This is a genomic window from Bradyrhizobium sp. CCBAU 11386, assembly GCF_028128955.1.
Lineage (GTDB): Bacteria > Pseudomonadota > Alphaproteobacteria > Rhizobiales > Xanthobacteraceae > Bradyrhizobium.
In genome coordinates, this window is record NZ_LBKA01000239.1 from 1 (window position 1) to 56,280 (window position 56,280).

Consider the following 56,280-nt stretch of genomic DNA (forward strand, 5'->3'; position numbering starts at 1 on the left):
CGGAGCCGCCGGCTGCCTCCCGCCGGCCGCCGCCGCGCTCGCCCTCGACCTTTGTCGAGGCGGCCCCGCCGCCGCCTGCACCCGAGCCGGAGCCGGCGCCGGCGGTCGAGCAGGCCCCCGTGACCGTGCTCAAATCCGGCATCGTCGACGGCATGGCCTATTCGCTCTATTCCGACGGCTCGATCGAAGCGCAGATGCCGGAAGGCATGATGCGCTTTGCCTCGATCGACGAGTTGCGCGCGCATCTCGACCAGCGCTCCTGAGGACTGCCGTGGCCAAGTAAAGCGCCAATGTTCTTGTCACTTTGTCAGTCGTCGCATTTTGGCCGAACGTATTGTTGACACGGAATACTTCGGCGTCGTCAATCCCGTGAGACGCAAGGTGGAGAAAGGTCGGGCCCATGTCGGATGCCGGGGCTAAGAATTTCATTGAGCTGACGGCCAGCATCGTCTCGGCCTATCTCGGCAACAATCCGACGCCGGCCGCCGAGATCCCGAACCTGATCAGCCAGGTGCACGGCGCGCTGGTGCGGGTCTCGTCAGGCCGCGTCGAGACGGCGCCGCTCGAGCCGGCAAGGCCTGCGGTGTCGCTGAAGAAGTCGATCGCGCCGGACTATCTGGTCTGTCTGGAAGACGGCAAGCGCTTCAAGTCGCTGAAGCGCCATCTGCGCACCCAGTACAACATGACGCCGGAGCAATATCGCGAGAAATGGGGCCTGCCGGCCGACTATCCCATGGTCGCGCCGAACTACGCGGTGGCGCGCTCGCAATTGGCAAAGCAGATGGGTTTGGGACAGCAGCAGCGGAAGCGCAAATAGCCGCTTCAGGTGGCTTCCGCCAGCGCCTCTTTTGCGTCGGTCTTGATGCGTTCGACCATCGAGCGCAGGCCGTTGGAGCGCTGCGGCGTCAGATGATCGCGAAAGCCGAACTCGTCGAACACCGCGATCGCGTCGGTCGCGAGGATCTCCTGCGGCGTGCGGCCCGAATAGAGCGCGAGCACGATCGCGACCAGGCCGCGTACGATATGAGCGTCGCTGTCGCCGCGATATCTGAGGATCGGCGCGCCGCCATCGCGCTCGACCAGCTTCTGGAGCCAGACCTGGCTGACGCAGCCATTCACCTTGTTGGTGGCGGAATGCTCGGCCTCGGGCATCGGTTCCAGGGTGCGGCCAAGCTCGATGACGTACCGGTAGCGGTCGTCCCACTCGTCCAGAATCTCGAAATTGTCCCTGATTTCGTCGATCGTCGTCATGCTGGCCTATCGTTCCCGTTCAGGCCAATATAGGGACGCGAAGCCGTGAAATCGATAGGGTTTGGGGGCTAATTCGCCAGCCCCGGTCCGCGCCATTCCAGCGCGAGGTCGTCCTGGGTCAGGGTGTCGCGCGGCGCCTCGCTCGCAGCAGTGTCGCCTTCGCCGGCCAGTGCGATCGAGCCGGTGTGGTCGGGCGCCTTCTTGTCGCTCTTCTCGTTCTTCTCGTTCTTCTCGTTGGTGATGTGCTCTTTCTTGTCGTTGATGATCTGATAGATCTTCTTCGCACCGTCCTGCGCGCGCTGGCCGATGATGGTCGCGGCCTGTCCGCCGACCTCGCAGGCTGCGGGCTGGCGCTTGCAGAACTGGGTCATGTCGGAGACGGCCGCGGTCGCAGCCTGCACCGCGTCGGCGGCGCCGATCTGCGGCAGCTTCTCCGATTCGGGCGTCTTGTCCCGCGGCAGGAGCACCAGCACCAGCCCGAGCCAGAATGTGATGCGGAGCAGAAAGCGCATCTTGCGACCTGTATGTTAGATCCCGCCGCGGCGATTTCCGCGAGGCGTCGGACCTAGCAACTCTCGATAAATCGCAAGTGATTGCCTTGAGCTTAATTCGCGGAAATTTTACGCAAAAAACTTCGAAAATGGCGGCCTCGTAAATTTTCCATTGATGCCGAGCCCCCGTGATGTTGCGGTGTTCCGTATCCACCAATTCGAAACCATGCGGGCCGGGGTGAAACCCTGTGTTCACCATCCTCAATGAAGACGTCGTCAAATCGTCTAAAAAGCTCCGCGATGACACGGTGTCCGGCGCCGGGCCGCGCCGCCTTAGCACTCGTTTAAGGTCGCTCTGACACGGTGGCTCAACGACAAGGAGGCGTTCCGGCGCGTCTCTCCGACGAATGAGCCGAAGCGCGAGACCCGTGACAGTTTTGAGTATCATCCGCGATTGTCTCGATGCGCTGCTGCATCCCTCCGCGCGTTACGACGCGCTGACGCGAGCGCGCCATCGTGCCTTCATGGCGCCGCGTCTGCTCGGCAGCCTGGCAGCATTTGCCGCATTCCCTGTTTATCTCGCCATGCGCGGCGCGCCGAGCGCGGTCGAGGTCGCGGCCTTTGCCTGGCTGATCGCGCCGATCATGTTGTCCTGGTTCCTGTCGCGCACCGGCCGCTACGAAGGCGCGCATGTGCTGTCCTCGCTCGCGCTCGCCGGCCTGATCATGGCGGTCGCCATCACGACCGGCGGCATCGGATCATTCGCAGCCGTGTGGCTGATCGTCGTTCCCCTCGAGGCCGCACTGTCGGCCTCGCGCCGCGTCGCGGCCTTCGCCTCGCTGCTCGCGCTCTCCTGCGCGGGGATACTGATCCTCGTCAGCCAGCTCGGCTGGCTGCCGCTGGACGAGCCGAGTGCCGCGCAGCGTAGCCTGCTGATGGCGTTCGGCGTCGCCTCGGCCACTCTCTATGCTGCGGCCCTTGCCTTCGGCGCGGAGTCGCTGGCGCGCACCAGCGTTGCGCTGCTGTCGCGCGAGGAGGAGCGTTATCGCCTGCTTGCGCGCAACATGAGCGACGTCATCTCGCGGCATCGGCGCAACGGCGCGGTGCAGTTCATCTCGCCGGCCGCCGAGGCCATGCTCGGCATGCCCGTTGCGCAGCTGCACGGCCACGGCCTGTTCGATCGCGTCCATGTCGCCGATCGCCCGGCCTATCTCACGGCGCTCTCCGATGCCGCGCGCGGCGAGGTGCGCAGCGTCGAGTTCCGGCTGCGGCGGGAGCCGACCGGCTCGGAGCGCGGCCAAGCCAATTTTCACGTCGACTTCATCTGGGTCGAGATGCGCTGCCGGCCGCTCGACCAGGATCTCGGCCGCCAGCATCTTGACCGCGATGCCGCACGCGAGACGGAAGTCGTCGCCGTGATGCGCGACGTCACCGATCGCAAGCTCTCCGAGCAGGCGCTCGATCAGGCCCGCAGCGCTGCGGAGGCGGCCGACGCCGCCAAGACGCGCTTCCTCGCCACCATGAGCCACGAGCTGCGCACGCCGCTCAACGCCATCATCGGCTTCTCCGACATGATCGCGCAGGAGCAGACCCTGATGCTGGGGGCGGCCCAGCGCAGGGAATATGCCCAGCTGATCAACGATTCCGGCCAGCATCTGCTGTCGGTCGTCAACGGCATCCTCGACATGTCCAAGATGGAATCGGGCAATTTCGAGATTGCGTCGGAGCCGTTCGCGCCGCGCGCCTCGCTCATGCATTGCTGCAATCTGCTCGCGCTGAAGGCGCGGGAGAACGGCATCGACCTCGTCACCGACGCGCCGCAGGACCTGCCTGTCGTGACCGGCGATCCGCGCGCCTTCAAGCAGATCGTGCTCAACCTCGTCGCCAACGCCATCAAGTTCACCGAGCGCGGCGGCCAGGTCTCCGTTTCCGCCGCGGTGTCGGGCTCGCAGCTGACGCTGCGTATCAGCGATACCGGCGTCGGCATCGCGCCCGACGACCTCAAGCGTCTCGGCGCGCCGTTCTTCCAGGCCGGCAAGACCTATCAGCGCCGTCACGAAGGCACCGGGCTCGGACTTTCGATCGTGAAGAGTCTTGTGGCGTTGCATCTCGGCGATTTGACGGTACAAAGCAGGTTAGGCGAGGGCACCGCCGTCACCGTCAAGCTGCCGCTGGTCTACACGCCGCCGCAAGCCAAAGCGGCCGAGAGCAAGATCGCGACCTTGACGCCGGTGCCGCGCCAGGAACTTCACGACCAACATCACGACCAACTTCAGGACCAACCTGCTCCGGTGAAGAAAAGTGCCTAAGAAGTCTGCAAAGGGCGAAGCTGCTCCGCGCCGCCGTGGCGCCAAGGCTGCGGCTGTCGACATCGAGACCGAGCGCAACCTCGTGATGCGCGTGCTGCTGCACAGTCCGAAGGACACGCTGGCCGGCCTCGTCGCCGTTGCCGCCATCAGCGCGATCGTTGCCAATGCGCTGTTTCTCCAGACCGGCCGGCATCCGGCGCCGATGTTCGGCACCGTGATCAATCTTCCCGCGCCGTCGTCGGTGCCGCTGTCGAACCCCTTGCCGCGTCCGCGCCCCGTCGGCGCCGATACCTCGCCGCTCGAGCCGAGAGCGACGGAGTTTCGCGTCGAGCCCAAACCTGTCGAGAGAGCCGCCGAGAAGGCGCCGGAGAAGCCCGTCGAGGCGACCGCATCGACGCCGCGCTCGGCCGATCCCCTGACCAACCTGGTCAAGCAAACGACGTCGACGCCGCCGTCCGTTGCCGTCGCGCGTCCGCCGGCGCCGATCCCGGCGCAGCAGAGCCCGGCGGTGCGGCGTATCGCCGGCGTGCAGCGCGCGCTGTCCGAATACGGCTACGGCAATTTGAAGGTCACGGGCGCGATGAGCGGCGAGACCCAGTCCGCGATCCAGAAATTCGAGCGCGAGCACAAGATGCAGGTCACTGGCCAGGTGTCCGATCGCCTGCTGCGCGAGCTCGCGACCGCGATCGGCCATCCCGTCGAATAGCGGCATTCGTCGTCGTCATTGACGCGGATCAATTGGCCGCGCGTGATCCGCAAGGGGATGCCAGCCCTGCGCCGGCGCGATTTGTCCGGGATCAATGACTGCCGGCGGTGTCAGGGAAGATGATCGCTCATCCTCATCAAGGAAGAGAGGTCATCATGTTCAAGGTCTCGATTCTCGTCTGGATCATGCTGGGTACCGTGCTGGCGGGTGTCAGCCTGATCGTGGTGCTGATGGTGCCGAGCCTTGCCGCGGAGGCGATCAAGAACATCCCCTATGCCGCGGCCGTGGGGTTTGCGCTTGCGATGCCGCTGTCATATCTCGTCGCGCGCCAGATCGGCGGCGGACAGGGTGCAGGCAAGGCGTAGCGAGCGCGCGCCGAGACTGGCGGGACGCTTCGTACTGGCCTATCGTCCGACTCATGCGTTTGAAATCCAACATATGGGTCGCGGCCTATTTGCGCCGGTGCCAGACCGAGGGCGTGTTCGGCGCGGTGCGTCGTCGCGGGGCCGAGGAGGCGGGCGCGGTGTTCGTGAAGGTGTCGCTGCTCGACGGCAATGCGATGCTCTACGTGCCGGCGCCGCAAACCGTCTATGACGATGGCCGTCCGGTCGACCGCTTCTTCGTGCCGGTTGCGCCGCAGCCGCTGCCGGAGCCCGCCGTCGAGGAGCGGCTGACCAAGGAGATCCGCTTCGATTCGGATGCCTGGATCGTCGAGACCGAAGACCGCGCGGGGCGGCACTTTCTGGAATTGGCTAAGACCTGACTAGTGATCCGACGATCCGCCGGTGCCGGTCCGCACCGTCGGGCTGGAGCCGGGCTGCACGCCGGGCCGCGTCTGGCTTGCGCCCGCACGCGCGCGCTGGCGTTCGCCATCGTGCAGGGCCGACTGGTACTTTGCGCGGGTGACGGCGAGCGTGGAGCCGCGCCAGGCCGCCAGCATCACCAGCGCAGAGCGCTCGCCGAGGCGATCGTAGAGCCGCGACAGCCGGTACACGTTGCTCACGGACGTGCCGATCTCCGGCTTGAAGAACAGCAGGATGCGCTGGAAGTTGGGGCTCGGCATGTCGAGCGCGCGCGCGGCGACCGCGAGCGCTTCGCCGCCGGGATCGTCGACGATCTGGGCCGCGACGCGCGAGGGCAGGATCAGGCTGTCGCCGAGCTCGTAGGTGAAATTTTCGACGTCGCCCGCGATCGCCGCCATCTCCAGGATCTGGATCGCGCGCTTGGCGCGCACGGTCGGAATCCGCGGCGCGGCCTTCAGCGGCGTCTGCTCCAGATTGTGCAGGATCAGCGCGCGCTCGGATGCGCCGGCGCGGAAGAACATGTCGTGGATTTCGGCGGCGTCCGTCGGCTGCATCGCCATGCTCGAGGCCATGCGCTGCTCGGCCTCGGTCGGCGTGCGAACCGGGGAGGGCGCCGGCGGGGCAGCCGGGATTTCGCGCGCGAGCGGAACCCTGCGGCCTTCCTGGGCGGCGACCAGCCCGAGCTTCTGCAGGATCGGGACGGGCGTCTGCGGATAGACCGCAAGCCGCGCCTTGACGGCCGCGCGCGTCGCATCGTCGACCTGGTCGATCAATCGCGTGGCGAGTTCGACGAATTGCCGCTGTTCGTCCTCGCTGTGGACGCGCGTCTGGACATAGAGGTCGGTCAGCACGCGCAGCAGCGTCGGGCGAACATCGACGCCTTCGCGACGGGAGAGGGTCATCAGCCCGTCGAATCCGGGAAACAGCGACTTGGTCATGGAGGCGTACGCAACTCGGAAAAGAGACTTGCGGGCGAGCCTAGCGCGGGTTCTTTTAAAGCCCCGTTAAGGAAAACGAGGCGTGAAGCCGACCCTGTAATTCAAGGCATTGTCGTGCCGCAACGGGACGGCGCGGCCGGTTCCGTGCGGTTACGGTCCAAAGGCCATGTTTACACCCCGTTAACCATGAGCTGATCTTAATGATCCGCATGTTGCAGGGGCGCGTTTGATCGCGCGGCAATTGAAGAGAGCTGACATGGGGACCATCATCGAATTTCCGGCCGGTCGCCGGGTAGGCTCGTCGGGGGACGTCACGCCGCGCGCGGACATGGGGACGATTCTGATCCTTCCCGTGATCCGCATCGAGCGCGAGGCGGACGAAACCAGCGGCGATCGTGGGCCGGAAGCGGGCACAGCGCCAGGGCGCCGTCGTCGTCGCCGCTAGATCCGGCTCTTGCAATGCCGGACACCATCCGCCAGATCCGGCCCTTCGTATCGGCCGTCCTGCTCGCGCTGCTCAGTGCGGCGCTCGGCGCCTGTAGTGGCGGCGATTTCGGCCGCACCCGCGAGAGCATGCGCAGCGACGACATGCATCGCTGGCTCGGCACCGAGGCCACCGCGAGCGTCGGGTTGAGGCCGTCGCAATTCCAGCTCACCGACGAGGAGCGCCAGCTGCGCGACCTCGCTTATCCCCTGATCGAGCCGCCGCTGTCGCGCCCCGCATGGAAGAGCGTGTTCGGCGACTACAAGGCCTTGCCGTCACCGTGGCGGCAGAAGGTGGTGTTCGACCGCACCATGTACGGGCGCACGCTGATCGACGAGCCGCATCGTTCGCATTCCTCGCGCTATGCGCAGCTGATCGAGGACGTGCGCAACGACACCACCCGTTTCGAGCCGTTCTTCGCCTCCGCGATCCGCGTCATCGATCTCGACAAGAAGCGCAATGCCAGCATGGCGCGCGTCTCCGCCCTCTCGCCGAAGGAGAGGGAGGATGCGGTCGAGCGCATGCAGGAGAACTCGCTGATCATCCAGTGGGTGCAGCAGTGCCTCGAGCAGCGCGTCTCCTCCTATCGCTGGGCGCTGGAGCGCCTGGTGATCCAGGCGCCCGACGGCATGGCCGCCGACGCCGACCGCCTGATCGGCGAGCTCGCAGCCCAGACTGCCAACCCGCCGGTCGCGGCGCAGCCGGTTTACGGGCGTTCGGTCAGCGTGCGGGGCTGACTGCGCACGAGGCGCCTTAGCCCGCTACCGATCCTGCGGTCCGCGCCTGCGCGCCCGGCCGGCGGCGGGCGCCGGGAACTCGGGCTTGCCGCCGCTGACCCGGTTGAGGATGTCCCCGGACCGCCCCTGATTGGCGCTTGTTCTCCCAAGCCGGACGGGTAGGATTATTTGGTTACACCAAGTCATTTTACGCCAAAGGCCTTTCATCATGAGCGTAGACTCTGGGAGACCGTTTGAAAGCCGTCTGAATCTCACCCCGCCCCAAACGATCCGGAAGGTGCTGGCCCTCGCCATGTTGCTCGGATCGACCGGCTCGGCCGCCGCGCTGACCAAGGAGGCGGCGATCGAGAACTGCCGGATGACCGTCGGCAAGCCGATCGTGCACGCGTGCATGCAGGCCCAGGGAGGTCGCAAGGCCGGTGCCGACATAGAGGGGTGCCGCGCCAAGGCGTCCCCCCAGGTCAAGGCCTGCGTGATGGCAGCTCTCAACGCCGCCAACGGCCGCGCCAATGTCGCCGTCGAGCTTCCGAAGGAAGCTGCGCCCAAATTGGAGCCCGGCACGACGCTGCCGAAGGACTTCATCGCGCCGCCCCGCACCATCGCCGACATCACCGCGATCCTCGATAGTGAGAAGCCGGATGCAAAGCTCATCGCGGAGCTGAAATCGGATGCGGATTCGACGCCGACGGGGAAGGAATCACGCGAGGATCTCGCGCAGTTCTATTTCGACCGCGCCAACGCGCGTGCGCAGCTCGGTCGGCTCCCCGAATCCATCGCCGATGCCAGCAAGGCCGTCGAGATCGGCCGCGGCGCGGTCGAACCCAGGATGATGGGCCGGCTGATGCAGCTCCTGTCGTTGCAATATGCCGCGGCCGGCGATCCAAAACGCGGGCTCGACGTCATCCAGCGGCTGCTGCGTGAGACGGCCACACAGCCGGGCGCCAAGGGATTTCAGTTGAGCGCCAACCGGGCTGTCGTCGGCTTCTTCATCCAGATGGGTGACGTCAGCCAGGCAGAAGCCTATTTGCGCCGAAACATGACCGCCATCCAGGAGGCACGCACCAGCGGTCATCCGGCTTGGCGCGCCAGCTATGCGCGCTTGGGACAGAACTGGGAATCGGAGCTCGAAAACAGCCGGGCGATGATCTTCGAAGCGCGCGGACAGTTCGCGGAAGCCGAGGCCGCCTATCGTGTGTCGGAGCAGCGCAAGCGGGCGGGCATGAAGGGGGTGCTGGACTCCGAGAACCCTCCGGCGGAAACCATCCTGCTGCAGGCGATCGACAATAGCGTGCTCAGTCAGGCGCGCATGAAGGCACGGCAGGGCCGGCTTGCGGAAGCGGAGGTCGATGCCCGCCGCGCTTTGCTGTCGCGATTGAAAGATACCGGCAAATACAATCCCGTGACGCCGCGCTACGTCATGGGTCTCGCCGGCATTCTGGTCGAAGAGGGCCGCTACGAGGAAGCCGAGCAGCTGGGCCGCGTGGCCCTGGAGATCAACAAGACCGTCGGAGTGCCCGACGATTCTCAATCCACCGTGCAGTTGCTCTCGCAACTGGCCGGCATCCTGACGCTGCAGCGTAAGACGCCGGAAGCCAACGGGATCTACGCGACGATCGACAAGGCGATCGCCAATTGGGAGCCGCAGCGCCGCCAGGTGTTCGAGCTCAATCCGTCACGGATCCTCTCGCTGTATGCGTCCGGCCAGCTCGACGCCGGCATAGCTGCGGCCGAGCAACTGGTGAAGAAGCAGGTCGGCCGCGTCGGCGAAAATCATTTCGATGCCGCCTCCGCGCGCGGGACGCTAGCGATCGGCCTGATGCGCGCGCGGCGCGACGCGGAGGCGATCCGCGAGTTCAAGGCCGCCATCCCGATCATGATGGCGAGTGCGCGGGAAAACGCCGACGACGAGAACACGACCGTGGTCGCCGCGCGCAGCCAGCGCCTGCAGAGCATCGTGGAAAACTATTTCCTGCTGCTTGCGCGCGCCGAAGCTGCAAGTGGCGGGGTCGGCGAGGAGACGTTCAGTCTCGCCGATGCCATCCGTGGTCACTCGGTTCAGCAGGCTCTGGCGGCATCGAGCGCCCGCGCGGCTGCCAAGGATCCGGCGCTGGCCGATCTCGTTCGCAAGGAGCAGGATCTCACCAAGCAGGTCAACGCTCAGCTCGGCACGCTCAACAACGTGCTGGCGCTTCCCTCCGCGGAGCGCGATGAGAAGGGCGTTCAGCAGATCCAGGCGTCGATCGCCACCTTGCGCGGCGAGCGCGACAAGGCGCGCCAGCAGATTAAGCAGAAGTTTCCTGCTTACGCCGACCTCGTGTCGCCCAAGCCGCCCAGCGTTGCTGAAATCCGCGCCACGCTCGCCGACAACGAGGCGATGTTGTCGTTCTATTTCGGCCAGAACGGCAGTTTCGTCTGGGCCGTGCCGAAGTCGGGCCCGGTGGCGTTTGCCGCCGTCAACGCCAAGATCGGCGATATCGAGACCAAGATTCGCAAGCTGCGCGAGGCGCTGGAGCCGCAGGCGGCGATGATCTCGGACATTCCGCCGTTCGATCTGAAGCTCGGCTACGAGCTCTACGAGCTGTTGCTGAAGCCGGTCGAGAGCGGATGGAAGCCGGCCAAGAACCTGATCGTGGTCACCAACGGCGCGCTGGGCCTGTTGCCGCTGTCCTTGCTGCCGACCGCACCGGCGGAGGTGGCCGCGGATGAGGATCCGTTGTTCGTCGGCTATCGCAACGTGCCATGGCTGGCCCGAACCCATGCCGTGTCGACGGTGCCATCCGCGGCCGCGTTGCGCACGCTGCGGCAGTTGCCGCCGGGCAAGCCCGGCCGTGGCGACCTCGTGGCGTTCGGCGACCCCTATTTCAACAAGGACCAGCAAGCCGAGGCCGAGTCGAATGACGGCAATGTGCAGGTGGCCGACGCCGGCGGCAACGTCACCCGCGGAATGCCGCTGAAGCGCCGCAACAGCCCGAAGCTCGAAGGCGTCGACAGCGCCGAACTCGGCCTGCTGCCGCGGCTTCCCGACACGGCCGATGAGCTCAAATCGATCGCGCTTGCCTTGCAGGCGGATCCTTCAAAAGTGTTGTTCCTCGGCAAGAGTGCGACCGAGAACGCCGTCAAGACGATGAATCTCTCCGGCTTCAGAATCCTGGCTTTCGCCACCCACGGTCTGGTCCCGGGCGAGCTCAATGGATTGACGCAGCCGGCGCTCGCTCTGTCGTCCCCGACCGTGACGGGCGAGGGCGGCGACGGCCTCCTGACCATGGAGGAGATTCTCGGCCTCAAGCTCGATGCCGACTGGGTCATCCTGTCGGCCTGTAATACCGGCGCCGGTGCCGGTGCAGGGGCCGAAGCGGCATCGGGGCTGGGCCGGGCGTTTTTCTATGCCGGAACGCGGGCATTGCTGGTGACGAACTGGTCGGTGCATTCGCAATCGGCGCGGCAGCTGGTGACCGACCTGTTCAAGCGGCAGGCCGACGATCCGAAGCTGTCGCGGAGCGAAGCGCTGCGCGAGGCGATGATGGCCCTCGTCGATGGCCCCGGCTATCTCAATGGCGAAGGCAAGACCGAGTTCGCCTACGCGCATCCGCTGTTCTGGGCGCCGTATTCGATCATCGGTGACGGCGGTGTACGTTGATGGCAGGTGAGGGAAGGATCGGACGGGAAATGAAGCGGACCATCTTGCTTGGGCTCATTGCGGCTGGCCTGCTGTTTTCGGGAGCGGCGCGAGCGGCGACACAATTGATCACGGAAGAGGAGGCCAGGCTGCCGCCTCCGAAGGGGGCGATTGCCGCGGACCGGCGCGGCATCATGCGCGGACCGAAGGTGGAATTCGTCTCGCCCGGCGATTCCGTCAACTCGCCCTTGCGGCTGGTATTGAAGTTCGAGTCGTACGGTGGGGCGAAGATCGATCCGGAATCGGTCAAGGTGATCTTTCTGCGTACGCCGAATGTCGATCTGACTGCCCGGGTCAAGCCGTTTGTCCAGCCCGACGGCATCAACATGCAGGACGCGGAATTGCCGCCGGGCGAATACACCGTTCGCGTCGACATCAAGGACAGTGACGGCCGGCCGGGCACTGCGATCTTCACGCTGAAGGTTGCGCCCAAGTGACGTGTCCGTACTGCCAATCCGGGAACGCGGAGGGCGCGCTGGTTTGCGCGTCCTGTGGGCGTGATATTGCCGTTCCCGCCACGCTGCTCGCGGAACGGGACGATCTGCGGCGCAAGCGTGACGAGCTGCGCGACGAGCTGAGGCAGGCCAGAGACGAAGTCGAGGCCATCATGCGGCGCAGGAAGCCGCGCTGACGATGGAATGTCCGTTCTGCGCCGAGACGATCAAGGATGAAGCCATCGCGTGCAAGCACTGTTCGCGCGATCTGCGCGTGGTGCGACCGACGCTTCGCGAGATCGAGGACATCGTCGCCGACCTGGACAGGCTCAGGCGGGATCTCGATCGGGTCAATGTCCGCCTCGAGCGGCACAAGAATCCGCTGCGATATTTCGCAACGCATGCGGTTCTCTATGTCGTCATTCCATCACTGCTGCTGACGGTCGCGCATGTTCTGGTGACCATCACCTTCAACCTCTCTCCGATCCCGCTTCGGATCGCGTCGATCGTGATCCCGCTGCTGTTCGGGTTCGTGGCCTATCCCCTGCACAGGGTTTCGGCGACGGGAGCGTTCGTGCTGGCGTTCCTGGCTGCGAGCGTCAGCATTCTGTCGATGCTGACGGTCACCGGCCTCCACGATCGTGTCCCGATCCTGCCGGCCGTGTGGATCGAATGGCGGGAAGTGTTCGAATACGGCGCGAGCATCCTGCTGGCCTTCGTCTCCGGAAACATCCTGGGCGTCTTGATCTTCCAGGTGCTGCCGCGCGTGCTTGCCCAGGGCGGCAAGCCGAACGCGTTCGCCTTCAGGATGGCGCGCCTGCTTGGACAGCATGTCGGCGAAGAGCAATTGCGCCGCCGGGCTCGTTTGATCCAGGATCTCATGCAGACTGCGGGGCCGCTGGCCGGCATCGCCGCAACGGCCGTCGGCTCCATTTACGCCGGCCTGAAGGGCATGCTCGGATAGTCGCGAGGATTGTGCCGGCGGCGCGACATGGTCGTGGTCGCGGTATGCTTGATCGCGTTGCTTGCCTGATGGTCGCGGGGCCCAAAATGCGCTCATATGGAGCGAACGAAGCTCTGGCGGCGGTGCTGACGAGCGAGATCGATCGCTGGGCTCCGATCATCAAGGCGGCCGGCCAGTTTGCAGACTGAGCCGTTACGGCTTGCGAAGGGACGGAGGAGGATGGCCCCGGCGGCGGCAATCGCGATCACTGGGTCTGTCGGAGTTCGTCCCGCGCGGTCAGCGTGCCGTGCCAGGCGTCTTGCGCGCGCCAGGCCGGCGCTCGGTTCGATCCGGGCTGCGCTGCTTCTTGAGCTTTGCGACAAAGTCCTTCAGCGCGTCCGCCAGCGGCACTGATGCGCGATAGGCGAGCCCGACCTCGCGCCTGACCTTGACCTCGATCTCGCGCGCCCTCCGGGACGATGGCGATGCCGACGCCGGCGGCGACCAGCGCCATGGCCCAGTCCTCCGATTGCGCGATCGCCGCGGTCTGGCGCCGCTGCGCGGCGCGGCCGAAGAATTCGCTTTGCTCGCAATGGCAGCGGTCGATCATGGCAGCCGCGGCGAGATCGGCGGTCCGGAGCCTGTCCTTCAGCGTCAGCGGATGCGACGGCGGCAAGGCGGCGACATAGCGCTCGCTCCACAGCGCGACGAAATGTTCGTCCGCGCGCAGCATGCTTTTCGAGATGATCCGCGCATCGGCGCGCTCGTCGCTGCCGACGAGGCGCAGCGCGATGTCGCTGCGCGCCGTCAGCGGCTTCAGCAGCGCGATCGTCCTGGGCACGTCGAGCGTGCGCATCAGGCCGAGCGTGACCGTCGTCCTGGTCGCCGGCTTTCTGAACAGGCTGCGCGCGGCGTCGGTCTCGTCGATGATGCGGCGGGCCAGCGCGTGAAATTGCTCGGCCGCGGCGGTGGGCGCGACGCCCTTCTTGTGCCGGATGAAAAGCGTGGTGCCGAGCTCGGCCTCCAGATTGGTGATCGCGGTCGAGATCGACGGCTGCGACACGAAGCAGGCACGCGCCGCGGCGGTCAGGTTGCGCGCGCGATAGACGGCGGCGAAGTAGCGAAGCTCCCGGATGTCCATAGGATATACCTAGAGATATGATCAATATTAGATATTTTACCTATGGATTGGAAGATGACAAGAACGCCCTGGTCACAACGGGCAAGGTCTTCCATGAAAATCCATCATCTCAACACCGGCACGATGTGCCCGATGGGCCGCCGCCTGGTGAACGGCACCGGCGGCCTGTTCCAGCGTGCCCGCATGGTCTGCCACTGCCTGCTGATCGAAACGGGTGACGGGCTTGCCCTGGTCGATACCGGCATCGGGCTTGGCGATATCGCAGCCCCTGACCGGCTCGGACGGCGATGGCTGCGCCAGACCGCGCCAAGGCTCGACCCGTCCGAGACGGCGGTCGAGCAGGTGAAGGCACTCGGCTATTCGCCCGCCGACGTGCGCGACGTGCTGCTGACCCATCTCGATCGCGATCACGCCGGCGGCGTGCCCGACTTTCCCCATGCCGCGATCCACGTCCATCGCGCCGAATACGACATGGCGGTACAGCGCAAGCCGGCGCCGCCGGAAGGGCGCTATGTCACCGGGCAGTGGAGCCATGGACCGAGCTGGACATTCTATGGCGAAGCCGGCGAAGACTGGTTCGGTTTCAAGGGCGTGCGCGCGCTCGGCGACAAGGAAGCGGACATCCTGATGATCCCGCTCGCCGGCCATACGCTCGGCCATTGCGGCATCGCGGTCCGGTCAGGCGACACATGGCTGCTGCATGCCGGCGACAGCTATTTCCATCACGGCCAGCTCGCGGCATCCCCGCGCATGCCGCTGGTGCTCGGCTATTTCCAGCGCCGCGCCGACATGGACCGCACGCAGCGGATCGCCAACCAGGCGCGGCTGCGCGCACTGAAGCTCGACCACGGCGACCGCGTGAGGATCGTCAACAGCCATGATCCCGTCGATTACGAGAACTGCCGGTGCGGCCGGCATTAGGATGAGCTGCGGCTCAGGGGACGATGCGAGCTATCGGGCTTCGACCACTTCGCCATCCTCCTTCACGAACCGGCCGACGGGATTGTCCAGGAGATCGAAGACGGCTTCGGAGGGCCGGCACAGTCGTGTGCCCTTCGGCGTCACCACGATCGGACGGTTAATGAGAATGGGATGCGCCATGATGAAATCGAGCAGCTCGTCGTCCGTCCATTTGGGATCGGCGAGGCCGAGCTCCTTGTAGGGCGTACCCTTCTCGCGCAGCAATGCGCGGACCGGTAGTCCCATCGCTGCGATGAGTTGCTTGAGCGTTTCGCGCGACGGCGGGGTCTTGAGGTATTCAATGACGGTGGGCTCGACACCGCTCTGCCGGATCATGGCGAGCGTGTTGCGCGAGGTTCCGCAATCCGGATTGTGATAGATCGTGACGCTCATGATCGGGTCTCCGCAACAGCAACCGGGCTGCGCACCTCGGCACGCCCGAGCAGCCAGTTCATCAGCAGCATGCCGGCGATCGCCCCGCCGAGCTCCGCGAGAATGAACCCGGGAAGATCGACGGGCCGAATGCCGGAAAAGGTGTTCGTCAGCGAACGCGCAATTGCCACCGCCGGATTTGCAAACGACGTCGATGCGGTGAACCAATATGCGGCGGTGATGTAGAGGCCGACCAGCCAGGGAACGGCCGCGCGCTGGAAGCGGATGCCGGCGAGGATGGTGGCGACCAGTCCGAAAGCGGCCACCGCTTCCGCGAACCACTGCGCTCCGCCGGTCCGCACCTTCATCGACAGGTCGATCAAGGGATGTGCGAACATCAAATGTGCCGCCATCGTCCCGATGGCACCACCGGCGATCTGCGCGAGAATGTAGAGCGCAGCCTCGTTTACCGGCAGCTCGCGCTTGCCGGTGAAGACGAGCGTGACCGCAGGATTGAAGTGCGCGCCGGAGATCGGGCCGAGCACGGTGATCAGGACAACGAGAATGGCTCCGGTCGGCAAGGTGTTGCAGAGAAGCGCAAGGGCGACGTCCTTGGTCAGCGTCTCGGCCATGATGCCGGACCCAACGACGGTGGCGACGAGAATGCCGGTGCCGAGCGCTTCGGCCACCAAGCGACGGGAAAGGTCGAAATTGTCCATCAGCCGGCCTTTGGCGCTGGGCGTGTTGCGCCCTCGGATCGGCCGATCTCGCGTAGCTTGGTCCCGAGGGAGAGTTTGTCGATACTCCTGAGCGGGAGGCTCACAAAGGTGTCGATCCGATTCTTGAGGTAGCGGAACGCGGTGACGAACGCCGCCTGTTTCTCCAGATCCGTGCCTTCGGCGGAAGCGGGATTCTCGATGCCCCAGTGTGCCGTCATCGGTTGTCCCGGCCAGATCGGGCAGGCCTCGCCTGCGGCATTGTCGCAGACGGTGAAGACGAAATCCATCACCGGCGCATTGGGAGCGGCGAACTCCAGCCAGCTCTTCGAGCGCATCCCGTCGGCCGGATAGTCCATGCTCTCGAGCGTGCGCAGCGCCAGCGGATGGACAGCGCCTTTCGGCGTGCTGCCGGCGGAGAAGGACTGAAAGCGGCCGGCTCCGTCCTTCCTAAGAATCGACTCGGCGAGCATCGAGCGCGCCGAATTGCCGGTGCATAGAAACAGGACGTTGTACATCTGATCAGGCACGGCTTCGCTCCTTTCGTTTTGGAGAGCAGCAGGCTTGGAGGCTGTCGACGACCGGCTCGCAAACGTCCGGCCGCCCGCCGCAGCAATCGCGAAGCAGGAAAACCGCAACGTCCCGGAATTCGGCGAGGTTGGCGCGATACACGATCGAACGGCTGTGCCGCTCGGATGTGACCAAACGCGCGCGCGTCAAGATCGACAGATGGGCCGAGAGCGTGTTCGGCGGCACTTCCAACTGGCGTGCGAGGTCACCGGCCGCAAGGCCATCGGGCTCATGTTTGACCAACGCCCGGAAGGCCTCCAGACGGGTCGATTGGGACAGGGCCGCGAGGGCGAGAACGGCTTCTTCGGTTTCCATATATCCAGATTTATGGAATTATGGGGTGGACGTCAATCCGAAATCCGGAGCGGCCACGCCGGGGTTAGAGGTGTTATTTCGAACATTCTAGAAATATCGTTGACAGAGGGGTGAAACGGGAGCATCTTTCCGGTCATGAAGATCGACGACGCAGCAGCACGTTTGGAAGCCCTAGGTAACCGGACGCGGCTTCAGATCTATCGGGCGCTGGTCCGGGCTGGACGATCAGGCATGCCGGTCGGCCGCTTGCAGGAAAAGCTGAAAATTCCTGCATCAACGTTGTCCCACCACATCAAGTCTCTGGTCGCGGTCGGGCTCGTCAGTCAGGTCCGTGAATCCACGACTCTGATCTGTCATGCCAACTACGATTCGATGCAGGGCCTGGTCGATTTTCTGGTGGCGGAGTGCTGCGCGGACGAAGCCGAGTGCAAGGCGGCGCAGTCGGCGGCCTGATTTTTTTGTCCAAATTGTTCGATGATTCTAGAATGATGGGAGTAGCGCAATGGGTGATGGGAAGACGGTCGCTATCGTCGGGGCAGGGCCCGTCGGCCTCGCAGCGGCCGCGCATGTGCTCGAACGGGACATGTCGCCCGTCGTGCTGGAGGCCGGGCCGGAGGCTGGACATGCGATCTGCCAGTGGCAGCACGTGCAGCTGTTCTCGCCATGGGACTACAATGTCGACAAGGCCGCCGCGCGTCTGCTCGCGCCGACGGGATGGAATTCGCCGGATCCTCAGTCCTATCCGACCGGCGGCGAGCTGCTCGATCGATATCTCACGCCGCTTGCGACGCGAACGCCGCTGCGCGAGGCGATCCGGACCTCCAGCCGCGTCTCGGCGATCAGCCGTGTCGGCTTCGACAAGGCCAGGACCAGGGGACGCGAGCAGGCGCCGTTCGAGATCCGCTACCAGAACGGCAGGGGTCCCGAAGTCCTGCGCGCCGACGCCGTGATCGATACGTCAGGCACATGGTTCTCCCCCAATCCGGCCGGCTGCAACGGCTTGCCGGCGATCGGCGAGCCCGCGTGCGCTGACCGCGTCGCCTACGGCATGCCGGACGTGCGAGGCGCCGCTCGTTCCAGATATGCCGGGAAGACCGTTGCTGTCCTGGGCGCCGGCCATTCTGCCGTGGGCACGCTGATCGATCTCGTGCATCTCGCGGACGAGGTGCCGGGTACGCAGCCCGTCTGGCTCTTGCGCGGTGCCGATCCTGCGAAGGCTTTCGGCGGCGGCCGCAACGACAAGCTGGCCGCACGCGGCGAGCTCGGCACCGCCTTCGCCGCGCTCGTTGCCGCCGGGAAGATCGGGATCGAGACCGAATTCGGCGTCACGCACCTCGCGGAGTTCGAAGGCCGGCTCAAGGTGACCGCCGGCTCCCGGAGCGGTGCGCGAAACGTGATCGTGGATGAACTGATCGTGTCGACGGGTTTCCGTCCCGACTTGTCGTTCCTGTCCGAGCTGCGCCTGCGGCTCGATCCTGCCATCGAGGCGCCGGTCGCCCTGGCGCCGCTGATCGATCCCAACGAGCATAGCTGCGGCACGGTGCGCCCGCACGGCGCCCGCGAGCTCGCGCATGATGAGCCGGGTTTCTACCTGGCCGGCATGAAATCGTATGGCAGGGCCCCGACCTTTCTCATGATGACGGGCTATGAGCAGGTCCGCTCGATCGTGGCCGATATCGCCGGCGACAAGCGCGCCGCGGCGAGAGTCGAGCTTGTGCTGCCCGAGACCGGCGTCTGTACGCGCGGCGGCCTCGAGACCGCTGCCGCCGCGTCGGGATGCTGCGGCGGGCCGGCGAAGGAAGAACCATCGGCCTGCTGCGCCGCCGACGAAACGGCGAAGAAGTCGGGCGCTGCGGGGTGTGGCTGTTCATGAGGCACTCCGCTCCACGCCCGCTCGCAGAAGGACCGGCGCTCGGCACCCTGCCAACCCCAGCGCTGTCTTCCCCTCAATGGAGGACAAAATTCGAAGCTTGAGCGGCCGCTCTCTGATTGCGGTGATGTGCATCGGCCAGGTCGGCAACCTGCTGCCGCATGTGACGCTGTCCGCGAACCTGGCGCAGCACCTGATGCCGGCGTGGGGACTCTCCGCGGCCGAAGGCGGCCTGATGGCAAGCGGCTATGCGTTCGGCTACATGCTCGCAGTTCCCGTGTTGACGACGCTGACCGACCGGATCGATGCGCGGCTCGTCCTGCTCTGGGGCTCGATCGTCAGCGGGCTCGCCACCGCGGCGTTCGGCGTCTTCGCGCAAGGGTTCTGGTCGGGCACGGCGATCTGGTCGGTTGCAGGGCTCGGATTTGCGGGCGCCTACATGCCCGGCCTGAAGGCCCTGACCGACCGGCTTCCCGCAGGCGACACCTCGCGGGCCGTCACGCTGTACACGTCGAGCTTCTCGGTGGGTGTCGGCCTCTCGTTCCTGGTGGCGCAACTGATCGCCGACAGGTGGGGTTGGCGGACTGCTTTCCTCGCGACCGGCTTCGGTCCGGTCGCAATGGTCGGCGCGTGTCTCCTGATCGACGAGCGGCGACCCGTGCCGAAGGCCGGGCGTCTGCTCGACTTCGCACCCGTCTTCGCCAACCGCGAGGCGCTCGGATACATCCTCGGCTATGGTGCGCACTGCTTCGAGCTCTACGGCATCCGCACCTGGCTGGTGGGGTTCTGGACCTTCGTCGTCGCCCATCAAGGCGCGCCGGCGTGGCTGAGCCCCGTCGTGTTGAGCTTCTGCTTCGCGGTGATCTCGATGCCCGCGAGCATCCTTGGCAACGAGGCCGCGCTGAAATTCGGCCGCCATCGCGCGATCACGATCGTGATGATCGCGTCGGCCTGCGTCGCGCTGATCATTGGCCTCAACGCGACGGCCCCGGCATGGGTGCTCGCACTGCTGCTGCTCGTCTATGGCCTGACCGTGCCGGCCGATTCCGGCGCGTTGACCGCGGGCATGTCGGCCGCCGCCGTCTCCGAACATCGCGGCGCGACGCTCGCCTTGCATTCGACGGTCGGCTTCGGCCTGTCGGCGGTTGGCGCGTGGGGGACCGGCGCTGCGCTCGACGCGGCCGGCGGCCCGCAGAGCGCGACCGGCTGGCTGCTCGCGTTCACCGTCCTCGACGCCGGCATCGCGCTGGGGCCGCTGGCGCTGCTGTGGGCACGCGTGCGGCAATCCCCGAGCCGCAGCGCGAGATGACGCTGCGCGCTCCCGGGGGTCTTATCTGCCGGAACCGGCCGCTTGTCTCTGCCGAAGGCGGTGCTTCACCGTCCGCGCAATCGCCGCCGGTGCCTCGTCGGGGATCGCAAAACAGGAACTCGCGTTGATTTCGCACAGGACGTATGTGTCGGCGCCTGCCGCGTCGCGAGGTCCGTAGAGGAAGTCCGCGTCCCAGATCACCGGCAGCGAGGATTCATCGATGCCGAGCGTGTCCATCATCTGCGGCGTCCATTCGTCCTCCATCGATCTTCGCAGCGCCTGGAACGGCGGAGCACCGGGGCCGTGCATGATGCGCGGGCCGGGCTGCGCCTCGGGTGCATCGGGGCCTTCCGGTGGCGGCGGGATCAAGGCCTTGATCCGTTGCCGGCCAAAGCCCGCGACTTTGGCGCCGCTCATGTAGCAGCGGATCATCCCGTCGGGCAGGCGCGGTTGAAACGCCTGATCGATGATGCAGCCGCCCCAGTCGAAATAGGGTTCGCACCGAGCAATGAAGGCATCGAGCGGCATGTCCTCCGGCAGGCTGCCGCGCGTTGCATGGAGCACGCGAACCATGGCGCCCGCCTCTGCAAGGGCCTCCACTTTCCAGACGCCTTGGCCTCCATTGCCACGATTTTGTTTCAGCACGCGCGGCCCGTCCGTCTGAAGGCGCGACGGAAACTCGGCGCGGAAGCTTGCGGCCGTGTCGTAGCGATGCGTGTCGGCGCCCCAGCCCAGATGGCGCGTTCTGTAGAGGACCTCCTTGACGCCCATCTTCAGGATGACGTCTGGGTGCGCGCTCACCCATGGCCCTCGCGCCGCGACGTCGCGGAGCAGGGGATCGAGGTCAGCGCGCGTCTTGCCTTGATGGATCGGGTCGACCCAGACGAGCACGCCGTCTACCGCAAGCAATTGATCGCGGACGGTGTCGGCAAAGGTTTCGTCGTAGATGACTGGCCGGGCCTCGATGCCGACGGCGGCGAGTGCCTCGAAGATGCGGACGAAGCGGCTGTTCTGCGGTGTAGCCTCCCGGCGCGCGGCGGCATCGCCGCGTGAGAGGATGGCAACGGTGGATCGGAGAGGAAGGTGTTGTTCGGTGTCCATGCGCAAGCTCCACGAAGTGCGTGCTGCGCAGAGCTTGGACCGAAGTCTCATGGGGGGTCTGCATTGCCCCCATGCGGACGACCTTACGTGAGATCGTCCTTGGCTTTCAAGACGGGAGCGCGGTTCCATTCGAAGGGCGAACGCCTCCCGGGGCCTGCGCGCAGGTTGACAGCTTGGCGTTCCGGGTTTTCTATTTCCGGCAACGGGGATGTGCGATCTCCCCGTGAGGCGTTATGCCCAAGAATCGCGTCCTGATCTCTACCAAGGGCGCAGCATGTCACCTTACCCCCGAATTCATCCGACAAATCGTTTCGGCCCATCGCTCCAGCGCGGCGCGCCGGAGCTTGTCGGCTCGCATACCGACAAGGGCGTCGCGGCGGACTTGCGTCGGGGGCGCGACCTCTCGATCTGCGCCATTGAGAAGGGCAGCGTCGCAAAAGCGGACTTCACCTGGGGCGGGACATGACCGGGAGAACGACCATGCGAACACGGACAATCCTTCTCACCCTCCTGTTTCTGGCGATCGCGGCTGGCGCGTCGACCGCACGCGCGCTGACTCAAGATGAGTTGATCGCCAGGATCCAGGCGGCTGGCTACACGCAGGTCAGCGAGATCAAGTCGACCGCGGAGGGGACGACTGCCAAGGCGGTCAAGAACGGCAAGCCGGTGCGGCTCCTCGTCGACGGTGCCGGCCAGATCAAGGAGCAGAACTGAACTCCGGAAACCGGATTTCGCTCGAGGGAGCAGATCAATGCGAAGGACAATTTTGCTGCTGATGGGCATCGGTGCATGCTTCATCGCGACCGCTCACGCGCAGGATGTCGACTGGCAGAAGGTCGATGATGCGCTGGGCCGAAAGCCGGCCGTCACCGGCGACGTGCATCGCTATGGTTTTCCGCGCACCGACCTCACGGTGACGCTCGACGGCGTAACCATCAAGCCTTCGCTGGCGCTGGGCGGCTGGGTCGCGTTCAAGCCCGCGCATGGCGGGGTCATGGCAATGGGCGATCTGGTGCTGCTCGAATCGGAAATCAACCCGGTCATGCAGAAGATGATCGAGAGCGGGTTGGAGATCACGGCTGTTCACAACCATCTGCTCGGCGCGATCCCGGCGACATTCTACATGCATGTGGCCGGGCACGGTGATCCGCTCAAGATCGCGACCGCCATCAAGACCGCGCTTGCCGAAAGCAAGACGCCTATGTCGGCGCCGGCTCCGGCGGTCTCTCCGCCTGCCATTGATCTCGACACGGCCAAGCTCGATCAGATCATCGGCGTCAAGGGGCAGGCCAACGGCGGCGTCTATCAGTTCAGCGTTCCCCGCCGCGATCCGATTACCGAGCAAGGAATGCAGTTAAGTCCCGTCGGACCGATGGGCGTCGCAACTGGTGTCAACTTCCAGCCGACCGGCGGCGGCAAGGCGGCCATCACCGGCGACTTCGTGCTGACCGGCGACGAGGTGAATCCCGTGATCATCGCGCTCCGGTCCCATGGGATCAGCGTAACGGCTCTTCACAGCCACATGCTGGATGAGCAGCCGCGGCTTTTCTTCATGCACTTCTGGGCGAACGACGACGCGATCAAGCTCGCCAACGGCGTGCGTGCCGCGCTCGACAAGACGGCGAGCACGAAGATCTGATCTGGAACGAAGCCAGACTGGACCGAGCGAGACAGATCAGGATGCATCGCTTGCGCCGTCATCGTCGGCCTGGAGGATTGTCTCCGATAGCAGCGCAGCGGCTTTCTGCAGTGGAGCTATGAACCGGTCCAACTCGGCGAAGCTCACGCGTGCCACGGGAACGGAGACGCCCAGGCACGCGATCAGTTCGCGATCCGGAGACAGGATGGGAACAGCGCAGCCGACGACCCCCCGCACATATTCTTCATTGGTCTTGGCCCAGCCGCGTTTGCGGGTCTCGTCGAGGACCTTCATCAGGCTTTCGACGTCGACGATGGTCGTCTCGGTGTATTTGGTGAGCGTGAGTGCGCGGCACAGCTTCTCGCGCGCTCGTTCCGGCAATCGGCTCATGTAGATCTTGCCGGTCGATGTGCAGTGGAGCGGTGCCGCTTCGCCCGGATTGAATTGAAGCCCCTGCGGTTGCGACACGCGGACGCTGTCGACATAGGCAACGACATTGTCTCGGACGACACCGATCTCGCATTGTTCGCCGATTTCAGCCGCGACTGCGCGGAGCACGGCGTGCCGGCGCGCGGTCCGGAAAGCTGCGCCGATAACCTTGGCCGACAGCGTGACCAGTTGGTTGCCGACCACGTAGCGCTTCGTGCCCAGGGCTTTCTGGAGAAGCCCGCGCTGCTCCAGATTCCCGATGAGACGATGCGCGGTGGGCAGCGGGAGAGCCAGCGCATTGGCGATTTCTGCGACCGAGACAGCTCTGACTTGACCCGCGACATGGCCAACGATGGCGAATGCCCGGTCGAGTGGTCCGTCGGAATTGGTTTGCTGCATCTGCCCGTCCTCGATTGACGCTCTAAATAATTATCATGTTTCGGAATAAATACTATTGAAATATGAAAATTACTCTTGGCCGATCCGGCGGATTGCTCATATCGTTGGCGTCGCCGAAAGGTGATCAGGATTTGTGCAGCGCAGCCAGAGCCCTGCCGGGTGCGCTCATCAGGAGAGTGGGATGTCTCGCCATTACGACGTCGATGCCGTGCGGAAGGAGTTTCCGGCTGTCGAGCGCATCACCTATCTCGACTCCGGCTTCCAGACGCCGCTCGCGCGCCCGGTCAAGGCGGCGATCGATCTCTTCCTCAGCGAGGGCTTCGAGACGGCCGGCCCGAAGAGCGTGTGGCTCGACCGCGTCGAGCAGACCCGCAAGAAGCTGGCGCGGTTTCTTGGCGCCTCGGCCGATGAGATCGCCTTCACCAAGAACACCTCGGAAAGCATGAACATCGCCGCCAACGCGCTGCCCCTGCGCGCCGGCGACAAGGTCCTGATGATCCACGGCGATCATCCGAACAACGCCTATGCGTTCCTCAATCTGCGGCGCAAGGGCGTGACGGTTGAATTCGTGCCGATGACGGAGGTCGTGAACGCCGAAAGCCTTCGTCCGTACATCGATGCGAGCACGCGGGCGGTCTCGATGTCGCAGGTGACCTTCCACGCCGGCCATCGCTTCGACATCGAAAGCATCGGCGCCCTCTGCGACGAGAAGGGGCTCTATTTCGTCGTCGACGTGATGCAGGCGATCGGCGTCGTGCCGATCGATGCGAAAGCCATGCGCGCGAGCTTTATCGGATCGGGCAGCCACAAGGGATTGCTCGTGCCGCAGGGGCTCGGGCTCCTGTATTGGGACAAATCGAGGATCGAGCTCGAGCCTGCCTATCTCGCTGCCGCCAGCCTTGCGGAAGTTCCGGCCGATCTCATCGCCCGGCCCGACCAGCTTGAGCTTGCCCCGAACGCGCGCCGCTTCGAACTCGGCAACTTCAATCTTCCGGCGATCCATGCGCTCGGTGCCTCCCTCGACATGATCGAAGCGCTGGGCGTGCAGAATATTCAGAACCATTGTCTCGATCTCGGCGATCATCTCATCGCGGGGCTCGACGCGCTGGACGTTCGTCTCGTCGGTCCCCGCGATCGGCAGCACCGCGCGCCGCACATCTACGTCATCGCGCTCCCTGCGGCCGAATGGCTCGGTCATTTCGAGCAGAATGGCATCCGCGTGTCGCCGGAGCGCGATGGCATCCGCGTGTCATTCGGGATGTTCAACGTTTTCGCCGATGTCGATCGCCTGATCGACATCATCAAGCGGCGCGGCGTGAAGCCGTCGTCCAGGGCCGCCTAGGCTGTTCTTCAGAGGGGAGATGCACATGACGAGTTTTGCGCGTGTATTGGGCGTTCTGTCCGGCCTTGCGGCCGTCGGCATCCTCGCTGGACCGTCGATCGCGGCCGACAGTCCCACGCTCGCCAAGATCAAGTCGAGCGGTGCCATCACCATCGGCCACCGCGAGGCCTCCATTCCGTTCTCGTATCTCGGTCCCGATCAAAAGCCGATCGGCTTTTCGCTGGACCTCTGCGCTGCAATTGTGGAGCGCGTCAAGGCGGAGCTCAACCTGCCCAATCTCGCCGTCAATTACACGCCGGTGAACTCGTCCAACCGGATCCCGCTCATACAAAGCGGCACCGTCGACATCGAGTGCGGGGGTACGGCAAACGACAGGAAGCGGCAGGAGCAGGTCTCGTTCTCGGTCGCCACTTTCGTCAGCCAGCCGCGCTGGCTGGTCAAGGCGGACAGCGGCGTGAAGGTGGCCGGCGACCTCAAGGGCAAGACGATCGTCGTGACCCAGGGCTCCAATGCCGTCGGCTTCGCGCAGGGCGTGAATGCCAAGGCGCAGCTCGGCTTCAACATCGTCCAGGCGAAAGACCACGCGGAATCCTTCCTGATGCTGAATACCGGCCGCGCGGCCGCCTTCATGGAGGACGATATCCTTCTTGCCGGCCTCAAGGCCGCAGCGCCCAAACCGGATGCGCTGATCTTCCTCCCCGAGGGCTATGCCAAGATCTATTATGGCCTGATGTTCACCAAGGGCGATGCCGGCTTCAAGGCGCTCGTCGACGACGTTCTGTCGAAGCAGATGGCGTCGGGTCAGTTCGAAAAGACCTATGCGAAGTGGTTCACCCGGGCGATTCCGCCCAAGGGCGAAAACCTCGCTTTCCCGCTGACGGACGAACTCAGGGACCGGATCGCGCGCATCCGAGCGACGCGGTCGATTAGTCGGAGCATCATACCGGGGAATTTGTCCGCACGCTGATCCTCTCTCGCATCCGGAGCCTCGAGGTTCGCCATGTTCGCAGTGCTTTTTGAACAGACGGCGGATGGCCAGCGCTATATCGACTGGCTTCTGTCGGGCCTCGGCTGGACCCTGGCCCTGGCTTTCTTCGGCTGGTGGATCGCCTTTGCGATCGGGATCGTCGTCGGGATCGGCCGCACCGTGCAGAACCGGGCCATCGCGGCGCTTGCGCGCCTGTATGTGGAAATCTTCCGCAACATCCCCGTCCTGGCGCAGATGTTTCTCTGGTACTTCGTCCTGCCGGAGATTCTTCCCGTCGCGCTCGGAAACGTCATCAAGCAGATTCCGCCGCCCTGGGGGTCATTCTTCCCGGCGCTGGTGTGCCTCGGCCTCTACACCGCGGCCCGGATCGCCGAGCAGGTTCGGGCCGGGATCGAGGCCCTGCCGAGAGGGCAGATCGAGGCGGCAAGCGCACTCGGGCTCACCGGCAATCTGACCTACCGCCATATCATCGTGCCGCAGGCGCTGCGTTTGATCGTGCCGAGCCTGACCAGCGAGGTGATGGGCATCTACAAGAACACCTCGGTCGCGCTGACCATCGGGCTGATGGAGCTCACGGCGCAGGCGCGCCAGATCAGCGAGGCGACGTTCCAGACCTTCACGGCTTTCGGCGCTGCGACCTTGATCTATCTCGCGCTGGCGCTGATCGCCTATCAGGGGATGGCGCTGATCGACAGGGCTGTGCGCATCCCCGGCACCGCGCGGGCGGAGGATGCGATCGAACCGAGCCTGGCGGACGATGTCCAGCCCACCGGCTCGTTGCCCGCGGGGATGGAGGTCGTGAAATGAACAGCCTCGATTTCTCGATCGTTCTGCAGGCGTGGCCCTATCTCTGGTCCGGATTGCTGTTTTCGCTCGCACTCACCGCGGTGGCCTTCGTGGTCGGCATGATCCTGGGCACCTGCTTTGCGCTGTTACAGCACTTCGAGGTGCCCGTGATCGGGAAGGTCGTGCGCGGCTACATCGCCCTGATCCGCTCGATCCCGCTGATCCTCGTCCTGTTCTGGTTCTTTTTCCTGGTGCCGATCGTGCTCGGCCATCTCGCCGGCAACGGTCGCCCGATTCCGATCGGCGCCACCTGGACGGCCTTCATCACCTTTGGTCTGTTCGAGGCGGCCTACTATTCGGAGATCATTCGCGTCGGATTGCGCGCCGTGAACCGGGGGCAGTTCGAGGCGTGCCAGGCGCTCGCATTGTCCACCTTCGAGACCTATCGGAGCGTGATCCTGCCGCAGGTGCTCCGCGTGGCGAGCCCGATCATCCTGAGCCAGACCATCATCCTGTTCCAGGACACCTCGCTGGTCTACGTGCTTTCGCTCACCGACCTGCTCGGCGCGGCCTCGAAGCTCGCGCAGCTCAACGGCCGTCTCGTCGAGATGTATCTCGTGGTCGTCGTGGTCTACCTCGCCATCAGTTCGGCGGCATCGCAAGGCGTTGCGTTGCTGCGCAAGCGCTATGCGATCGCCGGAGCGCGCCGCTAGGGAATCGCACGAGAAGCGCGGTTTTAGGAGATGAAGATGGTTCAGGAGATCGCCGTGAATGAGATGAGCCGATGTCAGGCCATCGTCGCCGTGGAGGGCCTCGTGAAGCGGTTCGGACATTTCACGGCCCTGAATGACATCAATCTCAGCGTCACGACCGGCGAGAAGATCGTCCTTTGCGGTCCCTCGGGCTCGGGAAAATCGACGCTGATCCGTTGCATCAACCATATCGAGAAGCATGACGCCGGCCGGATCGTCGTCGATGGTGTCGAGCTGACGGACCGGATGGCCGATATCAACAGCGTCCGCCGCGAAGTGGGCATGGTGTTCCAGAGCTTCAACCTGTTTCCGCATCTCTCGGTCGTCGAGAACTGCATGCTGGCGCCGATCAAGGTGCGTGGCCTTTCCCGCGTGGAGGCGCACGAGCGTGCCGTTGGCCTCTTGCGGAAGGTGCGCATCCACGATCAGGCGAACAAATATCCGGGACAGCTCTCCGGCGGCCAGCAGCAGCGCGTTGCCATCGCACGCGCCCTCTGCATGCAGCCGAAGATCATGCTGTTCGACGAGCCGACCTCCGCGCTCGATCCGGAGATGGTCAAGGAGGTGCTCGACACCATGGTGGAGTTGGCGCGGGACGGAATCACCATGGTCTGCGTCACGCACGAGATGGGCTTTGCCCGCGAGATCGCCGACCGGGTGGTCTTCATGGATCGCGGCACCATCGTCGAGGAAGCTGATCCTGAAACCTTCTTCCGGGCGCCGAGTACGGAGCGGGCGAGGGGTTTCCTCAACCAGATCATCCATTGATTGGGAGCGGCGTCAGGTTTCAGGAAGGTGGCGGCACGCGACTGCGAATTCGTATGCTTGCGGGAGCCTGGCATCCAAATCCAATTCTAGGCTCCGACACGAAAAAACCCGCGGCGGACTGCTCCGCGCGGGTGTTACGAACTTTCGATGATGCCACTATGCCAGTGTTTTGCCCGACGTGTCAAAGCTCAACATCGCGGCGCTCCGGCGCGGATGCGCTTGTACGAGAAGCGGGTTTGGCGCGAACTCAAAACAACAAATGATTTCAATGCCCCCGCTACTGTGCATGGGGTTGTTTTTTCAGTTTTTGTTTCGCGCCAGCCGAAACAGCCCGCTCACCGCCGTCCGCGCGGCGCCTCGGCCTTGGCCGGCGGCTCGGTCTGCGGGGCGCAGGTGGCCGCCGCAAGCGTCGCTTGCGCCTGCGGCATCAGGCCGGGCTCGGCGGCGAGGGCCTTCATGACGATCAGGCCGGTGGTAGCAGGGGAATCGATGATCAGGCGGTCGGCCGCGGTGATCTCCTCGTCCTCCGGCAGCTCGTTGTGCTGCGCTTCCGTCATCAGGTCGAGCTCGATCACCTTCTTGCCCGCGGAGCGGTCGTTGATGGCGTAATAGGCGATCTCGTTGCGGGTGTAGAACGACACCGAGGTGTAGGCCTGGCTCACCGGCACGGTGAGCTTGATCGGCCCGCCCGTGAGGTCGTAGCGGCAGATCGCCAGCGCAAAGGCCGGGTCCATGAACGGCATCGGCGAGGTGTTGGGATCGGCGAGGGGAAGCTGCGTGACGCCGTTGAGCTTCGTCATCGGCGTCAGCCGCGAATAGGCGTCCTGCGTCGCGATCCGCGGCAGCGCCAGCACGCTGACGAGATGGACCACGAGGCCCAGCACCACGCCCGCGACGATGGTGAAGACGAGCCGGATCATGAGCAGCCCACCGTCGAGATCGTCGGCATCGGCGCATCGCGCTGGGTGCGCGTCGCAACGCCGACCGGGGTGTCGTAGAGGCGCAGCATCAGCGCGTAGCGCTCGATGCCGCCGGTCGGCAGCCAGTTGCCGGCGCGCGAGCGCGAGGCGATCCGGATCTCGAAGGTGCCGTCGGACTGCCGCACGATCTCCTGGCTGGTGAAGCCGTAGCGCTGCAGCGAATTGGCGACGAGATGGCCCTTGCGGTCGTACAGCGTCAGCGTCCAGAACCGCGCCGGCGGCGTCACGCCGGAGACCACGACGTCGCAGCGGCCGTCGAGCGCCTTCTTCTTGTCGTCGGCGGTCGCGGTGAAGGCGACGCCGTCGCCGGTGCCGATCGGTAGCTCGCCGTTGCGCACGATGGTGGCGCGCGAATAAGGATCGACGTCGGCGGTGCCGGTGCGCGGGCGCGCGGTCCAGGGGCCGATGGTCAGCGCGCCGATCTCGGTGCCGCGCGTCGTCGTCATCCAGGTCGCGCCCACACCCACTACGGTCGCGAGCAGGAGGGCCGTCAATGTGGTCAGGATCAGCCGCACGGGTTTCGATCAGTTCTTGCGCGGGGCGGATGCATTCGCATTCTCTTCCGCATAGTTCTGCGGGAAGGCGAGCGCGCTCGTCGACGAGGCTGGCTTGCCGTCGTTGGCGCCCGACTTGTTCGCTGTCTTGGCCGCGTCATCCAGCAGCTTCTCGACGCGCACCAGGATGTCGGCGCCGCGCTTGGTCAGCACGGGCGGCGGGCCGGGCTTGGTCTCCAGCACCTTCGGCGCGGCATTGGCTTGCGCGGCCATCGGCTGTGACGGCAGCTTCTGGCCCATGCCGATGCCGGGGATTTCCCGGACCTCGACGCCCTGATGCGCCGCGACCATGATGTCGTGCCAGGTCTGCGCCGGCAGCGAGCCGCCGGTCATGCGGTTGGTCGGCGAATAGTCGTCATTGCCGTACCAGACCGCGCAGGTGAAATTGCCGGTGTAGCCGACGAACCAGGCATCGCGATACGCATTGGTCGTGCCGGTCTTGCCCGCGGTCGGAATGCCGTCGAGCGCGGCGCGGCGCGCGGTGCCTTCGCTGACGACGTGGCTCATCATGCCGGCCATGTCGGCGGCGATGTTCGGCGGAATGGCCTGCTTCGGCTTCGGGCCGTCGCGGTCCCAGCGCCAGACGAGATCACCGGCGCCGGTGCGCACTTCCAGCACCGAATGCGGCGTCACCGACTTGCCGCGATTGGGGAAGGTCGCGTAGGCGACGGCGTGCTCGAGCACGGTGACTTCGTCCGAGCCGATCGGCAGCGACGGCGTGTCGGGCAGCGGCGCCTTGAGGCCGAAGCGGCGGGCGACCTCGACGATCTTGGCGCGGCCGATCTTGGCCGGGTTGGGCGCCTTCGGTTGTTCCTTCTGCCCGATCGCGATCGACAGCTTCACCGGCACGACGTTGATCGAGCGCGTGATCGCCTGCGTCAGCGTCACCGCGCCGGAATAGGAATGGCCATAGTTCTGCGGACACCAATTGCCGATGCAGACCGGGCCGTCGACCACGATCGAGTTCGGCGTGAAGCCGTTCAGAAGCGCGGTGGTGTAGACGTAAGGCTTGAACGAGGAGCCGGGCTGGCGATAGGCGTCGGTGGCGCGGTTGAACTGGCTGGCGCCGTAGTCGCGGCCGCCGACCATGGCGCGGATGCCGCCGTCGAGATCGGACACCACGGTCGCGGCCTGCGTCGCGTGATAGTCGCGGCCGAACTGGCGCAGCTGGTTCTCGATCGCGTCTTCCGCGGCCTTCTGCACGTTGGCGTCGATCGCGAGGCGCACCACGAAGACGCGCTCGGTGTAGGACTTCGGGAAGGTGTCGACCAGCTTGCGCATCTCGTCGAAGGCGTAGTCGAGATAGTAGTTCGGCGAAGCCTCGTCGCGGCGGTCCACCGCGAAGGCGGGGTTGCGGCGGGCGCCGAACACCTGGCCCTCGGTCATGAAGCCGGCATCGACGAGATTGTCGAGCACGACGTTGGCGCGGGCACGCGCGGCGGGCAGGTTGATGTGCGGGGCGTATTTGGTCGGCGCCTTGAACAGGCCGGCGAGCATCGCCGCTTCCGCCAGCGTCACGTCGCGCGCGGATTTGTTGAAGTAGAAATGCGCCGCGCCGTCGACGCCGAAGGTGCCGCCGCCCATATAAGCGCGGTCGAGATAGAGCTTGAGGATCTCGTTCTTGGTCAGGCGCCATTCCAGCCAGACCGCGAGGAACGCCTCGTTGACCTTGCGCTCGATGGTGCGCTCGTTGCTCAGGAACAGGTTCTTGGCGAGCTGCTGTGTGATCGAGGAGCCGCCCTGGCGGACGCCGCCGGCCTGGGCGTTGGTGACGAGAGCGCGCGCGGTGCCGGCGATGTCGATGCCGAAATGCTCGTAGAAGCGGCGGTCTTCGGTCGCCAGCGTCGCCTTGATCAGCACATCAGGAAAATCTTCCAGCGGGATCGAGTCGTTGTGCTTGATGCCGCGGCTGCCGATCGGGTTGCCGTAGCGGTCGAGGAAGCTCACCGCGAGATCGGACTTCTTCAGCCAGTCCTCGTCCGCGGTCTCGCGGAAGGCGGGGATGGCGAGCGTGAGCATCACGACCAGGCCGCCGAGGCCGAGGGTCGCGGCCTCCGACAGCGGCTCGATGAACACCCAGCGCTTCCACCGCCCGACATAGAAGCGGTCCATGAAGGTCGAGTAGCGCTCGTAGAGCTCGCGGATGCCCTTGGCCGAGGAGAACAGCGAGGAGTCGATGCGCGCATCGAGATCCAGGAAGAAATTCCGGACCTTCTGCTTCCAATGCGGTGGTATGATCTGGCGCACCTAGAACCCTTGAGGCTCGGTTCGAAAGCGTTCAAGCACCCGGCCGGGGCGGCATCGAGACGTCTTGAGGGAATGTTGCGGCAAACCCAAGGCGCCCGGTTCGCGTCCGAGGGGACTTGCTGTTCCTTCTAGCCGAGCAGGGCCTATAAACCAATGGTCAGGCTCGCGATTTTGAACAACAGGCCTAATTGACCCCGGTTCATTACGGGCCTCTCGGGGGCGTTGCTTGCAGCATCGCAGGCACACGCCCTAGATGGGGTTAACCGTAGCTCTTTCGAACTCTTGTTGAGGCGCATGACCGCAGCTCCCAAACGACCTTCAGGCCAGGAAGGATTCTTCTGGAAAACCAAGACGTTGGAAGAGATGTCGGGGGACGAATGGGAGAGCCTGTGCGACGGCTGCGGCCGCTGCTGCCTGAACAAGCTCGAGGATGAGGACACCGGCGACATCTATTTCACCCATGTCGGCTGCAAGCTGCTCGATGCCGGGACCTGCGGCTGCAAGGACTACCCGAATCGTTCCGAGAAGGTTCCGGACTGCGTCCGCCTGACCCCGGCCAATGTCCGCACCCTGAACTGGCTGCCGCCGTCCTGCGGCTACAAGCTCGTCGCCGAGGGGCGCGACCTCTATTGGTGGCATCCGCTGGTATCCGGTGATCCCAACACCGTGCATGAAGCCGGCGTCTCCGTGCGTGGCCGGGTCGAGGGCAGCGAGGAGGAGATCCCGGACGCGGATCTCGAGGACCACATCGTGCAATGGCCGGCCCTGCTGCCGAAACGGGCACGCCTGAAGCGACGTCCGAAGGACTGATCCGCCGCACGGATCACGTGTTCGGGATGACCCGGCGGCGGGATGCACCCATGCGCCGCGGTGCCTGCCTGGGAAGAACTTTGCTGTCTACATTGGGCTGCATAGAACGAATCCTTCGCGGCGTTGCGCCGCCCCACGGCTTCCGATCGAGATGAACAAGTTCGACCGGCAGAGCAGTTCTGCCGACATCCAGGCGTTGCCCGACGACATTGCCGAAGAGCTGTCCCGCCTTCCGAGCGAGGTCATCAGCGTCGATGACGCGCCGTCCATCGCGCCGCCGGTGCCGCTGACCTCCGACGAGGTCCGCACCATCGTGATCAGCCTGATGCTGACGATGTTCCTGGCAGCCCTCGACCAGACCATCGTCGCGACCGCACTGCCGACCATCGGGCGCCAGTTCCAGGACGTCTCGAACCTGTCCTGGGTGATCACGGCCTATCTGCTCGCCTCGACCGCGGTCGCGCCGGTGTTCGGCACGCTCAGCGACATCTACGGCCGCCGCGTCATGATCATCATCTCGCTCAGCCTGTTCGTGGCGGGCTCGGTGCTGTGCGCGATCGCGCCGAACATGCCGATGCTGATTCTCGCGCGCGGCCTCCAGGGGCTTGGCGGCGGCGGCATCATGCCTGTGGTGCAGACGGTGATCTCCGACGTCGTGAGCCCGCGCGAGCGCGGCCAGTACCAGGCCTATTTCTCCAGTGTCTGGATGGTCGGCGGCATCCTCGGCCCGGTCATCGGCGGCGTGTTCGCCGAGCATCTGCACTGGTCGATGATCTTCTGGATCAATCTGCCGCTCGCCGCCGCGGCGATCGCGATGCTGCTGCCGAAGATGAAGAAGATTCCGGTGTTCCACCGCAAGCGCAAGGTCGACTGGCTCGGCGGCGTCCTGCTGATGGCCTCCGCCGTCGTCTTCATGCTGGTGCTGGCCTGGGGTGGCACGCGCTACGCCTGGCTCTCGCCGACCGTGCTTGCGATGGTGGGCGGCGCTGTCGCGCTCGCGGTCACCTTCGTCTGGCACGCGCGCCGCGCCGACGAGCCGTTCCTGCCGCTGAAGCTGCTGACGGGATCGGTGGCGCCGTTCGCGCTGACGGCCGGCGGTTGCGGGCTCGGCGCGATCACGGGCCTCACCGTGCAGCTCCCGCTTTACTACGAGTCGGTCTATCACCTCAGTGCCAGCGAGGCGGGGCTTGCGCTGATTCCGCTCGCGGCGGTCTCGACCTGCGGCGCGGCGATTGCCGGCCGCACCATGGCGCGAGCCAAGCATTACAAGCGCGTCGCCATTGTCGGCACGTCCTGGGCCGCGATCTGCGCGCTGGGCCTGACGCTCACCACCTTGCCGCTCTGGGGCCTGCTGACGCTGATGGCCGCGTTCGCGCTCGGGCTCGGCACGACCTTCCCGGTCTGCGTGGTCTCGCTGCAGAATTCGGTCGCGCGTCCGCAAGTCGGCACCATCACCGGCGCGATGAACTTCTTCCGCTCGCTGATGTCCTCGTTCACGGTCGCGGCCTTCGCCGCCATCCTGCTGATCGCGCTCGGCACCGACATTCCGCTCGCCGGTGAGCATCACGCGGCGGGCAGCATCCCTGCGATCCCCGCCGACGACATGCGGCACGCGTTCCGCTACGTCTTCGGCGCCGCCACCGCGCTGATGACCACCGCCTCGCTCTGCCTGATCATGATGGAGGAGCGGCCGCTCGCAGGCCCGACCGTCGCAACGCAGGTGGAGATGGCCGAGTAGGGGCCTAGCCGCCGCGATCGGGATCGTCGTCGGCATTGCCTGCGCCCGTCTTCCGCGCTTTCGCAGCAAGCTGCTCCTTGAGCTGCGCCAGCGCGTCGGCAGACCAATCGCGGACATCGGTAACCGCGACCCAGGCATCGACGTAATGCTCGGGTGCGTAGACATGGCCAAAGCCCATCGGTGTGCCGTTCGCGACCGCCATGTCGACGGCGAGCTGCAGCATCGTGACGATGGGATACCATCGCAGCTCGGGTGATACGTCGGGCCCACGCGGCGCCCTCATCCAGGCCGGAGCCTGATAGGCGTCGCGGTAGGCAAAGAACGTGATCGCGTCACTGGCATATTGCAGATAGACGACGCGCATCGGACCCCAGGGCGCATCTGCCGGCACCGTCGGTCCGTTCTGGTTCATGAAACGCACGAAGCGGCCGTCGCGGAATTCCGGCAGCCAGGCCGGCGTCCCCGGATTGCGGTTCGCGGTGATCGAGCGCCAGATGCGGCTCTCGAATGGCGCCCCGCTCCACAGCGCGCCGGCAATGGGATCCCCGATCGTCTCGAACAGCTCCGCGGATTTCTCCGAGTTCATGGCGCCGAGGCTCAGTCCGTGCAGATACAGTTTTGGCCGCTTGTCCTTCGGCAAGCTCGTCCAGTAGCCGTAGATTTCCGCGAACAGCGCAGCCGATGCCTCTGCGCCGTATTCCGGCTGAAACAGCAGCGACAGCGGGCTGTTGAGATAGGAATATTGCATCGCGACGCTCGCGACGTCGCCATGATGGAGATATTCGACCGTGTCCATCGCGGCCGGATCGATCCAGCCGGTGCCGGTCGGCGTGATGACGATCAGAATCTTTCGCTCGAAACCGTGCTGGCGCTTGAGCTCCTCGAGCGCGAGCCTGGCGCGCGCTTGCGCGGTGTCGCGGCTGCCGAGGCCTACATAGACGCGCACAGGATTCTGCGCGAGCCCTCCCGTAACGGCGCCGATTTCCGTCGCGGTCGGGCCCGAGGCAATGAACCGGCGCCCCATGCGCCCGAGCTCCGTCCACTTCACCAGCGACGCAGAACTTCCTGTTTGATCGGGGGCGGCCGGTTGCGGCCGCTCGGGCTCTTGCAAGGCGTCGAGCTCGCGGAAGGAGGAGTCGAGCGCGTTGAACGCCGTGCGGACCAGGACATTGCTGGCGATCGACCAGAACAGAAGGCCTGCGGCCAGCACGCCGAGGACGTTGGCGACCTTCCGCGGAATCACGAGCCTCGCGCGCGCGGCGAGGAAGCGGACGACAACCGCGAACAGCCGCCCCAGCACCAGCAGCACTGCGAACGTGATCCCGGCGATGACGCAGACCTTGAGTGGATGTGCGGTCTCGACCGGAGCCATCTTCATGACAGTGCGGATCGAGTTCTGCCATTCGGCGGCGCGCCAGAGGAAGACGATGACGATGAGCAGGCAGATTGCTGCGGCCAGCGCATTCACAATCGATCGCGCCCGCGCCGAAGGCTCAGGCAGCTCGAGATAGTGCCACAGCCGGCGCCACAGGATTCCGGCGAAATAGCCGATCGCAAAGCAGCCACCGGCGAGGACACCTTGCGTGAGGTAGCTCCGCGGGATCAGCGTCGGCGTCAGCGCGGCCGCGAAGAATAGCGCACCCAGCATGAGGCCGACGCCGGACAGCGAGAGGAGTTGTCGCCGAATGGGCCGCGCCAGATTCATGAAGACGCCTCCCGGGTGACGTTATCCTCTGGTCTTGTCTGAAAAGCTGCTCTTGCGCGGCAGCAGAATCGTGAATTCGGTGAACTTGCCCGGCTCGGTCGCGACGTCGATCGTGCCGCCGTGCTGCTTTACTACGATGTCGTGGCTCATCGACAGCCCGAGGCCGGTGCCTTCGCCGGCCGGCTTGGTGGTGAAGAACGGATTGAACATCTTCTCCCTGACCTCGTCCGCAATGCCGGTGCCGTTGTCGCGGATGCGGATCTCGATGGTGTCGCCGCGGTCGCGCGTCGCCGCGATCACCACCGGCTCGTAACCGGACGCGCCGCCATCGGCCTTGCGCTTGGTGACCGCGTGGAAGCCGTTCGAGATCAGGTTCAAGAGCACCCGGGTGATCTCCTGCGGAAACACGTCGGCCTGCCCGGCCGCCGGATCGAGCTCGCTCCTGAGCGTCACGTCGAACTGCGGCGTCTCGGCGCGGGCGCCGTGATAGGCAAGGTTGAGGCTCTCCTCGACCAGGGCGTTGATGTCGCTCAGCCGGTGCTCGCCGCCGCCCTCGCGCGAATGCAGCAGCATGTTCTTGACGATGGAATCGGCGCGCCGACCGTGCTGCACGACCTTGTCGAGATTGTCCTTCAGGAGCGCGGTCAGCTCGTCCACCTCCGCACGGACGTCGCCGGCGAGCGGAACGGGCGCGAGCACCTCGTTCAGCTCGTCGGTCAGCTCGGCGGAGAGCGAGGCAAAATTGTTGACGAAGTTGAGCGGGTTCTTGATCTCATGCGCGATGCCGGCGGTGAGCTGACCGAGGGAGGCAAGCTTCTCGGTCTGGATCAGCCGGTCCTGCGCTGCGCGCAAATCGTCGAGCGATCTGGCGAGCTCCCGCGTGCGGTCCTGCACCTCGTTGAACAGGCGCGTGTTCTCGATGGCGATCACGGCCTGGTCGGCAAAGGTCTTGAGCAGGTTGATCGCCTTGTCCGGGAAATGGCCGGCCTCGGGGCGCGTCACGGCGATGGTGCCGATCGCAGCGCCGTCGCGCAGCATCGGCACCACCAGAATGCTGCGATAGCCTCTGGTCCGCGCCAGCTCCTTCATGGCGTCCGTGAGATCGGCTTCGTTCTGCATGTCGCTGCGGAACGCATATTCCCCGCTTGCCGCCACCCGGCTGTGGATGCCCGATGCCGACAGCGGCGCCGGGAAGGAGCTGAGCAGATCGGCGTTGCCGGCTTCGTTGTCGGTGGTGAAGGCGGCCAGATGCAGCATGCCGTCGATGAGGCGGGTGACGGTGGAGGAATGTCCCCCAATGAGCGCCTTGGCACTGTCGGAGATCGCCTGGAACACCGGCGTGACGTCCGCCGGCGAGGCCGCGATCACCTTGAGGATGTCGGCGGTCGCGGTCTGCCGTTCCAGCGCTTCCTTCGTCGCGTTGAACAGGCTGACATTCTTGATCGCGATCACGGCCTGGTCCGCGAAGGTCTGGAGCAGCCTGACATGGTGCTCGCCGAACGCGCCGGTCTCCCGGCGCGTCGCGATGATGACGCCGATGGCCTCGCCCTCGCTCATCAGGGGGGCGAACAGCATGCTGCGGTAGCCGCGGGCGCGCGCGATGTCGCGTGCGGCCGGCTCGAGCTCGGTGTCGGGCAATTGCGCCGCCGCACCATTGGCCACAAGCTGGTAAGGCGGAAACCGTGCGAACGGCACCGGGAACGAGGCCTGGAGCACGCGATCGCCGGCCGGGTCGGTCGGCGTGAACGCCGCAAGGTGCGCGGCGCCGTCGACATAGCGCAGCACCGCCGTGGAAAAGCCACCGATCAGCCGGTTGGCATTGGCGGCGATGGCGTCGAACACCGGCTGCACGTCGGACGGCGAGGCGGCCATCACCTTCAAGATGTCGGCGGTGGCGGTCTGGCGCTCCAGCGTTTCCTTCGTCTCGTTGAACAGCCGCGCATTCTCGATCGCGATCACGGCCTGGTCGGTGAAGGTCTGGAGTAGCTGTACGAGATCGGGCGCGAACGCGCCGGGCTCGGCGCGCGTGACGCTGATCATGCCGACCGCCCTACCCCGGTTCATCAGCGGCATGAAGAGCACGCTGCGGAAGCCGCGCAGCCGCGCCAGATTGCGGTTCAGCTCCGGGACGTGCTCGGCCTCGCTGTCGGGAAACTGGATCGTCTCGCCGCCGCGAACGAGGGCAAAGGTCGGAAAATCCTCGATCCGCCGCGGGAACGATGCCTTCAGCCCTTCGTCCGCGTCCGAGCTGGTCGGCGTGAACGCCACGAGGTGCAGCTCGTCGCCGATGAACTGAAGCACGGTGGCGGAGAAGCCGTCGAGCAGGCGCTTCGAGCTGGACGCGATCGCAGCGAACACCGGCCGGGCATCCGAGGGAGAGGCCGCGATGGTGCGCAAGATCTCGGCGCTGGCGTTTTGCCGATCGCGCAGCCGCGTGTTCTCGGCTGCGGCCGACTGCAATTGCCGTTTGAGCTCGTCGATCCCGGCGACATCGTTGGAAGGGGTGGTCATTCGCAATCCGGCTTGGTGCCGCGACGGGCGCGGCACCGGGCCGGATTATCACATTTTCTGCGACCGGAGCCAGCGCCCGCGGTCCCGCCGCCGAGACCCGGCTGCCTCACGTGCCCGGCCGCGACACCTCGGTCTCCTTGCTGGTGATGAACTCCAGCAGCACCGGCACGCCTTCCTTCGTCTTCTGGATGCCGCGCCTGATCGCCGGGATGATGTCCTCCGGTCTGGTCACGCGTTCGCCATGGCCGCCGAAGGCGCGCGCCATCGCGGCATAGTCGCCGGAAATGTCGGTCGAGCGATATTTCTCGGTCGAGACCGGCATCACCTTCAACTCGATCGCCATCGAGAAATTGTTGAGCAGGATCGACATGATCGGGATGCGCTCGCGCACCGCGGTCTCGAAATCCATGCCGGTGAAACCGATCGCCGCATCGCCCCAGACATTGATGCAGAGCTTGTCGGGCTTTGCCAGCTTGGCGCCCATCGCGAGGCCAAGGCCGTAGCCGAGTTGCGTCGTCTTGCCCCAGCCGAGATAGGAGAGGGGGTCCACCGCCTTCCAGAACGGCGAGAGCTGGTCGCGTGGGCTGCCGGCATCATGGGTGATGATGGTGTTGTTGATGTCGACGGTGTGCTGGAGGTCCCACAGCACCCGATAAGGGTTCAGCGGCGCGTCGTTGCTGGTCAGCTTCGGCATCCACTTTGCCAGCCACTCCTTGTGAGAGGCGGCGATCTCCGCCGCGACGGCCGAGGCGTCGCGATCCTTCGTGACGGTCTTGCCGATCTCCTCCAGCAGCGCATCGAGCACGAGGCCGGCATCGCCGACGAGGCCGATCCTGGCCTCCACATCCTTGTTGAGATGGTTGGGATCGAGCGTAGAATGGATGATGGTCTTGCCCTTCGGCATCGCGATGCCAAAACTGGTCTCGGTGAAGGAGCAGCCGATTCCGAAAATCACATCGGCCTCGCTGAGGAACTTCGGCACTGCGCGCGGCACCGCAAGACCGCCGGAGCCGAGCGACAGCGGGTGTGTCTCTGGAAACGACGACTTGCCTCCCAGGCTGGTGGTGACGGGAATGGCGAGCCGCTCGGCCAGCCGTTTCAGTTGCGGCCACGCCTGCGCATAGTGCACGCCCTGGCCGGCATAGATCACCGGCCGTTTGGCGTTGACGAGCAGAGCGGCTGCTTCCTTCACATGCGCGGGATCGGCGCCGTAGCGGGTGCGCAGCACCGGCGTGTAGTTCAGCGGTTCCGGCACCTCCTCGTTCCACATGTCGGAGGGGATTTCGACGATCACGGGCCCGCCGCGGCCGTTCTTGAGTTTCGTGAAGGCACGGCGGAAGATGTTGGCGACTTCCGCGGCCAGGATGATCGGCTCCGAGGACTTCGCGAACGGCTTCATCGCCTCGCTGGAATTGAAGTTCGGCTCGATGTGTGCCAGCCGGCGCTGATAGCCCATCGGCAGCACCAGCACGGGCACGGATTCGCCAAAGCACTGCGCGACGCCGCCCATCGCGTTCTCCGCGCCGGGTCCATGCTGCATGCAGAACGCGCCGATCGTGCGCCCCGACGTCACGCGCGAGATCGCGTCCGCCATGTGGATGCCGACGCGCTCCTGCCGCACCATCACCGGGCGGATCTCGGCCTTGGCCGCATGCTCGATCAGATGGTTGACCGGATAGCCGCAGAGGATCTCGATGCCCTCGCGCCTCATGATTTCCGCAATGGCGGTGCCGAGCTTCATGGCGTCTCTCTCCCTGGCGAGGCCGGTTGCTCCGGCCGATTGGGGGAGAGAGGATCAGGAATTTGGAGAGGGGTAAAGCGCGGGGGTGCGAAGGAGGCGGTAGGTCAGGTATGCAGCGCCGGCGTCCAGCCGCACGGATCCGCCAGCCATTGCATCAGCGCTTCGTGGCCTCCTACTTGCAGCTTTTGCAGATCGTCAGCTTACGCTTTAAAGCCTCATCTTCTTGATCGATCAATTGCTGGGCTGTGTCCGGATTGGGCTTGGAGCCCTTTGCTGCGCGCGACGTCGTGGCTCGCGTCGTCTGCTCCGGAGTGTCATTGTCGTCGACGGCGCTAAAGCCGTCATAGTCAGCTGCAGGATTCGGCGATTGTGGAGGTCCGCCAGTCGCTGGTGTCGACGACACCCTGTCGGACGCTGCGGGGGAGCTCTTGGCGTTCGCCCGTGGAGGCGAAGCCTTGGGCGGAGCAAGCGAAACCGGCGGCGCGACCGAAGTCTGCCCTCTCGCGCTGTCGTACGACCATGCGCCGACAAACATGAGGCTGAGAGCCAAGAGCGTCACGCTTCTCATCCGCATCCTCTCGGCAGCTCTGGTTCAACGATCGATGGCATGGCCATGACGGCGTGCAGAATATCAGGACTCACATGGCCGTCAAAGCGCCGTAGCCCGGATGGTGCGCGGCCTAATCCGGGACGACCGCATCGATTCGCGGGCCCGCAATTGCCCTCCGCGCCATCCGGGCTACGCCCGACAGGCAAAACATACCATCGCCGGGCGACCGCGATCGTCGGCCTCAGATCAGCGTCCCCGAGTGGACGCTCGCATGGGCGAGCAACGACTGAATCACGATGTTGTCGCCGGGCCCTCCGTCCAGCACGTCGGTTCCGCCGCCACCGATCAGCACGTCGTCGCCGAGCCCGCCGAGCAGCGTATCGTTGCCCGCGCTGCCGATGAGCACGTCGTCGCCGGCGCCGCCGTCGAGAATGAGATGCGGCCCGCCGGGGCCGACGCCCGATGCCTCGATCACGTCGTCGCCGCCGAGGCCGTTGATGGTGATGGTGTCGTTGAAGTCGAAGTTCTCGATCACGATCTGGCTTGCGAGACCGTCAATCACCAGCGCGCCATTGCTGTTGAGCGAAAGCGAGATGACGTCGTCCCCGCCCGTGCCGTCGATCACGATCTTGTCGGCCGCGCCGTCGCCGCCTGCGGTGCCGGGAACGCCGCCGAGGTCGATCTTGACCTCCGTCACGTCGGTGCCGCTCATGTCGCCGACATTGATCGTGTCGGCGCCGCCGCGGGCATTGAACGCGATCGTCTCGACGCCGTGCGTGTCCATCGTGATCGAGGCGACGTCCCGCGTCAGCTCGGCACGCCCTCCATTCGCGAAGATGTTGATGGTTTCGGCGATGTTGGCACCGTTAAACAGCAGCGTGTCGGTGCCGCCCTGGCCCTCGATCGTGTCATTGTCGTCGCCCGGATTCCAGACGAAGGTGTCGTTGCCCGCGCCCATCAGCGCGACGTCGTTTCCGTCGCCGCCATTGATCAAGTCGTCGCCCTGACTGCCACGGATGGTGTCGTTGCCAAGTCCGCCGTTGATCGAGAGTTGCAGCACGCCGGCCGCAAGCCCGCTCGCATCGATCACGTCGTCGCCGCCGAGGCCATTGAGTGTCAGTTGATCGGTTGCGTCCATGGAGGCCAGGTTGGTGGCCGCGTGGAGGCCGAAGACCGTCACGCCGCCGGCATTGCCGGCGACGCCGAATGTGTCGGCACCCTGGGTCGCATCGACCGTGACGGTGTCGATGGCGCCGTCCGGCGTTCCGGCCGAACCGCCGAGGTCGATGTTCACCCGCGTCACATCCGTCCCGGTCAGGTCGCCCACCACGACATGGTCGGCGCCGCCCAGCGCGTGGATATCGACGTGCTCGACCCCGTGCAGGTCCATCGTGATGTTGCCGACGTCGCGCGTGAGCAGGGCGTGATCGCCGTTCGCCGTTATCGTGAGGTTCTCGGCGATGTTCGCACCGGCGAACCGCAGCGTGTCGTCACCGGCGCCGCCTTCGATGGTGTCGCTGCCATCGCCCGGATTCCACTGGAACACGTCGCGGCCGGCGCCGAGCTGCACGAGGTCGTCGCCGCGGCCGCCGACGGCGGAATCATTGCCGTCGCCGCCGATCAGCGTGTCGTTGCCGGCGCTGCCGACGATCGTGTCGTTGCCGGCGCCGCCGTCGATCGTCAGGTGCACGACCCCCGCGGCAAGCGCAGCCGCCGAGATCGTGTCGTTGCCGCCGAGGCCGTCGATGACGAGCGCATCGTTGGCGCCTTCCGCGTTGGTAATGGCGAGTGCGGCGGGCAATCCTGTGACCGAAACTGACGTGCCCGAGCCGGACACCTGGATCGTATCGGCTGCGCGCGTGCCCTCGAGCGTCACCGTATCAGCCGCACCGTCGCCGGTCCCGGCCGATCCGAGATCGACATTGACCTGCTTGACATCGGTTCCCGCCAGGTTGCTGACGACGATGTTGTCGCTGCCGCCGCGCGCATTGATCGTGATGGTCTCGATGCCGTTCAGGTCCATCGTGATGTTGCCGACATCGCGGGTCAGCAGCGTGCGTCCGCCATTTGCTGCGGAAACAACCATGTTCTCGCCGATGTTCGAGCCGTTGAACAGCAGGGTGTCTGATCCGGCCTGTCCTTCGACCTTGTCGCTGCCGTCGCCCGGGTCCCACTGGAAGGTATCGTTGCCGGCGCCCAGCAGGGCGGTGTCGTTGCCCTGGTTGCCGTCGATGAAATCGTTGCCGTCGCCGCCCAGCAGGCGGTCCGCACCATTGCCGCCGAGGATCGTGTCATTGCCGGCGCCGCCGTCGATCGTCAGATTGATGAGCGCGGCGAGATTGCCGGTGGCGGTGATGACATCGTCGCCGCCATTGGCATTGACCACGAGATTCTCGGTGGTGCCGATGTCCAGCGAGAACGGCGCGGGGTCGACGCGGTCGAAGCGCACGCGCGTGCCATTGGCCGTGATGGCAAAGACCTCGCCGCCGTTGCCGCCGTTCACCTCGGCGGTGTCGATGCCTTCGCCGCCTTCCATCAGGTCGCTGTCGTCGCCGGGGTTCCAGATCATGCGGTCGTTACCGGCCTCACCGAACATCTGGTCGTTGCCGTCGCCGCCGATCAGCACGTCATTGCCGGAGCCGCCGAACAGCAGATCGTTGCCGCCTTTGCCGAGCAGCGTGTCGTTGCCGGACTGCCCGAACAGCATGTCGCCGCCGGACCCGCCGGTCAGCGTATCGTTGCCGGCGCCGCCAAACAGATTCGCCGCAGGCATCGCGCCGTTGCTCTCGTCGATCGTGATGGTGTCGTTGCCGTCCTGGCCGAAGGCCTGGATCAACTTGGTGTTGGCGACCGTCGCGGGTCCGCCTTTGATCGCGACCGCGCCGCCGTTGACGACGATCGTTCCGGCCGCATTGCGGCCCAACGCGATTGTGTTGTTCTGGCCGTTGCCAAAGGTGGTGAGAATTCCGGCGGAAAAATTTGCTGTGACAGCCATGTGCGCTTCTCGCTCGCGTCATCGTCAGAACAGACCGTATGGCAGGATCATGACGCGTTTCGCGATGCCACCGGGGGTGAACGGCAAACGACAACGGCTGTAGGCCGAGATGCCAGTTCCAGCTTGGTGGAATCCTTCGGAAGGGCTTTTGTTTGTCTTGAGAACAGCTTGATTTTCCGGAGAGCCGCCGCATTGCCGGCCGATGGATCTTCGCGGCCGGAAGGATGCGTTCGCCCAGCGTCAAGAACATGGTTCACAAACGGTAACCGGTCCGCCTCGCGCCGGGCCAGGCGCGGTGAACGTCGAAGAAGAATTTAACGCTTGGGCCTTAACTTGCGCTCGCCATGAGTGAGCAGGTCGTGCACAGCGAGGTCCAACCGTTTTCGGCGCGTGCAGCGCTCCCCTGGCTGGTGGGCCTCGGCGTCTATGCCGTGCTGCTGATTCTTGGACAGCGGCTGCTCAATGATCCCGACAGCTATTCTCACATCAAGGTCGGGCGCTGGATCATGGCGCATGGCGCCCTGCCGGCGAGCGACCCTTTTTCCTTTTCGATGCACGGCGCGCCCTGGATCACCTTCGAATGGCTCTCGGAGATCGTGTACGCCGCGGTCTACGCGCTGTCCGGCTGGCCAGGCGTCCTCGTCGTCGCCGCGGCGGCGATCGCGCTCGCCTTTGGCCTGCTGACGTTCTTCCTGCTGCGCGAGCTTTCGCCAGCCCTGACGCTGCTCATGGTGATCGCGGCCGTCATCTTGTCGGCGCCGCATATGCTGGCGCGGCCACACGTGCTCGTGCTGCCGGTGATGGTGACTTGGGCGGCCGCCCTGGTGCGCTGCATGGATCGTGGGGGGCCTCCGCCCTACTGGGCCCTGCCGCTGCTGGTGCTGTGGGCCAATCTGCACGGCAGCGTGGTGCTGGCGCTTGGGCTGATCGGCCCGGCGGTGCTCGAGGCGCTGCTGCGTGAGGAGCGAAGCGAATGGTCGCGCGTGCTGTTGCGGTGGCTGCCATTCTCGGCGCTCGCACTTGCGGCGTCCTGCCTGACGCCCTACGGGCCGGAACCGCTGCTGATGCCGCTGACGACACTCGGCCTCGGCCCCGCGCTCGCCTGGATCGCCGAATGGCGGCCGCAGGATTTCAGCCGCGTCGGCGGCTTCGAGTTGCTGCTGCTGGGTGGTATTCTTGCGCTCTCGCGCGGCGTGACGCTGCCGCTCGTGCGGGCCCTGGTGGTGATCGGCTTGCTCCATTTCGCGCTGGCGCAGATACGCAATGCGGATCTGCTGGCCATGCTGGCGCCGCTCTACCTGGCGGCTCCGCTGGGTCGGAAGTTCGGCGGACCGACCGGGGACGATGCGGCCGGCTCGTCGCGCGGCCTGAATCTGGCTGCGTTCGCTATGTTGATCGCGGTGAGCGGGGCGGCCCTCGCGCGTGACATCCGGCCGGCTCCGATCATCACCCCTCAGGCCGCCATCGCTCAGGCCGACCTCGCCAGGACGGGGCCCGTGCTCAACGATTATTCCTTCGGCGGCTATTTGATCTTCGCCGGCATTCCCACCTTTATCGATGGTCGCGGCGAACTGTACGGGGGACCGTTCATCGACCGCTACAACCGCGCCGTAGCGCTGGTCGACCTCGGAGATTTTCTCAAGTTGCTCGATGAATACAAGATCGGCGCGACGCTGCTCGCACCGCGGACGCCGGCGGTCGCGATGCTCGACCGGCTGCCCCAGTGGCAGCGCGTCTACAGCGACGATGTGGCGGTCGTGCACAAGCGGCGAGATACGCCGCAGAGATAAGTCAAGCGGTCCCGAAGGCCGCGTATTGGCCTCCGAGCGACACGCCGCTCAGGGCACCTTCCAGGCGCCGCGCCGGCTTGGTGTCCCAGGGGAGCAGCAGGAAATGGCGCGCGCCGATCTCGCGTAAACCGTCCGCAGCCATCAACTTTCGGGTGGTGCCGGCGCTGAGCAAGACGGCGTCCCGGTCGAACTCACAGCGCGCCACGGCAAGGCGTGTCAGCGGGTTGTACGGATTGTGCTCGATCACGCAGACGAGCCCCCCGGGGCGCGTCACTCGCCGCATCTCGGCGATGAACTGCGCCCATTCGGTTGGCACGATATGGTGCATCACGCAGATGGCCGTGACCAGATCGAAGCTGGCGTCGTCGAAAGGAAAGGTGCGGCCGTCGAACTCACGGTAGTCGACGCCGCGGTTGTCGGCGCGAGCCTGCGCCAGGCTGGCCGAAGAAACGTCGATACCGCTCAAGCGGCCGACCATGCCGTGCAGCAGGGGATGAAGGCTGCCGACACCGCAGCCGACGTCCAGCATTTCGGGCTGCTCCGCGTCCAGCCGCTGCGCGATCAGATCGCGCAGGAGATCGGCCTTGGCGCGCATGAAGAAATGATGCGGCAAGCCAGAAAAGTCGATCGATGATTGGACGACGTCACGGTAGTTGTCGTGGTAACCGTCAAAGAGTTCGGTCATGCGCGGGGTCACTCGTTGACGGCGTGGATCGCGGGCGCCGCGGCTGCCGCCTCGCTGCGATCGAAGCCGGCCCGCGTCTGCACCACGTAGAGCGGGCGGCGTTTCACCTCGGCATGGATGCGGCCGACATAAAGCCCCACGATGCCCGTCATCAGCATGTTGATTCCGCACAGCAGGGACACGACGACGATCGTCGAGGACCAGCCGGTGACGAGATGACTGTCTTTGCTGAGCCACAGCAGGATCACCCAGCCGCCGTAGAGGAGTGCGAGTCCCGAGACCGCCAATCCGCACCAGATGGCAAGCCGCAAGGGCAGATCCGAAAAGCCAAGCGCGGCGTTCATCGCGAGCCGCACCATCTTGAACAGCGGGTATTTGGTTTCGCCCGCTGCGCGCTCGAGACGATGGAAGGTGACCTCGGTCTGCCGGAAGCCGAGCCAGGCGATCATGCCGCGGACGAAGCGGTCCCGCTCCGGCATCTGCCGAAGTGCGTCGAGCACCTTGCGGTCGATCAGGCGGAAATCGCCGACATCGGCGGGGATGCCGACAGAGGACATCCTGCCGAGAAGCCGGTAGAAGAGGTGCGCGGTCGCACGCTTGAATCGGCTTTCGCCGTCGCGCGACAGGCGGCGGGCGTGGACGATGTCGTTGCCTTCCTTCCATTTTGCGATCAATTGCTCGATCACTTCGGGCGGATCCTGCAGATCGGCATCCATGACGATGATCGCTTCACCTTGCGCGGCGTCCATGCCGGCGGTGATGGCGATCTGATGGCCGAAATTTCGCGACAAGCCGATATAGCGAAAGCGCGGGTCGCGCGTGGCGAGCGCCCGCAGCACGATCGAGCTGGAATCGCTGCTGCCGTCGTCGACGAAGATCGCTTCCGCGGGCCCGTCGAGCCGGGACAATACCAGGTCGAGCCGGCGCAGCAGGATCGGCAGCACGGCTTCCTCGTTGAACACGGGGATGACGAGGCTGTAGCGGATCGATTTGAAACTGGCCGCCATGCGAGAGGGTCCAACTCGGTTGCAGGGGCGGAAGTCTAATCGCAGGTGGTTAAGGTCGCCTTGCCACAACTGTTAAGGATCTAGGGCTCCGGGGCGATGCGGCAGGGGCGGACGGCCCGAGGGCGGCTGGGAGCCGGGAGAGAGAGCGGAATGGTGAGGCCCGATTAACCACGCTTTGCAACTGTGGCTTCGCTCTAGGACCTGCGGCGGATCTTGTAGAGAACAAATCGTTCCGAGGTGTCCAGCTCGTCCAGCAGATCCGGCAGCGGGTTAGGCGCGGGCGGTCCAAGCACATAGAGATAGTCGAAATCCTGGTACCAGGTGCGGACGAACAGCGGAACGTCCGCCCGCGGCCGGCCTGTCGCAATCGCCGTCAGCAGGCCTGACGGCACCGGCCCTCCGTAGGGAATGGCAAGACGGCGCACGGCCTCGCGTGGCCGCACCGGCTGCTTGCCCGCTTCCGTGAATAAATTGGGCACGAAGGCGTTGGCATAGTGCACGGCCAGCGTCGGCGCATAGAACATTGGGTAGGACGTGAGGTCGGCGAAGGGCGGGTCTCCATGATCGCCCGTGCTGCCAACGAGGACGCGTGAGCCGCGATCGATCTTTTCGAACGACCTGATGATGGCCGCATAGTCGGCGCGGTAAGGCAGCCACACCGCGAGGACCACGGCGAGGTTGATCAGGATGATGCCGCTGATCGCAGCGAGCGCAGCCATTCTCCAGGCACGGTTGGGCAGGGACAGCGAGCAGAAGGCCGGCAGGATCAGAGCCGCGGCGGGAATCACGCGGAGGTCGACAAACGAGGTTCCGAACAGCTTCGAGGGAATGACGAGGTACAGGAGCGCAAAGCCGATCGCGAGCCAGATTCCGGCCGGCTCGAGCTTGAGCACGCCGCGTCTTGCGGCGAAAAGCAACGAGATTATCAGCGCCAGCCCGGTCATTGCCGATAGCGTCAAATTGTAGCCGTTCATGATGCGCAACGGCCAGATCGGCTTGAAGCCGAGGAACCAGCTCGTACCTTCGCTTCCGATCGAGCCTGCAGTCATGTGCATGATCCCGAACAGGACGAGCGCCGGTATGGCCAGCGCGCCAAGCCGCGCGGCCGCGACCCGGTACGATATTCCGTGATGGCGGATGCGCCAGAGCTCGTAAAGGCCCAGCGTCGCGCCGTAGATGCCGAGGGAAAAGAAATGCGCCGCATACAGCGCAGCGACGAAGACCGTGTTGACGACGAAGCGCCGTGGCCATGGGCCTTCTGCCAGCATCAGATAGACGGCGATGCCCCAGAGGGTGAGGCCCAGCCCGAACTCGAAATTCACGAAGCCCCAGCTGAACGGCAGGCAGTAGAGGAAGGCGAGCGCCGCAAAGCCGGCGAGATGGACACGTCCCTTGCGGGCCCATTCGAGCAGAAGCGCGCCCCCTACGATCAACAATTGGCTCAGGAGCAGAAACAGCCGTGTGGCGTTTTCGACGCTCATCAGCCGCGCCATCTGCGGGACCAGCAGGTCCATTCCAAGGTTGGGATAGAATGCCCAGGCCACCTCGTAATGCGGATTGGCGTTGGGAGTGCCGCTCTGGCTCAAAATATACATGCGGGCGAGGTGATTGGGATAATCGACCATCGCGGGAATAGGGGTCAGCAGCACCGGAAGAAACGAGACGGCCGCCAGCATTGCAAGAACGGCGATCGTCACCGATCGGTCCGAGCCAAGACGAGCCCGGATCGTCAAGGTCGGCCTGTCGGAAGATGCCATGTGATCGGGCCGCTGGGGTTCGAGCCTGCGCTCTGCAAAGGTGCAATTGCACGACACAACGTGCATAACGCGAACATCGTAAAGATCAAACGTCACGCAGCAGCTGGGCGCCGTTGCCGTATGCACAGCGCTAATGAAAAGGAAATTCCGCGATGTTCGTGTCGTTGCATTAACGGAGGCTCAATTCTACCGCGCACGCGACGATACGGCCATGGCAACCAGGGCCGGCGGTCGGATGCGCCACTGCCGCGCTACCGCCCATTTTCCTGCAACGCGCGCCGCAGCCTGCGGATGATGACGCCGCGGGCGCGGTCGTCGGCGGCGGCTGCGACCTTGTCGCTGATGTCGAGCATCAGCTCCGACATCTCGTTGTGCCAGTCGAGGCGGGTCACGGCCTCGGGCGTCAGCCGGCGGCGATGGTCGACGTCGAGCACGCGCGGCTCGGGCGCCTCGAGCTCGTAGATATCGTCGAGCACCGGCTGATAGATCTTCGCGGCCGGAAGGATGCGTTCGCCCAGCCGTTCGGCAAGACCGGCGATCGCATCCTGCTCGCCGTGGGTGAGGAACAGGCCTCGGGTGATCGGGCGGCGCGCCGCGATCCAGCCGGCGATGCCGGCGGCGTCGGCATGTCCGGAATATTCGTCGATCATCCGGATGCGTGCTGCGACCCTGATTTCCTCACCCTGGATCCGCACGGCCTTGGCGCCGTCCTGGAGGAAGCGGCCGAGCGTGCCGTGCGCCTGGAAGCCGGAGAGGAGCACGGTCGCGCGCTCGTTCCACAGCCAGCGCTTGAGGTGATGGCGGATGCGGCCCGCGTCGCACATTCCGCTGGCGGCGATGATGATGTGAAAGCCGCTCAGCCGCATGATCGCCTTGCTCTCGGCAACCGTCTCGGTGAATTTGAGATGCGGCGAGTCGAGGAGGCGATCGACGTCGACGCCGGGATCGAGGCTCGCGGCATGCTGGCGGAAGACTTCGGTCGCATGGATCGCGAGCGGGGAATCCAGGAAGATCGGCGCCGCCGGAACTTCGCCTCGCTCCATCAGGTGGACGATGTCGACGATCAGCTCCTGGGTCCGCTCGACCGCGAAGGCGGGGATGAGCAGGGCGCCCTTGGCCGCGGCGGCATCGCGGATCTCGCTTGCGAGATGCTGCCGGCGTTGCTCGGGCGTGGTGGCGGCCCGCACGCGGTCGCCATAGGTGGACTCGCAGATGACGTAGTCGAGGTCCACCGGCGCCTGGGGATCGGGCTGGAGCAGTTTTGCTTCCGGCCCGACGTCGCCCGAGAGCAGGACGCCCAACGGGCGTTCCCGGCCGTCCTGGTCGAATTCCAGCTCGATCGAGGCGGAGCCGAGCAGGTGGCCGGCATTCCAGTAGCGCGCGCGAACGCCGGGGATCACGTCGGTCCAGTGCTCGTAGTCGACCGGGCGGAACGATTGCAGCGATGTGGTCGCGTCGGCCTGCGTGTAGATCGGCGCGACCTCCGTCCGCCGGCGCGCCGCGTTGCGCCGGTTGAGCTGCGCGACCTCCGACTCCTGGATGCTGCCGGCGTCCGGCAGCATCCAGGAGCAGAGGTCGATGGTGCCGCGCGTCGCCAGGATCGGTCCGTCAAAACCCTCGCGCACGAGCTTCGGCAGCAATCCGCTGTGGTCGATATGGGCGTGCGTCAGCAGCACCGCCTGGATGTCGGCGGGGCGGAAGGGAAAGGCGCCGTAATTGAGTGCCTTGAGCGTCTTCTGCCCCTGGAACAGGCCGCAATCGACCAGGAAGCGCCCGGTCGCGGTCTGGAACAGGTAGCTCGAGCCGGTCACGGTGCGGGCGGCGCCGCAGAATCGAACAGTCACGCTCATGTCGTCGTCTCCGGCGGAAGTGTCGGGTTGAGCTCGCGTTTGAGGGCAGCGGCCAGAATTTCGTCGAGCGCGATCGCGTTGGTCGGATGTGGCACGCTGTCGCTCGAGCGAATGGAGCGGATGCCTGCATCGGCGAATGCGGCGATCATCGCGGGTGGAAACAGCGCGTGCGTCACGACGGAATCGACGGCGCTTGCGCCCGCCGCCTTCAACGTCCTTGCCGCGACCATCAGCGTCGTCCCGGAGGAGACGATATCATCGACCATCAGCGCCGGCCGACCCGCGAGCAGGGCGGCATCGGCAAAGTCGATCTCGACGGAGCGATCGCCGCGCCGGATCTTTCGCGCGACCGTGTGCCGCAAGTCCAGCCGCCCCGCGAGGTCTCTCACCCAGGGCTCGGATTCGGCATCGGGGCCGATCACGACGGTTGCCGGATCGATGCCGGCCACGACAAGCGCGTTCGCGATCGCCGGCATCGCGGACAGGTTCTCCGCCTCGATGCCGGGAAATACGGCGGCGATGTCGCTGGTGCGATGCAGATGCGCATCCACGGTGATGACGCGGTCCACGATCGTCGCAACGAGGCCGCCCATGGCGCGCTGGCTGATGGCCTCGCCCGCATGGAACGCAATGTCCTGCCGCATGTAGCAGAGATAGGGCGCGACCAGCACCAGCCGCTTCGCTCCGCCGCGTCGCAGCGCCTCTGCGGCGAACAGCAGGGCGATCAGCTTGTCGTTGGGTTGGTCGAGCGCGGCATAGAGGATGGTGGTGTCGGCTGCCGGCGCGATCGTGACGCGCACCTCGCTATCCGGGAAGCGGTGCAGGGTCATCTCGTCGCAGGCAAGCCCAAGCCGCGCCGCGAGACGCTTCGCCGCCTCGGTGCCGAACGGCAGGGTCTGGAACGCGATCGTGCTCACGACGCTGTCTTGCCCGGGAGCGCGTCGTGACCATCGACGGCGTAACCGTTCTCCGCTGCGGCGGCGGAGGCAACGAGATCATGCTCGGGCCGGTCGAAGGCGTAGACGCGGTAGAGCGGCTCGCCCTGCTCGACGTGGTCGCCGATCTTCTTGAACAGGCGGATGCCGGCGCCCTTGTCGAGCGGCGCGCCGGCGGTGCGGGCGAGCCGGTTCAGCCGCAGACAGTCGATCGCGGACACCGTGCCGTCGTGCGCCGCCTTGACGTCGAAGCTGAGCGATCCCAGTTCGGTGCTGCATGTCGACGGGCCCTGGGCGTCGATGATCTTCTGCATCTGCTTCAGCGCCGCGCCGCTCTCGAGCAGTTCGCGCGCCCGCGCATAGCCGGCGCCGCCGCGCAGCTTCGGATCGTATTCCAGCAGATGGGCGGCGAGCCGCAGCGACTTCTCGCGCAGGTCGCGCGGCGCATCCTTATCGTTGCCGAGCACCGCCATCACGTCGTTGGCCTCGAGCACCGGCCCGATGCCGTTGCCGATCGGCTGGCGGCCGTCGGTCGTGATCACTTCGACCGTGCGGCCGAACCGGTCGCCGACGAATTCGAACAGCTTGCGCAGCCGCATCGCCTCGACGGCGCCGGTGACCTTCGCGGTCGGCCCGACCGGGATGTCGATCAGCAGATGCGTCGAGCCCGCCGCGATCTTCTTGGACATGATGGAGGCGACCATCTGCTCGCGGGTATCGAGGCTCAGCGGGCGCTCGACCGAGATCAGGACGTCGTCGGCCGGCGACAGGTTCACGTGGCCGCCCCAGATCAGGCAGCCGTTGCAGGCCGAGACGATCGCCTTCATCTCCTCGACGCCGACATTCACCCGCGCCAGAACCTCCATCGTGTCGGCGGTGCCGGCGGGCGAGGTGATGGCGCGCGAGGAGGTCTTGGGGATCGGCAGGCCATGCGCGGCGACGATCGGCACCACCACCATCGAGGTGCGATTGCCGGGAATGCCGCCGATGCAGTGCTTGTCGACGACGACCGGGTCCGGCCATACCAGCTGCGTGCCGGCCTGGGCCATCGCCCCGGTGAGGGCCAGGAGCTCGTCGCTGGTGATGAAGCTCGCCGAGCCGATCAGGAAGGCGGCGATCTCCATGTCGGAGTAGCGATAATGCGCGAGGTCGTTGATGATCGCGCCGATCTCCGCCTGGCTCAAGGTTCGCCCGCGGATCTTCGCGCGCACCGCTTCAAGGCTCTCCGGCGGCGAAGCGGGCGTCACCGAGACCAGCGTGCCGACCGGTTCGGCGAAACGGCGGAATGCGGGCTCGGAGAGGCCGATCTCGTCCTGGGCCGCCAAGGTGTCGTCGTCCGTGATCAGCAGCGTCGCCAGCAGCACCTTGCCATTGAGACGGAGCTCGACGCGGCTGAAGCCGCGAAAGATCTCCGCGCGCAGCGCCTTCGATTGACCGGAGATGACGACGACGTTCTCGCGGCCGGTATCGAGGCGAACGCGGCGGATCTTCAGTTGGGAGTGCGGGAGGTCTGGGTGCATGGACGGGCCGGCAGGGAGGAAGCTCGGCCTCCATGCTGAGCCATCGCGCTCCTGGTGCTGTTGACCCAGATCATGGTCTGCCACGCCGGCAGGTCTGCGCGCCGTCGCAGGTCACCTCGGACCGGGGTATGCCGCCTATTTCGTGGCCGCGTCGATCGAGTTGAACTTGTTATTCAGGAGCGCGCTGCCCGTGTTGTTCACGACCGTGACGATCACGAGCGCGATGCCGGCGGCAATCAGGCAATACTCGATAGCGGTAGCGGCGCGTTCATCGGCAAGAAATGACCTGAGCAATGCCATCGTCAACTCCCGTTCATCCGTCCAACATAGGCTGGCGCCGTTTTCGGAATGGTAAATTGATTCACTAACTTTCGCAGGGCGCGCGTCAAATTGCAGGCGGGGGCGGACCGCGACCTCAGGCCTTATATGCTGGCATTTATTGACTTAAGGTTTCGTCACCCAATTCGGGTGGATTTGACGGCGTCGTCGCTCAGGACTTGATCGCGCGTCCAGGTGCGGCCTTGCCGGGGCGTCTCAGGGCCGCTGCGAGGCGCCCGACCAGATAGCTCATGACGCGCGGCTGTGACCGCGCCGCGCTGTCTGCGAGGCGCTTGTCCTCGGTCGTGTCGTTCACGAGGCCGATGTAGTTCTTTCTGGCGTCCTGCTGCTGCACCGCGTGCAAACCCTGGTTCGATCGACGGCGCGACCTTGTGGTACGCAACGGGAATCGACGGTTAATTTTGTCTTCCGTAGGATTACTTGGTGCCTCGCGGGCGGGCGCAGAAAGCGATGGCGCCGCTTAACGGATTGTTGAGGCTATGTCTCAGCAGGGCAAAGGCTGCAAGGCGACGCCGCGCCGGGTGAGGCTTACTTGCGACCGATGTCCGCGTTCAGCGCCCGCAACATCGCGATGCGGGCGAACATCATCCAGCCGCCGCCCGTCTCGGCCGCGTGGATCAGGGTCTCGATCGCGGTCTGCCAGTGGCTCGCGTGCTGCGCGTCCTCGGGCAGCTGCATGATGTGATCGGCCGCCTGTTGCAGCGTCCGCAGCTGGCGCCCGTTGCGCAACGAGATCGGATCGTCGAACGCCGCCGACCAGGGCATGTCAGGCCGGCCGACCGGCGAGGGGAGACATCACGGCGCGATCGTAAGCTGCGTGCCGCTAACCGGCCTTCTTCGCCCGCGCCGGCGCGCGCACCGGCTTGTCGGCCTTCTTCGAGGCTTCCTTGGGGGCCGTTTTCGCCGCGGCCTCCTTGCCGCCCTTGCCTGATATCGGCAGCAGCATCTCGCGCTGGCCTTCGACGCGCTTCTTCGGCTTCTTGCCCTTGACGGTCTCCTTGGCGACCTTCGCCACTGGAGCTGCGTCCTTCTCGCTCGCGAGGCTCTTCTTCAGCGCGTCCATCAGGTTGATGACGTTGCCGCCGCTCTTCGGCGCCGCCTTCGCCGTGATCGGCGCGCCCGAGCGCTTCTTGTTGATGAGATCGATCAGCGCGGCCTCGTAATGGTCCTCGAACAGCTCGGGCTCGAACGCGCCGGACTTCTTCTCGACGATGTGCTTTGCAAGGTCGAGCATGTCCTTCGTCAGCTTCACGTCCTGGATCTCGTCGAAATATTCCTTCTCGCTGCGGACCTCGTAGGGGTAGCGCAGCAGCGTGCCCATCAGGCCGCTCTCGAGCGGCTCCAGCGCGATGATGTGCTCGCGGTTGGTCAGCACCACGCGGCCGATCGCGACCTTGTCCATGCTGCGGATGGTCTCGCGGATCACCGCAAATGCGTCGTGGCCAACCTTGCCGTCGGGCACGAGATAGTAGGGGCGGATCAGATAGCGGTTGTCGATGTCGGCCTTCGGCACGAACTCGTCGATATCGATCGTGTGCGTGGAGTCGAGCGCGATGTCATCGAGCTCGTCCTTGGTGACCTCGATATAGGTGTCGGTGTCGACCTTGTAGCCCTTGACGATGTCCTCGGAGGTCACCTCGTCACCGGTCTCGGCGTCGACCTTGAGGTACTTGATCCGGTGGCCGGTCTTGCGGTTGATCTGGTTGAAGGAGACCTTCTCGGTATCCGAAGTGGCCGGATAGAGCGCGACCGGGCAGGTCACGAGCGACAAACGCAAAAAACCCTTCCAATTGGCGCGGGGGGCCATGGGCTACTCCAAACGCAACGGGGACCGACTTATGAGGATACCATCGGGGAACACCGAATCATACACGGCTCGGTGCGGAATCTTGCAACTGCGTTAACCGGCCGCCCCGCGTGCGATTGCTGCCCGAGCCCACGGCAAGAGCCGGAACATCGTATCGGATCGGGCGTTGGCTCAGGACACAGGGCCGTGAGGAGGTTGCGGTCATCGGAGGCGAGACGCAGAGATTAGAGATTGAGGGCATCATGGCAACCACGCGAGACCAGCATCAGATCGTCGAAACTGCAACCGAGGCGCGCCAGGGCGAACCCGGGCCGTCGGTGGCCGCGCTGCTCGCCATCTCGACCGGGCTCGCGATCCTGATCCTCGCTGTCATCTGGTTCGTATTCTTCCGGACCTGACGGCCGGATCCGAACGTCCCGGGCCTTCCGACTCGCCGCGTAACGCGGCACATTGCGCCCGCCATGCCGCCGGCTCGTCCGGCGGCCTGGCGGGCGCAGTCGCGTCGGCGCGCGACAGGGCGTATATGACCA

General features: G+C 65.4%; 51 protein-coding genes and 4 pseudogenes. 27 read left to right on the plus strand and 28 right to left on the minus strand.

Annotation, left to right across the window (positions count from 1 at the left end):
- Positions 1–263: pseudogene (locus tag XI09_RS25715) on the plus strand (DUF308 domain-containing protein); the annotation flags it as partial.
- A gap of 137 nt (positions 264–400) precedes the next feature.
- Positions 401–817, plus strand: coding sequence for a MucR family transcriptional regulator (locus XI09_RS25720; protein ID WP_271569335.1), 417 nt, complete (start codon positions 401–403; stop codon positions 815–817).
- Positions 818–822: 5 nt separating this feature from the next.
- Here the strand turns inward: XI09_RS25720 and XI09_RS25725 are convergent, their stop codons facing one another.
- Positions 823–1,251, minus strand: a complete 429-nt coding sequence (locus tag XI09_RS25725) for a SufE family protein (protein ID WP_271569336.1) — start codon at positions 1,249–1,251, stop codon at positions 823–825.
- A 68-nt stretch (positions 1,252–1,319) separates the two neighbouring features.
- On the minus strand, positions 1,320–1,763 hold the full coding sequence (locus XI09_RS25730) for a DUF5330 domain-containing protein (protein WP_271569337.1): 444 nt from the start codon (positions 1,761–1,763) through the stop codon (positions 1,320–1,322).
- A 386-nt stretch (positions 1,764–2,149) separates the two neighbouring features.
- Between XI09_RS25730 and XI09_RS25735 the strand changes: the two genes are divergently transcribed.
- The 4 genes from XI09_RS25735 to XI09_RS25750 all read left to right on the plus strand — a co-directional run bounded on the left by XI09_RS25735 (position 2,150) and on the right by XI09_RS25750 (position 5,520).
- Complete coding sequence (locus tag XI09_RS25735; RefSeq protein ID WP_271569338.1) at positions 2,150–4,051, plus strand: PAS domain-containing sensor histidine kinase; 1,902 nt, start codon at positions 2,150–2,152, stop codon at positions 4,049–4,051.
- On the plus strand, positions 4,044–4,757 hold the full coding sequence (locus XI09_RS25740) for a peptidoglycan-binding domain-containing protein (protein ID WP_271569339.1): 714 nt from the start codon (positions 4,044–4,046) through the stop codon (positions 4,755–4,757). The genes XI09_RS25735 and XI09_RS25740 overlap by 8 nt, the downstream gene beginning before the upstream one ends.
- Before the next feature lie 155 nt (positions 4,758–4,912).
- Positions 4,913–5,122 (plus strand): hypothetical protein, encoded by a 210-nt coding sequence (locus XI09_RS25745; RefSeq protein ID WP_271569340.1) that lies wholly within the window; start codon positions 4,913–4,915, stop codon positions 5,120–5,122.
- Between the two features lie 53 nt (positions 5,123–5,175).
- Positions 5,176–5,520, plus strand: coding sequence for a DUF1491 family protein (locus XI09_RS25750; RefSeq protein ID WP_271569341.1), 345 nt, complete (start codon positions 5,176–5,178; stop codon positions 5,518–5,520).
- On the opposite strand, the gene XI09_RS25755 is transcribed toward XI09_RS25750, so the two are convergent.
- Positions 5,521–6,498: a DUF2336 domain-containing protein gene (locus XI09_RS25755; RefSeq protein ID WP_271569342.1), complete on the minus strand. Its 978-nt coding sequence runs from the start codon at positions 6,496–6,498 to the stop codon at positions 5,521–5,523. It abuts the gene before it with no gap.
- Positions 6,499–6,754: 256 nt separating this feature from the next.
- Between XI09_RS25755 and XI09_RS25760 the strand changes: the two genes are divergently transcribed.
- The 5 genes from XI09_RS25760 to XI09_RS25780 all read left to right on the plus strand — a co-directional run bounded on the left by XI09_RS25760 (position 6,755) and on the right by XI09_RS25780 (position 12,793).
- Positions 6,755–6,943, plus strand: a complete 189-nt coding sequence (locus XI09_RS25760) for a hypothetical protein (protein ID WP_027531082.1) — start codon at positions 6,755–6,757, stop codon at positions 6,941–6,943.
- 14 nt (positions 6,944–6,957) lie between these two features.
- Entirely contained in the window at positions 6,958–7,719 is a 762-nt protein-coding gene (locus XI09_RS25765) for a hypothetical protein (protein WP_271569343.1), read from the plus strand.
- Between the two features lie 208 nt (positions 7,720–7,927).
- Positions 7,928–11,356 (plus strand): CHAT domain-containing tetratricopeptide repeat protein, encoded by a 3,429-nt coding sequence (locus XI09_RS25770; protein ID WP_442869619.1) that lies wholly within the window; start codon positions 7,928–7,930, stop codon positions 11,354–11,356.
- Between the two features lie 29 nt (positions 11,357–11,385).
- A complete protein-coding gene (locus XI09_RS25775) occupies positions 11,386–11,832 on the plus strand; it encodes a hypothetical protein (RefSeq protein ID WP_271569345.1) in 447 nt (148 codons plus the stop codon).
- Positions 11,833–12,028: 196 nt separating this feature from the next.
- Positions 12,029–12,793 carry a hypothetical protein gene (locus tag XI09_RS25780; RefSeq protein WP_271569346.1) on the plus strand — a complete coding sequence of 255 codons (765 nt, stop codon included), beginning with the start codon at positions 12,029–12,031 and terminating at the stop codon, positions 12,791–12,793.
- A gap of 276 nt (positions 12,794–13,069) precedes the next feature.
- Here XI09_RS25780 and XI09_RS25785 read toward each other — a convergent pair.
- Positions 13,070–13,913 (minus strand): annotated as a pseudogene (locus XI09_RS25785) (LysR family transcriptional regulator).
- Positions 13,914–14,006: 93 nt separating this feature from the next.
- Between XI09_RS25785 and XI09_RS25790 the strand changes: the two are divergent.
- A complete protein-coding gene (locus tag XI09_RS25790) occupies positions 14,007–14,834 on the plus strand; it encodes an MBL fold metallo-hydrolase (RefSeq protein ID WP_271569347.1) in 828 nt (275 codons plus the stop codon).
- A gap of 30 nt (positions 14,835–14,864) precedes the next feature.
- Here the strand turns inward: XI09_RS25790 and arsC are convergent, their stop codons facing one another.
- The 4 genes from arsC to XI09_RS25810 are packed head-to-tail and all read right to left on the minus strand — an operon-like array spanning position 14,865 to position 16,846.
- Positions 14,865–15,266, minus strand: a complete 402-nt coding sequence (gene arsC / locus XI09_RS25795; RefSeq protein WP_271569348.1) for an arsenate reductase (glutaredoxin) — start codon at positions 15,264–15,266, stop codon at positions 14,865–14,867.
- Positions 15,263–15,964 carry an aquaporin gene (locus tag XI09_RS25800; protein ID WP_271569349.1) on the minus strand — a complete coding sequence of 234 codons (702 nt, stop codon included), beginning with the start codon at positions 15,962–15,964 and terminating at the stop codon, positions 15,263–15,265. The genes arsC and XI09_RS25800 overlap by 4 nt, the downstream gene beginning before the upstream one ends.
- Positions 15,964–16,491: an arsenate reductase ArsC gene (locus XI09_RS25805; RefSeq protein WP_271569350.1), complete on the minus strand. Its 528-nt coding sequence runs from the start codon at positions 16,489–16,491 to the stop codon at positions 15,964–15,966. Before XI09_RS25805 ends, XI09_RS25800 begins: the two co-directional genes overlap by 1 nt.
- Entirely contained in the window at positions 16,484–16,846 is a 363-nt protein-coding gene (locus XI09_RS25810) for an ArsR/SmtB family transcription factor (protein ID WP_271569351.1), read from the minus strand. Before XI09_RS25810 ends, XI09_RS25805 begins: the two co-directional genes overlap by 8 nt.
- A gap of 135 nt (positions 16,847–16,981) precedes the next feature.
- Between XI09_RS25810 and XI09_RS25815 the strand changes: the two genes are divergently transcribed.
- From XI09_RS25815 to XI09_RS25825, 3 genes are all read left to right on the plus strand, one after another.
- Positions 16,982–17,299 carry an ArsR/SmtB family transcription factor gene (locus XI09_RS25815; RefSeq protein WP_271569352.1) on the plus strand — a complete coding sequence of 106 codons (318 nt, stop codon included), beginning with the start codon at positions 16,982–16,984 and terminating at the stop codon, positions 17,297–17,299.
- A gap of 49 nt (positions 17,300–17,348) precedes the next feature.
- Positions 17,349–18,719 carry an NAD(P)-binding domain-containing protein gene (locus tag XI09_RS25820; protein WP_271569353.1) on the plus strand — a complete coding sequence of 457 codons (1,371 nt, stop codon included), beginning with the start codon at positions 17,349–17,351 and terminating at the stop codon, positions 18,717–18,719.
- 124 nt (positions 18,720–18,843) lie between these two features.
- Complete coding sequence (locus XI09_RS25825) at positions 18,844–20,025, plus strand: MFS transporter (protein WP_271569406.1); 1,182 nt, start codon at positions 18,844–18,846, stop codon at positions 20,023–20,025.
- A 21-nt stretch (positions 20,026–20,046) separates the two neighbouring features.
- Here XI09_RS25825 and XI09_RS25830 read toward each other — a convergent pair whose 3' ends face one another.
- Positions 20,047–21,126, minus strand: coding sequence for a Cj0069 family protein (locus XI09_RS25830; protein ID WP_271569407.1), 1,080 nt, complete (start codon positions 21,124–21,126; stop codon positions 20,047–20,049).
- A 274-nt stretch (positions 21,127–21,400) separates the two neighbouring features.
- Between XI09_RS25830 and XI09_RS25835 the strand changes: the two genes are divergently transcribed.
- Genes XI09_RS25835 through XI09_RS25845 form a run of 3 tightly spaced genes read left to right on the plus strand, consistent with a single transcriptional unit; the run spans position 21,401 to position 22,765 of the window.
- Positions 21,401–21,592 (plus strand): hypothetical protein, encoded by a 192-nt coding sequence (locus XI09_RS25835; protein WP_271569354.1) that lies wholly within the window; start codon positions 21,401–21,403, stop codon positions 21,590–21,592.
- Between the two features lie 14 nt (positions 21,593–21,606).
- Complete coding sequence (locus tag XI09_RS25840) at positions 21,607–21,840, plus strand: hypothetical protein (protein WP_271569355.1); 234 nt, start codon at positions 21,607–21,609, stop codon at positions 21,838–21,840.
- A gap of 37 nt (positions 21,841–21,877) precedes the next feature.
- Positions 21,878–22,765 (plus strand): DUF1259 domain-containing protein, encoded by an 888-nt coding sequence (locus tag XI09_RS25845; protein WP_271569356.1) that lies wholly within the window; start codon positions 21,878–21,880, stop codon positions 22,763–22,765.
- Between the two features lie 36 nt (positions 22,766–22,801).
- Here XI09_RS25845 and XI09_RS25850 read toward each other — a convergent pair whose 3' ends face one another.
- On the minus strand, positions 22,802–23,593 hold the full coding sequence (locus tag XI09_RS25850; protein WP_271569357.1) for an IclR family transcriptional regulator: 792 nt from the start codon (positions 23,591–23,593) through the stop codon (positions 22,802–22,804).
- 181 nt (positions 23,594–23,774) lie between these two features.
- Here XI09_RS25850 and XI09_RS25855 point away from each other — a divergent pair, with 181 nt between their 5' ends.
- The 5 genes and pseudogenes from XI09_RS25855 (at position 23,775) to XI09_RS25875 (ending at position 28,229) form a co-directional block, all read left to right on the plus strand.
- Positions 23,775–24,935, plus strand: a complete 1,161-nt coding sequence (locus tag XI09_RS25855) for an aminotransferase class V-fold PLP-dependent enzyme (RefSeq protein ID WP_271569358.1) — start codon at positions 23,775–23,777, stop codon at positions 24,933–24,935.
- Positions 24,936–24,954: 19 nt separating this feature from the next.
- Positions 24,955–25,865: pseudogene (locus XI09_RS25860) on the plus strand (amino acid ABC transporter substrate-binding protein).
- Between the two features lie 70 nt (positions 25,866–25,935).
- The gene (locus XI09_RS25865; RefSeq protein WP_271569359.1) at positions 25,936–26,730 is read left to right on the plus strand and encodes an amino acid ABC transporter permease; all 795 of its coding nucleotides are present in this window, start codon (positions 25,936–25,938) and stop codon (positions 26,728–26,730) included.
- On the plus strand, positions 26,727–27,422 hold the full coding sequence (locus XI09_RS25870; protein WP_027547266.1) for an amino acid ABC transporter permease: 696 nt from the start codon (positions 26,727–26,729) through the stop codon (positions 27,420–27,422). Before XI09_RS25865 ends, XI09_RS25870 begins: the two co-directional genes overlap by 4 nt.
- A 36-nt stretch (positions 27,423–27,458) precedes the next feature.
- Positions 27,459–28,229: an amino acid ABC transporter ATP-binding protein gene (locus XI09_RS25875; protein ID WP_271569360.1), complete on the plus strand. Its 771-nt coding sequence runs from the start codon at positions 27,459–27,461 to the stop codon at positions 28,227–28,229.
- Positions 28,230–28,564: 335 nt separating this feature from the next.
- On the opposite strand, the gene XI09_RS25880 is transcribed toward XI09_RS25875, so the two are convergent.
- From XI09_RS25880 to XI09_RS25890, 3 genes are read right to left on the minus strand one after another with little or no spacing between them, the layout of a single operon-like run.
- Entirely contained in the window at positions 28,565–29,149 is a 585-nt protein-coding gene (locus XI09_RS25880; protein WP_271569361.1) for a DUF1254 domain-containing protein, read from the minus strand.
- Positions 29,146–29,724, minus strand: a complete 579-nt coding sequence (locus XI09_RS25885; protein WP_027547263.1) for a DUF1214 domain-containing protein — start codon at positions 29,722–29,724, stop codon at positions 29,146–29,148. Before XI09_RS25885 ends, XI09_RS25880 begins: the two co-directional genes overlap by 4 nt.
- Positions 29,725–29,733: 9 nt before the next feature.
- Entirely contained in the window at positions 29,734–32,010 is a 2,277-nt protein-coding gene (locus XI09_RS25890; RefSeq protein ID WP_271569362.1) for a transglycosylase domain-containing protein, read from the minus strand.
- Between the two features lie 294 nt (positions 32,011–32,304).
- Here XI09_RS25890 and XI09_RS25895 point away from each other — a divergent pair, with 294 nt between their 5' ends.
- Both XI09_RS25895 and XI09_RS25900 read left to right on the plus strand, forming a co-directional pair.
- Positions 32,305–32,820 carry a YcgN family cysteine cluster protein gene (locus tag XI09_RS25895; protein WP_271569363.1) on the plus strand — a complete coding sequence of 172 codons (516 nt, stop codon included), beginning with the start codon at positions 32,305–32,307 and terminating at the stop codon, positions 32,818–32,820.
- 151 nt (positions 32,821–32,971) lie between these two features.
- Positions 32,972–34,558, plus strand: coding sequence for an MDR family MFS transporter (locus XI09_RS25900; RefSeq protein WP_271569364.1), 1,587 nt, complete (start codon positions 32,972–32,974; stop codon positions 34,556–34,558).
- A gap of 4 nt (positions 34,559–34,562) precedes the next feature.
- Here the strand turns inward: XI09_RS25900 and XI09_RS25905 are convergent, their stop codons facing one another.
- From XI09_RS25905 to XI09_RS25925, 5 genes and pseudogenes are all read right to left on the minus strand, one after another.
- Positions 34,563–36,263, minus strand: coding sequence for an alpha/beta hydrolase (locus XI09_RS25905; RefSeq protein ID WP_271569365.1), 1,701 nt, complete (start codon positions 36,261–36,263; stop codon positions 34,563–34,565).
- A gap of 21 nt (positions 36,264–36,284) precedes the next feature.
- On the minus strand, positions 36,285–38,774 hold the full coding sequence (locus XI09_RS25910; protein ID WP_271569366.1) for a GAF domain-containing sensor histidine kinase: 2,490 nt from the start codon (positions 38,772–38,774) through the stop codon (positions 36,285–36,287).
- Between the two features lie 106 nt (positions 38,775–38,880).
- Positions 38,881–40,539 (minus strand): annotated as a pseudogene (locus XI09_RS25915) (thiamine pyrophosphate-requiring protein); the annotation flags it as partial.
- A 148-nt stretch (positions 40,540–40,687) separates the two neighbouring features.
- Complete coding sequence (locus tag XI09_RS25920) at positions 40,688–41,083, minus strand: hypothetical protein (RefSeq protein WP_271569367.1); 396 nt, start codon at positions 41,081–41,083, stop codon at positions 40,688–40,690.
- Positions 41,084–41,306: 223 nt separating this feature from the next.
- Complete coding sequence (locus XI09_RS25925) at positions 41,307–44,060, minus strand: beta strand repeat-containing protein (protein WP_271569368.1); 2,754 nt, start codon at positions 44,058–44,060, stop codon at positions 41,307–41,309.
- A 344-nt stretch (positions 44,061–44,404) separates the two neighbouring features.
- Between XI09_RS25925 and XI09_RS25930 the strand changes: the two genes are divergently transcribed.
- On the plus strand, positions 44,405–45,850 hold the full coding sequence (locus XI09_RS25930; protein WP_271569369.1) for a hypothetical protein: 1,446 nt from the start codon (positions 44,405–44,407) through the stop codon (positions 45,848–45,850).
- Position 45,851: 1 nt separating this feature from the next.
- Here XI09_RS25930 and XI09_RS25935 read toward each other — a convergent pair whose 3' ends face one another.
- The 10 genes from XI09_RS25935 to ku form a co-directional block, all read right to left on the minus strand.
- Positions 45,852–46,535 carry a class I SAM-dependent methyltransferase gene (locus XI09_RS25935; RefSeq protein WP_271569370.1) on the minus strand — a complete coding sequence of 228 codons (684 nt, stop codon included), beginning with the start codon at positions 46,533–46,535 and terminating at the stop codon, positions 45,852–45,854.
- Between the two features lie 8 nt (positions 46,536–46,543).
- Positions 46,544–47,542 (minus strand): glycosyltransferase family 2 protein, encoded by a 999-nt coding sequence (locus XI09_RS25940; protein ID WP_271569371.1) that lies wholly within the window; start codon positions 47,540–47,542, stop codon positions 46,544–46,546.
- A 194-nt stretch (positions 47,543–47,736) separates the two neighbouring features.
- A complete protein-coding gene (locus tag XI09_RS25945) occupies positions 47,737–49,299 on the minus strand; it encodes a hypothetical protein (protein ID WP_271569372.1) in 1,563 nt (520 codons plus the stop codon).
- A gap of 251 nt (positions 49,300–49,550) precedes the next feature.
- Positions 49,551–51,149 (minus strand): MBL fold metallo-hydrolase, encoded by a 1,599-nt coding sequence (locus XI09_RS25950; protein WP_271569373.1) that lies wholly within the window; start codon positions 51,147–51,149, stop codon positions 49,551–49,553.
- Complete coding sequence (locus XI09_RS25955; RefSeq protein WP_271569374.1) at positions 51,146–52,066, minus strand: ribose-phosphate pyrophosphokinase; 921 nt, start codon at positions 52,064–52,066, stop codon at positions 51,146–51,148. The genes XI09_RS25950 and XI09_RS25955 overlap by 4 nt, the downstream gene beginning before the upstream one ends.
- Complete coding sequence (locus tag XI09_RS25960) at positions 52,063–53,604, minus strand: thymidine phosphorylase family protein (protein ID WP_271569375.1); 1,542 nt, start codon at positions 53,602–53,604, stop codon at positions 52,063–52,065. Before XI09_RS25960 ends, XI09_RS25955 begins: the two co-directional genes overlap by 4 nt.
- 135 nt (positions 53,605–53,739) lie before the next feature.
- Positions 53,740–53,904, minus strand: coding sequence for a Flp family type IVb pilin (locus XI09_RS25965; RefSeq protein WP_271569376.1), 165 nt, complete (start codon positions 53,902–53,904; stop codon positions 53,740–53,742).
- 190 nt (positions 53,905–54,094) lie between these two features.
- Complete coding sequence (locus XI09_RS25970; protein WP_271569408.1) at positions 54,095–54,277, minus strand: hypothetical protein; 183 nt, start codon at positions 54,275–54,277, stop codon at positions 54,095–54,097.
- 194 nt (positions 54,278–54,471) lie between these two features.
- Positions 54,472–54,708, minus strand: a complete 237-nt coding sequence (locus XI09_RS25975) for a hypothetical protein (RefSeq protein WP_271569377.1) — start codon at positions 54,706–54,708, stop codon at positions 54,472–54,474.
- Positions 54,709–54,766: 58 nt separating this feature from the next.
- Positions 54,767–55,750: a non-homologous end joining protein Ku gene (gene ku / locus XI09_RS25980; RefSeq protein WP_271569378.1), complete on the minus strand. Its 984-nt coding sequence runs from the start codon at positions 55,748–55,750 to the stop codon at positions 54,767–54,769.
- Between the two features lie 242 nt (positions 55,751–55,992).
- Between ku and XI09_RS25985 the strand changes: the two genes are divergently transcribed.
- Positions 55,993–56,148 (plus strand): hypothetical protein, encoded by a 156-nt coding sequence (locus XI09_RS25985; RefSeq protein WP_165448146.1) that lies wholly within the window; start codon positions 55,993–55,995, stop codon positions 56,146–56,148.
- Positions 56,149–56,280: the final 132 nt, after the last annotated feature.

What these genes read in the sequence shown, in the direction of transcription:
- XI09_RS25905 (WP_271569365.1), bottom strand. Translation starts at nt 36,263, where the DNA reads ATGAATCTGGCGCGGCCCATTCGGCGACAACTCCTCTCGCTGTCCGGC.
- XI09_RS25735 (WP_271569338.1), top strand. Translation starts at nt 2,150, where the DNA reads ATGAGCCGAAGCGCGAGACCCGTGACAGTTTTGAGTATCATCCGCGAT.
- XI09_RS25830 (WP_271569407.1), bottom strand. Translation starts at nt 21,126, where the DNA reads ATGGACACCGAACAACACCTTCCTCTCCGATCCACCGTTGCCATCCTC.
- XI09_RS25725 (WP_271569336.1), bottom strand. Translation starts at nt 1,251, where the DNA reads ATGACGACGATCGACGAAATCAGGGACAATTTCGAGATTCTGGACGAG.
- ku (WP_271569378.1), bottom strand. Translation starts at nt 55,750, where the DNA reads ATGGCCCCCCGCGCCAATTGGAAGGGTTTTTTGCGTTTGTCGCTCGTG.
- XI09_RS25900 (WP_271569364.1), top strand. Translation starts at nt 32,972, where the DNA reads ATGAACAAGTTCGACCGGCAGAGCAGTTCTGCCGACATCCAGGCGTTG.
- XI09_RS25935 (WP_271569370.1), bottom strand. Translation starts at nt 46,535, where the DNA reads ATGACCGAACTCTTTGACGGTTACCACGACAACTACCGTGACGTCGTC.
- XI09_RS25985 (WP_165448146.1), top strand. Translation starts at nt 55,993, where the DNA reads ATGGCAACCACGCGAGACCAGCATCAGATCGTCGAAACTGCAACCGAG.
- XI09_RS25820 (WP_271569353.1), top strand. Translation starts at nt 17,349, where the DNA reads ATGGGTGATGGGAAGACGGTCGCTATCGTCGGGGCAGGGCCCGTCGGC.
- XI09_RS25835 (WP_271569354.1), top strand. Translation starts at nt 21,401, where the DNA reads ATGTCACCTTACCCCCGAATTCATCCGACAAATCGTTTCGGCCCATCG.
- XI09_RS25760 (WP_027531082.1), top strand. Translation starts at nt 6,755, where the DNA reads ATGGGGACCATCATCGAATTTCCGGCCGGTCGCCGGGTAGGCTCGTCG.
- XI09_RS25750 (WP_271569341.1), top strand. Translation starts at nt 5,176, where the DNA reads ATGCGTTTGAAATCCAACATATGGGTCGCGGCCTATTTGCGCCGGTGC.
- XI09_RS25730 (WP_271569337.1), bottom strand. Translation starts at nt 1,763, where the DNA reads ATGCGCTTTCTGCTCCGCATCACATTCTGGCTCGGGCTGGTGCTGGTG.
- XI09_RS25975 (WP_271569377.1), bottom strand. Translation starts at nt 54,708, where the DNA reads ATGCCCTGGTCGGCGGCGTTCGACGATCCGATCTCGTTGCGCAACGGG.
- XI09_RS25945 (WP_271569372.1), bottom strand. Translation starts at nt 49,299, where the DNA reads ATGGCATCTTCCGACAGGCCGACCTTGACGATCCGGGCTCGTCTTGGC.
- XI09_RS25940 (WP_271569371.1), bottom strand. Translation starts at nt 47,542, where the DNA reads ATGGCGGCCAGTTTCAAATCGATCCGCTACAGCCTCGTCATCCCCGTG.
- XI09_RS25780 (WP_271569346.1), top strand. Translation starts at nt 12,029, where the DNA reads ATGGAATGTCCGTTCTGCGCCGAGACGATCAAGGATGAAGCCATCGCG.
- XI09_RS25895 (WP_271569363.1), top strand. Translation starts at nt 32,305, where the DNA reads ATGACCGCAGCTCCCAAACGACCTTCAGGCCAGGAAGGATTCTTCTGG.
- XI09_RS25930 (WP_271569369.1), top strand. Translation starts at nt 44,405, where the DNA reads ATGAGTGAGCAGGTCGTGCACAGCGAGGTCCAACCGTTTTCGGCGCGT.
- XI09_RS25875 (WP_271569360.1), top strand. Translation starts at nt 27,459, where the DNA reads ATGGTTCAGGAGATCGCCGTGAATGAGATGAGCCGATGTCAGGCCATC.
- XI09_RS25840 (WP_271569355.1), top strand. Translation starts at nt 21,607, where the DNA reads ATGCGAACACGGACAATCCTTCTCACCCTCCTGTTTCTGGCGATCGCG.
- XI09_RS25815 (WP_271569352.1), top strand. Translation starts at nt 16,982, where the DNA reads ATGAAGATCGACGACGCAGCAGCACGTTTGGAAGCCCTAGGTAACCGG.
- XI09_RS25965 (WP_271569376.1), bottom strand. Translation starts at nt 53,904, where the DNA reads ATGGCATTGCTCAGGTCATTTCTTGCCGATGAACGCGCCGCTACCGCT.
- XI09_RS25910 (WP_271569366.1), bottom strand. Translation starts at nt 38,774, where the DNA reads ATGACCACCCCTTCCAACGATGTCGCCGGGATCGACGAGCTCAAACGG.
- XI09_RS25825 (WP_271569406.1), top strand. Translation starts at nt 18,844, where the DNA reads ATGTGCATCGGCCAGGTCGGCAACCTGCTGCCGCATGTGACGCTGTCC.
- XI09_RS25950 (WP_271569373.1), bottom strand. Translation starts at nt 51,149, where the DNA reads ATGAGCGTGACTGTTCGATTCTGCGGCGCCGCCCGCACCGTGACCGGC.
- XI09_RS25855 (WP_271569358.1), top strand. Translation starts at nt 23,775, where the DNA reads ATGTCTCGCCATTACGACGTCGATGCCGTGCGGAAGGAGTTTCCGGCT.
- XI09_RS25765 (WP_271569343.1), top strand. Translation starts at nt 6,958, where the DNA reads ATGCCGGACACCATCCGCCAGATCCGGCCCTTCGTATCGGCCGTCCTG.
- XI09_RS25770 (WP_442869619.1), top strand. Translation starts at nt 7,928, where the DNA reads ATGAGCGTAGACTCTGGGAGACCGTTTGAAAGCCGTCTGAATCTCACC.
- XI09_RS25960 (WP_271569375.1), bottom strand. Translation starts at nt 53,604, where the DNA reads ATGCACCCAGACCTCCCGCACTCCCAACTGAAGATCCGCCGCGTTCGC.
- XI09_RS25755 (WP_271569342.1), bottom strand. Translation starts at nt 6,498, where the DNA reads ATGACCAAGTCGCTGTTTCCCGGATTCGACGGGCTGATGACCCTCTCC.
- XI09_RS25790 (WP_271569347.1), top strand. Translation starts at nt 14,007, where the DNA reads ATGAAAATCCATCATCTCAACACCGGCACGATGTGCCCGATGGGCCGC.
- arsC (WP_271569348.1), bottom strand. Translation starts at nt 15,266, where the DNA reads ATGAGCGTCACGATCTATCACAATCCGGATTGCGGAACCTCGCGCAAC.
- XI09_RS25720 (WP_271569335.1), top strand. Translation starts at nt 401, where the DNA reads ATGTCGGATGCCGGGGCTAAGAATTTCATTGAGCTGACGGCCAGCATC.
- XI09_RS25870 (WP_027547266.1), top strand. Translation starts at nt 26,727, where the DNA reads ATGAACAGCCTCGATTTCTCGATCGTTCTGCAGGCGTGGCCCTATCTC.
- XI09_RS25845 (WP_271569356.1), top strand. Translation starts at nt 21,878, where the DNA reads ATGCGAAGGACAATTTTGCTGCTGATGGGCATCGGTGCATGCTTCATC.
- XI09_RS25745 (WP_271569340.1), top strand. Translation starts at nt 4,913, where the DNA reads ATGTTCAAGGTCTCGATTCTCGTCTGGATCATGCTGGGTACCGTGCTG.
- XI09_RS25800 (WP_271569349.1), bottom strand. Translation starts at nt 15,964, where the DNA reads ATGGACAATTTCGACCTTTCCCGTCGCTTGGTGGCCGAAGCGCTCGGC.
- XI09_RS25775 (WP_271569345.1), top strand. Translation starts at nt 11,386, where the DNA reads ATGAAGCGGACCATCTTGCTTGGGCTCATTGCGGCTGGCCTGCTGTTT.
- XI09_RS25925 (WP_271569368.1), bottom strand. Translation starts at nt 44,060, where the DNA reads ATGGCTGTCACAGCAAATTTTTCCGCCGGAATTCTCACCACCTTTGGC.
- XI09_RS25810 (WP_271569351.1), bottom strand. Translation starts at nt 16,846, where the DNA reads ATGGAAACCGAAGAAGCCGTTCTCGCCCTCGCGGCCCTGTCCCAATCG.
- XI09_RS25920 (WP_271569367.1), bottom strand. Translation starts at nt 41,083, where the DNA reads ATGAGAAGCGTGACGCTCTTGGCTCTCAGCCTCATGTTTGTCGGCGCA.
- XI09_RS25850 (WP_271569357.1), bottom strand. Translation starts at nt 23,593, where the DNA reads ATGCAGCAAACCAATTCCGACGGACCACTCGACCGGGCATTCGCCATC.
- XI09_RS25865 (WP_271569359.1), top strand. Translation starts at nt 25,936, where the DNA reads ATGTTCGCAGTGCTTTTTGAACAGACGGCGGATGGCCAGCGCTATATC.
- XI09_RS25880 (WP_271569361.1), bottom strand. Translation starts at nt 29,149, where the DNA reads ATGATCCGGCTCGTCTTCACCATCGTCGCGGGCGTGGTGCTGGGCCTC.